Source organism: Leucobacter sp. UCD-THU, assembly GCF_000349545.1.
In the GTDB taxonomy this organism is placed as follows: Bacteria; Actinomycetota; Actinomycetes; order Actinomycetales; family Microbacteriaceae; genus Leucobacter; species Leucobacter muris.
In genome coordinates, this window is the sequence record NZ_KB714602.1 from 316,282 (window position 1) to 372,843 (window position 56,562).

The 56,562-nt window shown below is 71.0% G+C and carries 51 protein-coding genes (1 of these 51 only partly in view); 32 read left to right on the forward strand and 19 right to left on the reverse strand.

The window, feature by feature from the left end:
* Nucleotides 1–57: 57 nt before the first annotated feature.
* Nucleotides 58–687: a dihydroxyacetone kinase subunit DhaL gene (gene dhaL, locus H490_RS24710; RefSeq protein WP_017884156.1), complete on the reverse strand. Its 630-nt coding sequence runs from the start codon at nt 685–687 to the stop codon at nt 58–60.
* Between the two features lie 64 nt (nt 688–751).
* Nucleotides 752–1,750, reverse strand: a complete 999-nt coding sequence (dhaK, locus tag H490_RS24715; protein WP_017884157.1) for a dihydroxyacetone kinase subunit DhaK — start codon at nt 1,748–1,750, stop codon at nt 752–754.
* Between the two features lie 348 nt (nt 1,751–2,098).
* On the opposite strand from dhaK, the gene H490_RS24720 reads away from it, so the two are divergent.
* Complete coding sequence (locus tag H490_RS24720; protein WP_017884158.1) at nt 2,099–3,712, forward strand: amidohydrolase; 1,614 nt, start codon at nt 2,099–2,101, stop codon at nt 3,710–3,712.
* A 96-nt stretch (nt 3,713–3,808) separates the two neighbouring features.
* On the opposite strand, the gene H490_RS32705 is transcribed toward H490_RS24720, so the two are convergent.
* The gene (locus H490_RS32705; protein ID WP_017884159.1) at nt 3,809–6,337 is read right to left on the reverse strand and encodes a LuxR C-terminal-related transcriptional regulator; all 2,529 of its coding nucleotides are present in this window, start codon (nt 6,335–6,337) and stop codon (nt 3,809–3,811) included.
* A gap of 317 nt (nt 6,338–6,654) precedes the next feature.
* Here H490_RS32705 and H490_RS24730 point away from each other — a divergent pair, with 317 nt between their 5' ends.
* From H490_RS24730 to H490_RS24740, 3 genes are read left to right on the forward strand one after another with little or no spacing between them, the layout of a single operon-like run.
* A complete protein-coding gene (locus H490_RS24730; protein ID WP_017884160.1) occupies nt 6,655–7,560 on the forward strand; it encodes an ABC transporter substrate-binding protein in 906 nt (301 codons plus the stop codon).
* A gap of 33 nt (nt 7,561–7,593) precedes the next feature.
* Nucleotides 7,594–8,622: an amino acid ABC transporter permease gene (locus tag H490_RS24735; RefSeq protein WP_017884161.1), complete on the forward strand. Its 1,029-nt coding sequence runs from the start codon at nt 7,594–7,596 to the stop codon at nt 8,620–8,622.
* Nucleotides 8,619–9,398, forward strand: a complete 780-nt coding sequence (locus H490_RS24740; protein WP_017884162.1) for an amino acid ABC transporter ATP-binding protein — start codon at nt 8,619–8,621, stop codon at nt 9,396–9,398. Before H490_RS24735 ends, H490_RS24740 begins: the two co-directional genes overlap by 4 nt.
* Nucleotides 9,399–9,440: 42 nt before the next feature.
* Here H490_RS24740 and tagD read toward each other — a convergent pair whose 3' ends face one another.
* The gene (gene tagD, locus H490_RS24745) at nt 9,441–9,839 is read right to left on the reverse strand and encodes a glycerol-3-phosphate cytidylyltransferase (RefSeq protein ID WP_017884163.1); all 399 of its coding nucleotides are present in this window, start codon (nt 9,837–9,839) and stop codon (nt 9,441–9,443) included.
* Nucleotides 9,840–9,921: 82 nt separating this feature from the next.
* Here tagD and H490_RS32350 point away from each other — a divergent pair, with 82 nt between their 5' ends.
* On the forward strand, nt 9,922–10,086 hold the full coding sequence (locus H490_RS32350) for a hypothetical protein (protein WP_017884164.1): 165 nt from the start codon (nt 9,922–9,924) through the stop codon (nt 10,084–10,086).
* A 40-nt stretch (nt 10,087–10,126) separates the two neighbouring features.
* Here H490_RS32350 and H490_RS24750 read toward each other — a convergent pair whose 3' ends face one another.
* A complete protein-coding gene (locus tag H490_RS24750; protein ID WP_017884165.1) occupies nt 10,127–10,342 on the reverse strand; it encodes an SCO4848 family membrane protein in 216 nt (71 codons plus the stop codon).
* Here H490_RS24750 and H490_RS32845 point away from each other — a divergent pair.
* The gene (locus tag H490_RS32845; RefSeq protein ID WP_017884166.1) at nt 10,341–10,466 is read left to right on the forward strand and encodes a hypothetical protein; all 126 of its coding nucleotides are present in this window, start codon (nt 10,341–10,343) and stop codon (nt 10,464–10,466) included. The genes H490_RS24750 and H490_RS32845 overlap by 2 nt on opposite strands.
* Nucleotides 10,467–10,480: 14 nt before the next feature.
* Here the strand turns inward: H490_RS32845 and H490_RS24755 are convergent, their stop codons facing one another.
* On the reverse strand, nt 10,481–12,175 hold the full coding sequence (locus H490_RS24755; protein ID WP_152424247.1) for a PucR family transcriptional regulator: 1,695 nt from the start codon (nt 12,173–12,175) through the stop codon (nt 10,481–10,483).
* Between the two features lie 104 nt (nt 12,176–12,279).
* On the opposite strand from H490_RS24755, the gene lysA reads away from it, so the two are divergent.
* The 6 genes from lysA to H490_RS24785 all read left to right on the forward strand — a co-directional run bounded on the left by lysA (nt 12,280) and on the right by H490_RS24785 (nt 18,231).
* Nucleotides 12,280–13,605, forward strand: coding sequence for a diaminopimelate decarboxylase (lysA, locus tag H490_RS24760; protein WP_031290050.1), 1,326 nt, complete (start codon nt 12,280–12,282; stop codon nt 13,603–13,605).
* 76 nt (nt 13,606–13,681) lie between these two features.
* The gene (locus H490_RS24765) at nt 13,682–14,650 is read left to right on the forward strand and encodes an ABC transporter substrate-binding protein (protein WP_031290051.1); all 969 of its coding nucleotides are present in this window, start codon (nt 13,682–13,684) and stop codon (nt 14,648–14,650) included.
* 20 nt (nt 14,651–14,670) lie between these two features.
* Nucleotides 14,671–15,624: an amino acid ABC transporter permease gene (locus tag H490_RS24770; RefSeq protein WP_017884170.1), complete on the forward strand. Its 954-nt coding sequence runs from the start codon at nt 14,671–14,673 to the stop codon at nt 15,622–15,624.
* Nucleotides 15,617–16,456 carry an amino acid ABC transporter ATP-binding protein gene (locus H490_RS24775; RefSeq protein WP_017884171.1) on the forward strand — a complete coding sequence of 280 codons (840 nt, stop codon included), beginning with the start codon at nt 15,617–15,619 and terminating at the stop codon, nt 16,454–16,456. Before H490_RS24770 ends, H490_RS24775 begins: the two co-directional genes overlap by 8 nt.
* Before the next feature lie 72 nt (nt 16,457–16,528).
* Entirely contained in the window at nt 16,529–17,002 is a 474-nt protein-coding gene (locus H490_RS24780) for an acyl-CoA thioesterase (RefSeq protein ID WP_017884172.1), read from the forward strand.
* Nucleotides 16,999–18,231, forward strand: coding sequence for a glycerate kinase (locus tag H490_RS24785; protein WP_041205392.1), 1,233 nt, complete (start codon nt 16,999–17,001; stop codon nt 18,229–18,231). Before H490_RS24780 ends, H490_RS24785 begins: the two co-directional genes overlap by 4 nt.
* A gap of 72 nt (nt 18,232–18,303) precedes the next feature.
* Here H490_RS24785 and H490_RS24790 read toward each other — a convergent pair whose 3' ends face one another.
* The 3 genes from H490_RS24790 to H490_RS24800 all read right to left on the reverse strand — a co-directional run bounded on the left by H490_RS24790 (nt 18,304) and on the right by H490_RS24800 (nt 20,406).
* Nucleotides 18,304–18,771 (reverse strand): GNAT family N-acetyltransferase, encoded by a 468-nt coding sequence (locus H490_RS24790; RefSeq protein ID WP_017884174.1) that lies wholly within the window; start codon nt 18,769–18,771, stop codon nt 18,304–18,306.
* Nucleotides 18,768–19,058, reverse strand: coding sequence for a cupin domain-containing protein (locus H490_RS24795; RefSeq protein ID WP_017884175.1), 291 nt, complete (start codon nt 19,056–19,058; stop codon nt 18,768–18,770). Before H490_RS24795 ends, H490_RS24790 begins: the two co-directional genes overlap by 4 nt.
* A gap of 121 nt (nt 19,059–19,179) precedes the next feature.
* Complete coding sequence (locus H490_RS24800) at nt 19,180–20,406, reverse strand: PucR family transcriptional regulator (protein ID WP_228407143.1); 1,227 nt, start codon at nt 20,404–20,406, stop codon at nt 19,180–19,182.
* Between the two features lie 222 nt (nt 20,407–20,628).
* Here H490_RS24800 and H490_RS24805 point away from each other — a divergent pair, with 222 nt between their 5' ends.
* From H490_RS24805 to H490_RS24815, 3 genes are all read left to right on the forward strand, one after another.
* Entirely contained in the window at nt 20,629–22,656 is a 2,028-nt protein-coding gene (locus tag H490_RS24805) for a hydantoinase/oxoprolinase family protein (RefSeq protein ID WP_017884177.1), read from the forward strand.
* A complete protein-coding gene (locus H490_RS24810; RefSeq protein WP_017884178.1) occupies nt 22,656–24,644 on the forward strand; it encodes a hydantoinase B/oxoprolinase family protein in 1,989 nt (662 codons plus the stop codon). Before H490_RS24805 ends, H490_RS24810 begins: the two co-directional genes overlap by 1 nt.
* A 402-nt stretch (nt 24,645–25,046) precedes the next feature.
* A complete protein-coding gene (locus H490_RS24815; RefSeq protein WP_017884179.1) occupies nt 25,047–26,450 on the forward strand; it encodes a purine-cytosine permease family protein in 1,404 nt (467 codons plus the stop codon).
* Between the two features lie 152 nt (nt 26,451–26,602).
* On the opposite strand, the gene H490_RS24820 is transcribed toward H490_RS24815, so the two are convergent.
* On the reverse strand, nt 26,603–28,069 hold the full coding sequence (locus tag H490_RS24820) for a PucR family transcriptional regulator (protein ID WP_017884180.1): 1,467 nt from the start codon (nt 28,067–28,069) through the stop codon (nt 26,603–26,605).
* Nucleotides 28,070–28,160: 91 nt separating this feature from the next.
* Here H490_RS24820 and pxpA point away from each other — a divergent pair, with 91 nt between their 5' ends.
* The 7 genes from pxpA to H490_RS24855 all read left to right on the forward strand — a co-directional run bounded on the left by pxpA (nt 28,161) and on the right by H490_RS24855 (nt 33,468).
* Entirely contained in the window at nt 28,161–28,895 is a 735-nt protein-coding gene (gene pxpA, locus H490_RS24825; RefSeq protein ID WP_031290054.1) for a 5-oxoprolinase subunit PxpA, read from the forward strand.
* A gap of 52 nt (nt 28,896–28,947) precedes the next feature.
* A complete protein-coding gene (locus H490_RS24830; protein WP_017884182.1) occupies nt 28,948–29,184 on the forward strand; it encodes an acetyl-CoA carboxylase in 237 nt (78 codons plus the stop codon).
* 32 nt (nt 29,185–29,216) lie between these two features.
* Nucleotides 29,217–30,575 (forward strand): acetyl-CoA carboxylase biotin carboxylase subunit, encoded by a 1,359-nt coding sequence (locus H490_RS24835; protein ID WP_416371709.1) that lies wholly within the window; start codon nt 29,217–29,219, stop codon nt 30,573–30,575.
* Nucleotides 30,572–31,465, forward strand: a complete 894-nt coding sequence (locus H490_RS24840) for a 5-oxoprolinase subunit B family protein (RefSeq protein WP_017884184.1) — start codon at nt 30,572–30,574, stop codon at nt 31,463–31,465. Before H490_RS24835 ends, H490_RS24840 begins: the two co-directional genes overlap by 4 nt.
* Entirely contained in the window at nt 31,455–32,420 is a 966-nt protein-coding gene (locus H490_RS24845) for a biotin-dependent carboxyltransferase family protein (RefSeq protein WP_017884185.1), read from the forward strand. The genes H490_RS24840 and H490_RS24845 overlap by 11 nt, the downstream gene beginning before the upstream one ends.
* Nucleotides 32,421–32,535: 115 nt before the next feature.
* The gene (locus H490_RS24850; RefSeq protein WP_031290055.1) at nt 32,536–32,730 is read left to right on the forward strand and encodes a tautomerase family protein; all 195 of its coding nucleotides are present in this window, start codon (nt 32,536–32,538) and stop codon (nt 32,728–32,730) included.
* A gap of 165 nt (nt 32,731–32,895) precedes the next feature.
* Entirely contained in the window at nt 32,896–33,468 is a 573-nt protein-coding gene (locus H490_RS24855) for an HdeD family acid-resistance protein (RefSeq protein WP_017884187.1), read from the forward strand.
* Between the two features lie 129 nt (nt 33,469–33,597).
* On the opposite strand, the gene H490_RS24860 is transcribed toward H490_RS24855, so the two are convergent.
* The 4 genes from H490_RS24860 to H490_RS24875 all read right to left on the reverse strand — a co-directional run bounded on the left by H490_RS24860 (nt 33,598) and on the right by H490_RS24875 (nt 36,410).
* Complete coding sequence (locus H490_RS24860) at nt 33,598–34,119, reverse strand: SseB family protein (protein ID WP_017884188.1); 522 nt, start codon at nt 34,117–34,119, stop codon at nt 33,598–33,600.
* Nucleotides 34,120–34,171: 52 nt separating this feature from the next.
* Nucleotides 34,172–34,786, reverse strand: a complete 615-nt coding sequence (locus H490_RS24865) for an energy-coupling factor transporter transmembrane component T family protein (RefSeq protein WP_017884189.1) — start codon at nt 34,784–34,786, stop codon at nt 34,172–34,174.
* Nucleotides 34,783–35,619 (reverse strand): energy-coupling factor ABC transporter ATP-binding protein, encoded by an 837-nt coding sequence (locus H490_RS24870; RefSeq protein WP_017884190.1) that lies wholly within the window; start codon nt 35,617–35,619, stop codon nt 34,783–34,785. The genes H490_RS24865 and H490_RS24870 overlap by 4 nt, the downstream gene beginning before the upstream one ends.
* 182 nt (nt 35,620–35,801) lie before the next feature.
* Nucleotides 35,802–36,410 carry a biotin transporter BioY gene (locus H490_RS24875; protein WP_017884191.1) on the reverse strand — a complete coding sequence of 203 codons (609 nt, stop codon included), beginning with the start codon at nt 36,408–36,410 and terminating at the stop codon, nt 35,802–35,804.
* A 164-nt stretch (nt 36,411–36,574) separates the two neighbouring features.
* On the opposite strand from H490_RS24875, the gene H490_RS24880 reads away from it, so the two are divergent.
* A complete protein-coding gene (locus H490_RS24880) occupies nt 36,575–37,189 on the forward strand; it encodes a TetR/AcrR family transcriptional regulator (protein ID WP_017884192.1) in 615 nt (204 codons plus the stop codon).
* 31 nt (nt 37,190–37,220) lie between these two features.
* On the opposite strand, the gene H490_RS31125 is transcribed toward H490_RS24880, so the two are convergent.
* On the reverse strand, nt 37,221–38,588 hold the full coding sequence (locus H490_RS31125; RefSeq protein ID WP_017884193.1) for a PucR family transcriptional regulator: 1,368 nt from the start codon (nt 38,586–38,588) through the stop codon (nt 37,221–37,223).
* Nucleotides 38,589–38,715: 127 nt separating this feature from the next.
* On the opposite strand from H490_RS31125, the gene H490_RS24885 reads away from it, so the two are divergent.
* The 5 genes from H490_RS24885 to H490_RS24905 are packed head-to-tail and all read left to right on the forward strand — an operon-like array spanning nt 38,716 to nt 43,590.
* Nucleotides 38,716–40,248 carry an APC family permease gene (locus H490_RS24885; RefSeq protein ID WP_017884194.1) on the forward strand — a complete coding sequence of 511 codons (1,533 nt, stop codon included), beginning with the start codon at nt 38,716–38,718 and terminating at the stop codon, nt 40,246–40,248.
* Nucleotides 40,245–40,937: an SDR family NAD(P)-dependent oxidoreductase gene (locus H490_RS24890; RefSeq protein WP_017884195.1), complete on the forward strand. Its 693-nt coding sequence runs from the start codon at nt 40,245–40,247 to the stop codon at nt 40,935–40,937. The genes H490_RS24885 and H490_RS24890 overlap by 4 nt, the downstream gene beginning before the upstream one ends.
* The gene (locus H490_RS24895) at nt 40,937–41,716 is read left to right on the forward strand and encodes an SDR family NAD(P)-dependent oxidoreductase (protein WP_017884196.1); all 780 of its coding nucleotides are present in this window, start codon (nt 40,937–40,939) and stop codon (nt 41,714–41,716) included. Before H490_RS24890 ends, H490_RS24895 begins: the two co-directional genes overlap by 1 nt.
* A 24-nt stretch (nt 41,717–41,740) precedes the next feature.
* Nucleotides 41,741–42,694: an agmatinase gene (gene speB / locus H490_RS24900; protein WP_017884197.1), complete on the forward strand. Its 954-nt coding sequence runs from the start codon at nt 41,741–41,743 to the stop codon at nt 42,692–42,694.
* Complete coding sequence (locus tag H490_RS24905; protein WP_017884198.1) at nt 42,691–43,590, forward strand: polysaccharide deacetylase family protein; 900 nt, start codon at nt 42,691–42,693, stop codon at nt 43,588–43,590. Before speB ends, H490_RS24905 begins: the two co-directional genes overlap by 4 nt.
* A 22-nt stretch (nt 43,591–43,612) precedes the next feature.
* Here the strand turns inward: H490_RS24905 and nucS are convergent, their stop codons facing one another.
* Together nucS and H490_RS24915 are read right to left on the reverse strand one after the other, a co-directional pair.
* Nucleotides 43,613–44,305, reverse strand: a complete 693-nt coding sequence (nucS, locus tag H490_RS24910) for an endonuclease NucS (RefSeq protein WP_031290058.1) — start codon at nt 44,303–44,305, stop codon at nt 43,613–43,615.
* A gap of 88 nt (nt 44,306–44,393) precedes the next feature.
* Nucleotides 44,394–45,782, reverse strand: a complete 1,389-nt coding sequence (locus tag H490_RS24915; RefSeq protein WP_017884200.1) for an MFS transporter — start codon at nt 45,780–45,782, stop codon at nt 44,394–44,396.
* Nucleotides 45,783–45,901: 119 nt separating this feature from the next.
* Here H490_RS24915 and H490_RS24920 point away from each other — a divergent pair, with 119 nt between their 5' ends.
* Entirely contained in the window at nt 45,902–47,464 is a 1,563-nt protein-coding gene (locus H490_RS24920; protein ID WP_017884201.1) for an alpha/beta hydrolase, read from the forward strand.
* A gap of 53 nt (nt 47,465–47,517) precedes the next feature.
* On the opposite strand, the gene H490_RS24925 is transcribed toward H490_RS24920, so the two are convergent.
* A complete protein-coding gene (locus H490_RS24925; protein ID WP_017884202.1) occupies nt 47,518–48,885 on the reverse strand; it encodes an MATE family efflux transporter in 1,368 nt (455 codons plus the stop codon).
* Between the two features lie 131 nt (nt 48,886–49,016).
* On the opposite strand from H490_RS24925, the gene H490_RS24930 reads away from it, so the two are divergent.
* From H490_RS24930 to ppgK, 3 genes are all read left to right on the forward strand, one after another.
* A complete protein-coding gene (locus H490_RS24930) occupies nt 49,017–51,011 on the forward strand; it encodes a M13 family metallopeptidase (RefSeq protein WP_017884203.1) in 1,995 nt (664 codons plus the stop codon).
* Between the two features lie 546 nt (nt 51,012–51,557).
* Nucleotides 51,558–55,217: an SdrD B-like domain-containing protein gene (locus tag H490_RS24940; RefSeq protein WP_017884205.1), complete on the forward strand. Its 3,660-nt coding sequence runs from the start codon at nt 51,558–51,560 to the stop codon at nt 55,215–55,217.
* Between the two features lie 167 nt (nt 55,218–55,384).
* A complete protein-coding gene (gene ppgK / locus H490_RS24945) occupies nt 55,385–56,119 on the forward strand; it encodes a polyphosphate--glucose phosphotransferase (RefSeq protein WP_017884206.1) in 735 nt (244 codons plus the stop codon).
* Nucleotides 56,120–56,162: 43 nt separating this feature from the next.
* Here the strand turns inward: ppgK and H490_RS24950 are convergent, their stop codons facing one another.
* A protein-coding gene (locus tag H490_RS24950) for an SRPBCC domain-containing protein (RefSeq protein WP_031290061.1) crosses the window boundary here: on the reverse strand, nt 56,163–56,562 show its 3' portion. Its footprint extends 266 nt past the window's final position; 400 of the gene's 666 nt are visible here — the last part of the coding sequence; its start codon lies beyond the right edge, outside the window; it ends in the stop codon at nt 56,163–56,165.

Here is a 56,562-nt window from a genome sequence, read left to right on the forward strand (position 1 = left end):
CCTGCCGCTGTCAAAACCCGTTCGAAAAGACGGGCTGAGGTGGGGTGCGGTGCTGGCTCAGGCGGCCGCGGCGAGGGCGTCGAAGAGCAGCGCCGTCGAGGCGCTGCCCGGATCGATGTGCCCGGCCGAACGCTCTCCGAGGTAGCTCGCACGGCCCTTGCGGGCGACGAGCGGCTCGGTCGCGTCGCGACCCTCTGCCGCAGCGGCGCTCGCCGCGGCGAGGGCGTCGGCGAGCGAGCCCGAGGCCGCCGCCGCGTCGTACGCGTCGAGCGCGGGCAGCATGGCGTCGATCATGGTCTTGTCGCCGGGCCCGGCCTTGCCGCGCTGCAGGATCCCCTCGTAGCCCGCCCGCAGCGCCGCGCCCAGCGCTGCGGCGTCGAGCTCGGGCACGGCCCCGGCGCTCGCGCCCATGCGCAGGAAGAAGGTGCCGTAGAGCGGCCCGCTCGCGCCGCCCACCGACGAGACGAGCGTCATGCCCGTCGTCTTCAGCAGGGCGTCGGCGGTGGCTGCGGGATCCTGCCCGATCTTGTCGACCACGGCCGCCATGCCGCGGGCCATGTTGGCCCCGTGGTCGGCGTCGCCGATGGCGGAGTCGAGCTCGGTGAGGTACTCGCGCTGCTCGGTGACGCGATCGGCGAAGCCCGTGAGCCAGCGGGTGAGGGTGTCGACGGTGATGGTGTTCGTCATGATGCCTTCCTGGGGTGACGGTGCGGGGCCGCGCGGCGGCCTGCGGCGGTGCGGGCTCGCGCGGTTACGCGAGCCAGCGCAGACCGGGAGTGCGCACGGGCGCGTCCCAGAGCCGCAGGATCTCGTCGTCGGCGGCGAGCAGCGTGACCGAGCAGCCGGCCATGTCGAGGGACGTGATGTAGTCGCCCACGAGGGTGCGTGCCACCTCGACGCCGGCCTGCTCGAGCAGCTCGGCGACCTCCCCGTACATGAGGTGCAGCTCGCTGAGCGGCGTGCCGCCCATGCCGTTGAGCATGACGATCACCGGCTCGCCCGTGAAGTCGCGGTCGGCGAGGATCGGTTCGACCAGCTGCGCCGCGATCTCGGAGGCCGGGGCGAGCGGAACGCGCTTGCGGCCGGGCTCGCCGTGGATGCCGACGCCCATCTCGATCTCGTCCTCCGGCAGGTCGAAGGTGGGCTTCCCCGCGGCGGGCACGGTGCAGCTGGTGAGCGCCATGCCCATCGAGCGCCCGCGCTCGTTGAGCTTCTCGGCGAGCGCGGTGACGGCGGCGAGATCCCGCCCCTCCTCGGCGGCTGCGCCCACGATCTTCTCCATGAGCACCGTGAGGCCCACCCCGCGGCGGCCCGCGGTGTAGAGCGAGTCCTGCACCGCGACGTCGTCGGCGACCACCACTGTCGCGACCTCCACCCCGCTCTCGGCCGCCGCGATCTCGGCCGCCATCTCGAAGTTCATCACGTCGCCCGTGTAGTTCTTGACGATGTGCAGCACGCCGGCGCCGCGGTCGGCGGCCTTCGTCGCCGCGACGACCTGATCGGGGGTGGGCGACGTGAACATCTCGCCGGCGCACGCGGCGTCGAGCATGCCGAGGCCCACGAAGCCGCCGTGCAGAGGCTCGTGCCCCGATCCGCCGCCCGAGAGCAGCGCGACCTTGCCCTGGTCCTTCGGCTCGCTGCGATAGATCACCCGGTGCTCGTGGTCGACGTCGAGTTCGGGGTGGGCCTTCGCGAGGCCCTTGAGCGCGTCGGCGAGAACGTCCGCCGGATCGTTGATGAGCTTCTTCATGACTGCAACCTCCACGTCGAGATGGGATGAGTGTTCAAGCTGATCGCGGCGGATGCTGCGAGACGACCGCGCGGTCGAGCTCGCCTTCGAACTTCCGTCGACACTGCCGATACTCGTGGATCGCGCCGGGGCTGTCAATGGCGGGCAGCGCTCGGTCGGCGATCCGGCTTCGGTGAGGCGTATCGCCGGGTTTCGGTCTCACCGAAGGCGGATCCCTCACCCGAGCCGCGGGTGAAATCGGGTGCGAAGGCGGTCATCCGGCTTCCCCGCGAGGGTCCCCGGCCGGTACAAAGGGGTGAGGGCTCCGACGCCCGCCCGGGAGGGGACACGAAGATGGATGGATCCGGCATGCTCCGCATCACGGGGCGCTTCGTGCGCACCGACCTCGACTGCATCGGCGAAACCGCCGGTCCGGCCTCCGCGCCCGAGGCGATGCTCGTCGAGCACGGGCGCATCGTCGCCGTCGGCTCGCAAGACGAAGTGCCCGCACCCGCCGCCGCCCGCCGCATCGACCTCGGCGAGGGCTGGGCGATCCCGGGCCTCATCGAACCGCACGGCCACCCCTCCGAAGCCGCGCAGCTGCTGGGCGGCGACGTCATCGACATCCGTCCCGTCACACTCGAGAGCGCCGACGCCGTGTGGGGCGCGGTCAAGCGCGCGCTCGCGGCCGAACCCCGCCCCGAGCGCGTGCTCGCCAACGGCTGGGATCCCCTGCTGCAGCGCGGGCTCGTACCGCCCAGCATCGTAGACCTCGACGCGATCGCCGGCGACATCCCGCTCGTCATCGTGCACAACTCGCTGCACTCGGCGTACTTCAACACCGCCGCGGCCCGCGAGGCCGGCGTCGACCGCGGCACCCCCGACCCCGCGGGCGCCTCATACGGCCGCGACGCGTCGGGCGAGCTCACCGGCGTCGCCTACGAGGCCGCCGCGGTGATGCGGATCGCCGGCCCCGTCATGGCCGCCGTTCGACAGCAGCTGCCGCAGCGCATGGCCGAGCATCTCGCCGAGGTGCGCCGGCGCGGCATCACCACGGTCGCCGACCTCACCTGGACCGGAGAGCTCGGGCCGCTGTTCGACGGGCTGCGCGACGCCGGGCGCCTGCCCGTGCGCGTGCGCGGCTACGAGATGTCGCGCCCCGGGGCGCGGGCGACCAGGCCCCTCGACAACGGCGACGCCCGCGTGCGGCAGACCGGCGTCAAGGTGTGGAGCGACGGCTCGCCCTGGGTGGGCAACATCGCCACGTCGTTCCCGTACCTCGACACCGAGGCGACCCGCGGCATCGGCCTCGAGCCCGGCCACATCGGGCGCGCGAACTACACCACCGAGCAGCTCATCGACATCGGATCGCAGTACGCGGGCGACGGCTGGCAGCTCGCCTGCCACTCCCACGGCGACGTCGCCGTCGACAGCACCCTCGACGCCTACGAGCACCTGATCAGGGACTTCGCGCTGCGCGACCACCGCTTCCGCATCGAGCACTGCGGACTCATGACCCCCGCCCAGTTCCGCCGCGCCGCCGACCTCGGCGTCACCGTGAGCCTCTTCGTCGACCACATCACCTACTGGGGCGACGTGCTCGTCGACGACCTCTTCGGCGAGCGGGGCGCGAGCTGGGCCGACGCGGGCGCGGCGTTCGCCGCCGGCCACCGCGCCACCTTCCACAACGACGGCACGGTGACGCCCTACGAGCCCCTGCGCAACATGGCCGTCGCCGAGACCCGCACCTCGCGCACCGGCAGGCGCCTCGACGGCGGTACGGCCGTCACCCGGCTCGACGCGCTGCGCGCCCACACCGCGAACGCCGCCTGGCAGCTGCGCAGCGAGCACGAGGTCGGGGCGCTCACGCCCGGCCTGCGCGCCGACTTCGCGGTGCTCGACGTCGATCCGCGCACGGCGCAGCCCGAGGCCCTCGCCGAGGCGCGCGTGCTCGCGAGCGCGGTCGACGGGGAGATCGAGTAGGGCGCGGGGCGGGGCGCAGCGCGGCCGAGGCGCGGTGAGGCGCTGCGAGCACCGCGGGATCGCGCGCGCCGGGGCCCGCCGGGAGGCCGCACCCCGCTAGAGCAGACCGACCTGACGCGCCCGCAGCAGCGCGTCGGCGCGGCACGACACCTGCAGCTTGCGGTAGATGCTGCGCGTCTGCGACTTGATCGTGTTCGCCGAGACGTGCAGCGACGCCGCGATCTCCTCGATCGAGGCGTCGCTCGCGAGCTCGACCAGCACCAGCGACTCGCGCTTCGAGAGCTTCTCGAACGCCTCGGTCTCGGTCTCGAACGGCGTGCTCACCGGCTCGATCCACATGCCGTCGGGCACGAGCGTGCGCAGCACCCGCAGGTCGGCGGCCGGCACCCACGAGAGGGGCAGCCGGTTGTTCGTGCGGTCGAGCGCGTAGAGCGCCTGTTCCAGCAGCGTGGCGGCGTACCCCGCGTTGCCGAGGCGCGCGTGGGCGGCCGCGCTCAGCAGCAGGTGCTGGGCCTGATGCGCCGGGTACAGCGCCGAGGGCTCGAGGTCTCCGAGCAGCGCCACCGCGTCCTCGGGCTGCGACGAGAGCAGCGCCAGCCGGGCCCGGGCGAGCACGGTCACCGGTTCCTCGCCCCGGTGGCCCAGCACCGCCCTGGCGCGCAGCAGATCCCCCGTCGCCAGCAGCAGGTCGGCGTGCAGCGTGCGCAGCTCCTCGGCCCACCCCGAGCTCAACGGGTACGAGCTCAGCGCGTCGCGCGTCGCCTCCAGCTCCTCGAGCCCGCGAGCCGCCTCGCCGCCGACCAGGCGCACGACGCCCCGCGTCCAGGTGATCATGGGCCACTGCTCGAACTCATCGAGCCGCTTGGCGACGGGCTGCAGCGCCCGCAGCGCCCCGCGGTGGTCGTCGCGGTTCGCGGCTGTGAGCGCGCAGGCGAGGTGCCAGTCGAGGGCGTAGAGCGAGCCCTCCCAGCCGCTCCACGGCGACGTGCCGATCATCGCGATCTCGCGTTCGGCGCCCACCAGGTCGCCGGTGTATGCGAGCGTGAAGGAGAGCACGGAGCGGGTGTGATACGGCCTGCCGGGGTGAGGGTCGCCCTCCATGCTGGCGGCGAGCTCGATCACGCGCCTGATGCCGTGGGCGAGCAGTGCCGTGATCACCAGTTGCAGGTTGCCGGCGTACAACCACGACGCGCCGTCGGAGTGATGAGCGCCGGCGACGAGGCGCACGAACTCCTCGCCCGCTCGCGACGCCTCGTCGTAGTTGCGGCTCACCCGCATGCCGCCGAACCTGGCGAGCGCGGCGAACATGCCCTCGACGCTGCCGGGGGCGGCACCGCGCCGCGACAGCTCGGTCAAGCCGATCCGCAGCAGCTGCTTGATGCGCTGGGTGGGGATGATCGCGCTCTCGCTGAGGGCGATCGAGAGCGTGATGGGCACCCCGCCTTCGCGCTTGAGCCGCTCGGCCGGGATCGGACTCAGCAACGCGATCACCTCCGCCGGTCGGAACTGGCTGAGCTCCGAGAAGTAGCGCGCGAAGTGGGGGAAGATCGCGCTGTCCATGCCGCCGTCGACGAGCAGCGCGAGCGTCTCGACGGGGTCGGCGAGCTCGCGCAACTGGTCGAACGCGATGCGGCGCACCTCGGTGATGCGCACGGGGCTGAGCTCCTGCAGCGCCCGATGGCGCAGGGCCGACGAGATGAGGGCGTGCATGAGGAACACGGGGCGGCCGCGACGCATCGTGATGCGGCCGAGACCGCGCTCCTCGAACGAGGTGATGGCGCACCAGCCGCGATCCTCGTCGTCCAGGCGCCTCGCGAGGGCCTCGTCGACCTCGGGGCACAGCGAGACGGCGAGTGCGAGCGCCTCCTCCTCGGTGTTCTCGAAGCGGGGGGTGAAATCGGTGAGCACGGCTGCGACGCCGCGCTCGATCTCGTCGAGTGCGGGGCGGCGGGAGCCGTCGGCGGAGAGCCCGTCCATCACCGAGAGCGCGAGCCGCACCGCGAGCGAGTGCCCGCGGGTCATGCGCTCGAGCACCGCGAGCTCGTTCTGGCTGGCGGGGTAGGGGAGCGCGGCCGCGAGCTGGGCGAGCTCCTCGTCGGTGAATGCGAGCTCCTCCGACCCGATGACCGTGGTGCCGATGGCCGTCGAGGTGAGGGGCGTCTCGAACCGGGTGCGCTGGCGAGTGGTGGCGATGATACGCAGCGGGGTGGCGACGCGCATGAGCGAGACCAGCTGATCCTGCAGCGCGTCGTCGGTGAGGTGCAGGTCGTCGAGCACGAGCGCCACTTGCGGCTCGGCGCGCAGCAGCGTGGAGGCGAGCAGCGAGGGCGCGTCCTCGGGGGCGATGAAGCCGCTCATGTAGCCGTCGGAGAGGTGCTGGAACACGTCGGGGGCGGCGGCGCGCAGCGCGGTGAAGGTGCGAAGCCAGAAGCTGCGGGCGTCGATGATGCCCTCGTCGAGGGTCACCCAGGCGATCGCGGTACCGCGCTGCTCGCGCACCCAGCGGGCGATGAGGGCGGTCTTGCCCGCGCCGCCCTCGGCTCGCACCACGACGACGCGCCCGCCGCCGTCGATCTTCGCGAGCAGCCGCTCGCGCCGCAGCTGGCCGGGTGAATCGGTCGGCACCGCGGCGTTGGTTCGAGGGTCACTAGGCACAGTGTCGTCCCTTTCGCAGGCGGGTGTCCGAGCAGAAGCGCCCCTCCCCGCTTCTCCGGAGGACACCGTCCAACTTCGCGTACTTCCCCCGACACCTAGCTTAACCCGAATGTTACCTGGGTGTTTCGTGGCCGTTCGCCGCATGAACACGCGCTGTGGGCGAGGCGCTCCAGCCTGCATCTGGAGCCGCATAGAGACCCTGTGATGTGCCCGATACACGCGAGCAGTACACTCGGAGCGAGATCGCACGCCGGGCATTCCCGGCCATCCATCACCTGGAGGAATCGATGAAGATTCGCTACGCAGTTCCCGTCCTCGCCGCAGCCGCTCTGCTCACGCTCACCGGCTGCGTGACCAACACGGAGGGGGAGCAGCACGAGGCCGCCGACACGTCGGGCATCCAGCCCGACGAGGCCGCGGTCGCGCTGCTGCCGGACGACATCAAGGACTCGGGCGAGCTCGTGCTCGGCACCGACGCCTCGTACCCGCCCAACGAGTACAAGGACTCCAGCGGCGAGATCGTGGGCTGGGGCGTCGACCTCGCCAGCGCCGTCGCCGCCAAGCTCGGCCTCGAGCCGGTGTGGGAGGAGGCGAGCTTCGACACCATCATCCCCAGCATCCAGGGCGGCAAGATGAACATGGGCTCCTCCTCGTTCACCGATAACGCCGAGCGTCAGAAGACCGTCGACTTCGTCAACTTCTACGAGGCGGGCGTGCTGTGGGCGGCCCCGCTCGGCGCCGAGATCGACCCGAACGACGCCTGCGGCCACAAGGTCGCCGTGCAGTCGGGCACCTTCCAGCACACCGACGAGCTGCCCGCCAAGTCGGCCGAGTGCGAGGCCGCGGGCAAGCCGGCCATCGAGATCATGCCGTTCGAAGGCCAGGCCGAGGCCACCAACGCCGTCGTGCTCGGCCAGGCCGAGGCGTTCAGCGCCGACTCGCCCGTCACCCTCGCCGCGATCGCGGCGCAGAGCGACAAGATCGGCCCCTCGGGCGAGACCTTCGACGTGGCGCCCTACGGCTACGCGCTCGCCAAGAACGCCGACGATCCGAGCACTCCGTCAGACCTCACCCAGGCGGTGCAGGCGGCGCTGCAGTCGCTCATCGACGACGGCACCTACCTCGAGATCCTCACCAAGGCCGGGGTCGAGGACGGCGCGATCGAAGAGGCGACGATCAACGCGGGTTCCTGACCCGCGATTCGTCGCTCAGGAAGGCATCGTCCTATGACAGAGCAGGCGAAGGGGGCTTCGGGCAGCGACTCGAAGCCCCAGCCGTTCTACGAATCCGAGCCCATCGAGGCCGTCAAGCTGAAGCACCCCGGGCGCATCGTCCTCGCGGTGATCCTCGCGGTGCTCGCCGTGCTGTTCATCATCGACACCGCGCAGCGACCCGCCTTCGACTGGCCCGAGGTCGGCAAGTACCTCTTCGACACCCGCATCTTCGCGGCCGCCGGCTACACCCTGCAGCTCACGGTCTACTCGATGGTCATCGCGATCATCCTGGGCGTGTCGATCGCGATCATGAGACTGTCGCCGAACCCGATCGTCAAATCGGTGGCGTGGGTGTACCTGTGGATCTTCCGCGGCACCCCGGTCTACGTGCAGCTGACGTTCTGGGGCCTGTTCGCGGTGATCTACCCGACGCTCGGCATCGGCATCCCCTTCATGGATCCCATCTTCGAGTTCGAGACCAAGGCGATCATGACGGCGTTCACGCTCGCCATCGTCGGCCTCGCACTCAACGAGGCCGCCTACATGGCCGAGATCGTGCGCGCGGGCCTGCTGTCGGTCGACAAGGGCCAGGACGAGGCGGCGGTCGCGCTGGGCCTCGGCTGGTGGCACACCATGACGCGGGTCATCCTGCCGCAGGCCATGCGGGTGATCATCCCGCCCACCGGCAACGAGGTGATCTCGATGCTGAAGACCACCTCGCTCGTGACGGCGGTGCCGTTCACGCTCGAGCTCTTCACCAAGCAGAAGGACATCGCGGCCGTCACCTACAAGCCGGTGCCGATGCTGCTCGTCGCCTCGATCTGGTACCTCGTGATCACGTCGATCCTCATGGTGGGCCAGTACTACCTCGAGAAGCACTTCGCGAAGGGCGTGGGCCAGCGGCCCGACGTGATGAAGCCGAGCCTCGAGACGGGCGCGATCACCGTCGCGGGCGACGACGAGCGCGGCTATCCGACCTACCCCGGGGCCGGCGGGGACACGATCCTGCCGCCGCACAATCGTCCAGGAGGTGGCGCATGAGCGTGCACGCGACCGACACCCCGATGGTGAGGGCCGAGGGCGTCTCGAAGTCCTACGGCTCGAACCTGGTGCTGAAGTCGATCTCGCTCGAGGTGCAGCGCGGCGAGGTGCTCTGCCTCGTCGGGCCCTCGGGCTCGGGCAAGTCGACGTTCCTGCGCTGCATCAACCACCTCGAGACCGTGAACGCCGGCCGGCTGTTCGTGGACGGCGAGATCGTGGGCTACCGCCAGAAGGACGACAAGCTCTACGAGATGCACCCTCGCGAGGCTTCGAAGCAGCGACGCGACATCGGCATGGTGTTCCAGCGATTCAACCTGTTCCCGCACATGACCGCGCTCGAGAACGTGATGCTCGCGCCGACGCTGCTGAAGAAGGGCAACCGGGCGGCGCTGAAGGCTCGGGCGATCGAGCTGCTCGCTCGGGTGGGCCTCGCGGATCGCCACGACTACTATCCCGCCCACCTGTCGGGCGGGCAGCAGCAGCGCGTCGCGATCGCCCGCGCGCTCGCGATGGAGCCGAAGCTGATGCTCTTCGACGAGCCGACCTCTGCGCTCGATCCCGAGCTCGTGGGCGAGGTGCTCGACGTGATGAAGGGGCTCGCCGAGAGCGGCATGACGATGATCGTCGTGACGCACGAGATGGGTTTCGCGCGCGAGGTCGCCGATCAGCTCGTCTTCATGGACGGCGGGGTGGTCGTCGAGGCGGGCGACCCGGCCGAGGTGCTCAGCAACCCGCAGCGGGAGCGCACGAGGGCGTTCCTCTCGAAGGTGCTGTAGGCGGCCGGCTGGGGCTGGGCTTCCGCCCGGCCTCAGCTGGGGTCAGGCGTTGACGCCGAGGTCGCGCTTGATCTTGGTGGTCGAGACCCCCTCGGTGCGGTCGAGGTAGACGACCTCGCAGTAGGGGCGCAGGATCTCGAAGCGCTCGTCGCCCTCCCAGTCGCCGCCCATCACCACGGCGTCGATCTCGTACTTCTGCACGTCGCCGATCTTCTGGTCCCACGACTGCTCTGGGATGACGAGGTCGACGTAGCGCACGGCCTCGAGCATGTTCTTGCGGGTCTCGAAGTCGTGGTAGGTCTTCTTGCCCTTGCCGGCGTTGAACTCCTCGGTCGAAGCGGCGACCACGAGGTAGTCGCCGAGATCGCGTGCGCGCTTGAGCAGCCGGATGTGCCCCCAGTGCAGGAGGTCGAAGGTGCCGTAGGTCAGGATCCGCTTCATCTCTCTATCGTAAGCCGCACGGTCCGCGTACCCTGGATGAAAGGGCTGCGGCCTCTGCGGCCCCGCGAAGAAGGAGGTCACGATGCGGATCGATGATGATCGCCGAACCCTGGACCACGAATCTGATCCCGCGCACAACGACGAGCTCGGGCACGAGTGGGTCGACGAGGGCGGGGCCTCGCACCTCGGGCCTGCCACGCACCTCGGATCGGGTCGCCCTCACGGCGACGAAGAGGAAGAGGAGTGACGGTCGAGCGGCCCGTAGGCTGAGCCCGCCCCCGGCTCCGTCAGGCGACGAGCACGAGCACGCCTGCGATCGCGGAGACGACGGCGATGAGCAGGGCGATGCCGATCAGCACGGCGTGCACGCGGTAGAACGCGGTGGGCCGCCCCTGCTCGTCGCGGGCGCGCGGATCCTTGGTGACGCGCGTCCAGAAGCGCGGCCAGACGATCACGTTGTAGACGGCGTTGAGCAGCAGCACGATGCCTGCGAAGACGATCATGCCCTCAGCCAAGGGCGTGCCGCCGGTGCGTGCTCGCGGCGGCACTCCCGGGCGCGACGCCCTCGCCGGCCCCGAGGGGTCGAGCGGCGAGCAGCTGTTCCCTCCGGTCTTCCCGAGCGCCTGAGCCGCGGTGTCCGCTCACACCCCGTCGTCTCGGGGGAGCGACTGCTGCAGCCGGAGGGCGCTCAGCTGCGCCCAGGCGATGAGCAGGGCCCGGTGGTCGCCGTCGGCCGGGCCGAGGCGCTCGCGCAACTTGCGGATGCGGTAGCGCACCGTCTGCTCGTGCACCTGGAGCCGGGCCGCGGTGCGCGAGATGCTGCACGCCTGCTCCAGCCAGCACTCGAGGGTCTCGGCGAGCGGGGCGAGGGGCGAACCCGCGTCGAGCATCTGCCGCACCTCCGGCAGCACGAGTCTGCTGTCGAGCTCGAGCTGCGACAGGCAGGCGGCGAAGAAGAGCTGGGGTCGCAGCCGGGCCACCGTGCCCACCTGCTCGGCGACGCCGGAGGCGAGGGCCGCGAGCCGCCGCGCCTCCTCGTTGGCCCGGGGGAGGCCGGTGCTGAGCGGATGCGGGTCGCTCAGGCCGACGTGGATGGCGGATCGTGCGGCTCCGTCGACCTCGGAGAGTGCGGCGACCACCCACTCGCGCACCGTCTCGACCTGTGCGGCGGGGCAGAGCGCCGTGATCTCGTTGCCGTCGGAGAAGAGCACGAGATCGGGGACGTAGGTCGCGAGGTAGCGGCCGAGGGAGGTGCGGATCTCGGCGGTGTGCACCGCGGTGCTCTGCGTGCGGGGCACCGCGCAGTGCAGCAGCACCCCGTTCGCGAGGCCCGAGGGGTCGACGATCTCGCGGTCTCCGGGTTGGGCGGCTCCGGCGATCATGCGTCGGAGCGCGGCCTCGCGCCTGGCGCCGTCGCGCGTGCTCGTCTGCCATTCGCCGAGCATCGCGTCGGCCGCGAGGTCGGCGGCCTGCCGCAGCACCCGCTCCCGCTCGGGCGGCAGCGGGCTCGCGGCGGGGTCTTCGCCGTCGGGGTCGAGCACCCAGATGGTGCCGAGGGGGATCGCTCCCGCGCGGATCGCGATGGCGGCCCGGGGGAGGAACGACCGGTAGCGTTCGAAGCGGACGATCCCGTTGGCGGCCAGCACCTCCCGGTAGCGGCGCTCGTTGACGGGCGCGTCGCCCGCGCGGCGGAAGAGGATGCCCGTGGTGCGCAGCTCGTCGATGGCCTGATCGAGCACCGATGAGTGGGCGAGGATGTCCCGCTGGTGGTTCTCGATCGCGACCGAGCCGCCGAAGACGCGGGCCACCGTGTTGGCGATCGCGAACAGCTTGTCGCCCGTCGACGGGGCGAGGGTGAGCGAGCGGGCGTTCTCTCCCAGCAGTCTCGTGATGAGCGCGTCGAACTCCCGCCAGTTCACCTCCGGTGCGAGTACGACGGCGACGAGCCCCGCCTCGCGCACGAGGCGCTCGAACGGCACCGGCACCGAACCCTCCCGGGGCACCTCGACGCCGCTCTTGAACGCGACTCCGACGCATCCCTTCCCGGCCGCGGCGCGCAGGGCTCGGAGCAGCTCGTCGGAGCGCATGGCGTCGGCGGAGACGATGCTCAGCAGGGTCCCCTCGCCGCCGGCCTCGCCGCTGCGGGCGTCGTAGATGTCGAGTGCCTGGATCAGGGGGTCGTCGGCGCCGGCGGGCGCGTCGACCTGCACGAGGTCGCTTCCGAGGCGCTGCTCGAGGGTGCTGAGCCGCACTCCGAAGCGCGGCTGCCACGCCGCCTCCCGGGAGGGCGTGCCGCCGCTCGTCGACGAGGGTTCCGCGGAAACTGATAATCGCATGACCAAAATTTACCGGATCCGACAATATATCGCGATGATCCCCCTCATAGCCTGGTGAGCGTTCCCAGTTCCCGTTCGACGACGAAGACGTGGAGGTCGCCGCGATGACGCCGCACACCCTGCCAGCGCACCTTGCACGAGTGCTCCCGATCCACAGCTCCATCGGTCGGGACGGCGAGCTCGTCGTCGGGGGCTGCTCGGTTCCGGAGCTGGCGCGGGAGTTCGGCACCCCCCTCTACGCGATCGACGAGCAGGGGCTGCGCGACACGATGCGCCGGTACCGGGAAGGGCTGTCGAATCGGTGGGAGCGCTCCCGGGTCTGCTTCGCCTCGAAATCGCTGCCCTGCGTCGCGGCGTACGCCGTCGCCCAGCAGGAGGGGCTGCTCGTCGACGTCGTGGGCGAGGGCGAACTGCGGCTCGCGCTCGCGGCCGGCGTCGAACCGGGCCGGCTCGTGCTGCACGGCAACGCCAAGAGCGAGGCGGAGCTGCGGCTCGCCAAGAGCGTCGGCGCGGGGCTCGTGGTGGTCGACAATCCCACCGACATCGACGTGCTGAGCGAGATCGAGGGCGGGCGCCAGGACGTGCTGCTCCGGGTGCTGCCCGAGATCGACGCGAACACCCACCCCTCGATCGCCACCGGAGGACGGGGATCGAAGTTCGGCCTGACCCTCGCGCAGACCCGTGAGACCGTCGAGCGGCTGCGGGACCACCCGCGCATCCGGGTGCGGGGCGTGCACGTGCACATCGGCTCCCAGATCCTCGAGACCGCTCCGTTCGTCGAAGCGCTGAGGGTCGTCGCCGGTCTCGGCGCCTTCGACATCTACAACGTGGGCGGCGGGCTGGGCGTGAACTACTCCGATGATGACGACGCGCCGACCATCGAGCAGTACCTCGACGCCGTCACCTCCGCAGCGCGCGAAGCGCTTCCGGCGACCGCCGAGCTGCTCATCGAACCGGGGAGGTCCCTGGTCGCGCGCAGCGGGGTCACGCTCTACGGCGTGCGAAACGTGAAGCACTCGAACAGCACGTTCGTCGCGGTCGACGGGGGCATGTCGGATCAGATCAACATCGCGCTCACCGACGACCGATTCACCGCGGTGATCGCGGAGCGCGTGGCCGAAACCCCCGATACGATCGCTCAGGTGGTCGGACGCCAGTGCGAATCGGGCGACCTGCTCGTCGACCGGGCGCCGCTGCCGGCGCCGCGTCGCGGCGACACCGTCGCGATCGCCGGCACCGGGGCGTACGGCTTCACGTTCGTGAACAACTACAACGGCGCCCTGCACCCCCCGATGGTCTTCTGCCTGCGGGGGGAGGCCAGCGTGGTGGTGCGCGGCCAGAGCTACGAAGACCTGATCGCCCCCCACGCGCCCGCACTCGAGTGGGCGAGGCGGCGCCCAGCCGAGGGCGGCGCTCGGCGAGGGCCGTGAACCAGACCAACCCGCAACACCCTCGAGTACACCACGACGGGACACCGAGGTCTCGTGGAACGAAAGGAACGAAAGCATGAGAACGACACGGATGACGCGCACCCTGACCGCACTGGCCGTGGGGGCGCTCGCCCTCACCGCGTGCAGTGGGGGAGGCACCGCCTCCGGCGAGACCGGCGCCGACGGGGCCGAGACCGTGCCGGGCGGTCTGCCCCTCACGGCGACCGCGCAGTTCGACGTCGAGGCCGACGAGGCCGCCGCCGCGCTGCTGCCCGACGACGTGCTCGACCGGGGGGCGATCCGCATCGCCATGGGCGTGCCATACCCGCCCTTCGTCGAGTACAACGACGCCGACGAGCTGGTCGGCGTCGACGTCGACATGGCGCTCGCGCTCGGCCAGACCCTCGGGATCGACGTCGAGGTGAACCATCAGCCGTTCGAATCGGTGATCCCCTCGCTGCAGTCCGACCGGCACGACCTGATCATGATGGGCATGAACGATTCGAAGGAGCGCCAGCAGACCCTGAACTTCATCGAGGAGATCAAGGCGGGCTTCGCGATCGTCGTCGCCAAGGGCAACCCCGAGGGCATCAACACCCTCACCGACCTCTGCGGGCACAGCGCGTCGACCCAGAAGTCGACGCTGCAGGCGGAGCTGCTCCAGCAGCTCTCCGAGGAGTGCATCGCCGATGGCAAGGAGGGGATCGACGTGCAGGCGCTGCCCGTGGCCCAGGACTCGCAGACCGCGCTGCGCGCCGGGCGCGCGCAGGCGTACATCGTCGACGCGCCGGTCGCGGCCTTCACCGCCGCGACGGCCGGCGACGGAGAGCACTTCGAGCTGGTCGAGGACCCGCAGAACCCGCAGGGCTTCAACCCCGTGTACAGCGGATTCGGCCTGCTGAAGGAGCGCACCGAGCTCACGGACGCGCTGCAGGCGGCGATGCAGAGCCTCATGGACCAGGGCGTCTACCAGCGCATCCTCGAGGAGCACGGCCTCGGTTCGCTCGCGCTCGACGAGGCGCTCGTGAACGCGGCCGACGAGTAAGAGACGGGGAGGGACAGAACATGGCACCCCCTGCTCCGAGCAGAGAGTTCGACAACGCGGTACGGCCGCTGCGGCGCCCCGGGCGGTGGATCGGTGCCGCGTTCCTCATCATCCTGCTGGTGGCGTTCGTGCAGGCGATCGCCACCAACGAGAACATCGACTTCCCCACCATCGGGGAGTACCTCTTCAACCCCAGGATCCTCTCGGGGGTGCAGCTCACCCTCGTCATCACCGTGATCTCGATGACGTGCGCCGCGCTGCTCGCGGTCATCATCGCGGCGATGCGCATGTCGGGCAACCCCGTGCTCGTCGCGTTCGCGGCGGTCTACGTCTGGGCCTTCCGCGGCACGCCGCTGCTGGTGCAGATCGTGATCTGGGGCTACTTCGGCCTGATATTCGACAAGATCACCGTCGGCGTCCCCTTCACCGACATCGTGTTCTTCCAGGCCGACACCAACACCCTCATCACCGCCCTGGTGGCCGGGATCATCGCCCTCACCCTCAACGAGGCGGCCTACTCCTCGGAGATCGTGAGGTCGGGCATGCTCTCGGTGGACGAGGGCCAGCGGGAGGCGGCGGCGTCGCTCGGCATGAGCCCCGCGTACTGCTTCCTGAAGATCCTGCTGCCGCAGGCGATGCGCGTGATCATCCCGCCGATGGGCAACCAGCTCATCTCGATGATCAAGAACACCTCCCTGCTCTCGCTGATCGCGGTGCTCGAGCTGTACACGCAGGCCACCCAGATCTCGGCGCAGAACCTGCGCCAGGTCGAGCTGCTCATCGTCGTCAGCATCTGGTATCTGGCGATCGTCTCGGTGCTCTCCGTGCCGCAGCACTACCTCGAGCGGCACTTCGGCCGGGGCAGCACGAAGAACCAACCGCAGACCCTGCTGCAGAAGGCGCGCGAGTACACCGGGAGCATCCAGGTGCAGCGCGAGCACAAGCGCAAGCGAAAGGCGAGCAACCATGTCTGATCTCCTTCCCCCGGATGACGCCGCCGGCGCGACCGGGCTCGACGCCCCGCGCTCGACGGCCGCGCTCGACGACACGGCGCTCGTGCAGCTGCGCGGCGTGCGCAAGCGCTTCGGCAACCTCGAGGTGCTCAAGGGCATCGACATGGACGTGCGGCACGGCGAGGTGACGTGCCTGCTCGGCCCCTCGGGATCGGGCAAGTCGACGCTGCTGCGCTGCATCAACCATCTCGAGACCATCAACGGCGGCCGCATCGTCGTCGACGGCGACCTCGTCGGGTACCGGGAGCGGCACGGCGAGCTGCACGAGCTGCATCCGCGCGACGTGGCCAAGCAGCGCCGCAAGATCGGCATGGTGTTCCAGCGGTTCAACCTCTTTCCGCACAAGACCGCGCTCGAGAACATCATGGAGGCTCCGATCGGCGTCGCGAGACGACCGCGGGGCGAGGTGCGCTCCGAGGCGCTCGCCCTGCTCGAGCAGGTCGGTCTGCAGGAGTGGGCGAACCACTACCCGGCCCAGCTGTCGGGCGGGCAGCAGCAGCGCGTGGCGATCGCGCGGGCGCTCGCGATGAAACCCAAGATCATGCTGTTCGACGAACCGACGTCCGCGCTCGACCCCGAACTCGTCGGCGATGTGCTCGCCGTGATGCGGGATCTCGCGCGCAACGGCACCACGATGGTGGTCGTCACGCACGAGATCGGCTTCGCGCGCAGCGCTGCGGACACGGTGGTGTTCATGGATGAGGGCGTCGTCGAGGAGTCCGGTTCGCCCGAGCAGGTCTTCGACGAACCGCGCAGCGAGCGCACGAGAGCCTTCCTGCGGAGCGTGCTGTAGCCGCGACGGATCGGCCCGTCGCGCGCCGCGCCGCCCGTCGGGGCGCGCGGCGCGCCCGCGTAGGCTGAGGGTATGAGCGAGTACCGGCACGTGGTGCGCAAGTGGGTCAAGCCCGAGGATCTCAACCAGCACGGGGCGCTGTTCGGCGGCCGGCTGCTGCAGTGGGTCGACGAGGAGGCCGCGATCGTCGCCGTGGCGCAGCTCGGCACGATCGACGTGGTGACCCGGCACATGTCGGCCATCGACTTCTCAGCGCGCGCCGACCGCGGCGACCTGCTCGAGCTCGAGTACCGGGTGGCGGCCTTCGGGCGCACCTCGATCACGCTGAGCTGCCGCGTCGAGAACGCCGTGACCGGTCAGCAGGTGCTCACCCTCGACCGCATCGTGTTCGTCGCGGTCGACGCCGAGGGGCACGCGGTGGCGCACGGGCGCACCGCGGCGACCGAGGGCACCGAGCGGCTGCGGGACCCGGGCGCCCCGGCGCGGCGCGGCGAGCACGCAGCCGGCGCGGGCGAGGGCGGCGACCGGGCCGCTCCGGACGCGTGAGCGGGGCCCGAGTCGCTGCGCCGCGCGTGCTGATCGCCTGCGACAAGTTCAAGGGCTCCGCGACGGCGCTCGAGGTGGCCGGGGCGCTGCGCCGCGGCATCCTCGCCGAGCGGTCGGGCGCCGAGGTCGACGTGCTGCCGGTCGCCGACGGCGGCGACGGCACGGTCGACGCGGCGCTCGCCGCCGCTGCTTCCTCCTCCTCCTCGGCGACCGCCGCGGCGCCCGGATTCGACGAGCGCCGCTGCTCCGTCACGGGCCCGTACGGCGAGCCGCGGGAGGCCCGCTTCGCGTTCGACCCCGGTGCCCGAACCGCGGTGATCGAGGTCGCCGAGGCCTGCGGGCTGCACCTCGTCGATCGGCACGCGCTGGGATCGGGTGCCCTCGACGCGACCGTCGCCACGAGCGCGGGGGCGGGTCAGCTGATCGCCGCGGCGCTCGACGCCGGAGCGCGCAGCATCGTGCTCGGCCTGGGCGGCAGCGCGACGACCGATGGCGGCGCGGGCATGCTGACCGCGCTCGGCCTGGGCGTCTTTGACGCGGTGGGCGCGCCGGTCGGGCCGGGCGGTGCCGGCGCCTCGCACGCGACCCGGATCGACACCGCCGGCCTCGACCCCCGTCTGGCCGGGGCGCGGATCCTCGTCGCATCCGACGTCACGAACCCGCTCTGCGGCGACGACGGCGCGGCCGCCGTCTACGGTCCGCAGAAGGGGCTGCCGCCCGAGCGCATCGCCGAGATCGACGCCGGTCTCGGCCGTTTCGGGGCCCTGGTCGAGCGCGGGCTCGGCGCGGCGCCGGGGGAGTGGACGGGGCGGCCGGGCGCCGGCGCGGCGGGCGGGCTCGGCTTCGCCGCGCTCGCGGTGCTGGGCGGCGAGCTGCGCCCCGGCATCGATCTCGTGCTCGACCTGCTGGGCTTCGACGCCGCGGTGGCGGGGGCCGATCTCGTGATCACGGGCGAGGGGCGGCTCGACGAGCAGACGCTCAGCGGCAAGGCCCCGGCCGGCGTCGCGGCGCGCGCGGGCGGCGCGCCCGTGGTGCTCGTGTGCGGATCCAGCGCCCTGCCTCGCGAGCGCGCCGTCGCGGCGGGCTTCCGCGAGGTATTCGAGCTCGTCTCGATCGAGCCCGACGCCGAGCGGTGCATGCGCGAGCCCCTGCCGCTGCTCGAGCGCATCGGCCGGCTCATCGGTGGGCGCCTGGCCCAGCTCGCGGCCCGGCCGCCCGAGGCGCGGTGAATCGCGCGCGGAACGGATGCGACCGGCCGGTGCCTCCCGCTCGGGGCGGGACCCGCTGCACGACGGATGCGGCTACTCCGCGGGCGCCAGGTCGTAGGTGACCCAGGGGGTCTGCCGGGCGACCCGGTCGTAGAGGCTGCGCGCCGTCGTGTTGCTCTCATGCGTGATCCAGCGCACCACCGAAGCGCCCTCGTCGCGCGCGATCTCGGCGAGGCGGGCGAGGATCGCGGATCCCGCGCCCGTGCCGCGCGCCTCGGGCACGGTGAAGAGATCGTCGAGGTAGAGCCCCTGCTCGCCGATGATCGGTCGCGCGAAACTGCGGAAATGCCCCATGCCGACCAGCCGCCCGTCGAGCTCGGCGACGAGGCCGCGCGTCCCGTGCGCGGGATCCATCAGCCACCCCCACACGGTGTCGACCACCGCGGGATCGTGCGTCTTCTCGTAGAAGTCGCGGTAGCCGCGGAAGAGCGCACCCCAGGCCTCGCGATCGCCCTCGATCACGGGCCGCACCACGACCGACCCGCCCGCCTGCGCGCTCACGAGAGCTTCTCCACCTCGACGAAGACCACGTCGGCGGCGTCGCCACGGTTCTCGATGCGGTGCTCCGCGCCGGAGGGGCGCGTGTAGCTGCGGCCCGCCACGAGCTCGGCGACGATCTCGCTGCCGTCGGCGTTCGCGACGTGCATCGTGTCGGTCACGAGCGGCACCACGACGTACTCGTGCTCGTGCCGGTGCATCGGGATCGCCCCGCCCGGTTCGATGGTCCACTTCGTGACGCGGAAGTGCTCGTTCTCGAGCTGTACCTCGCTGTGCGATCCGGTGCTCATGATCCTCCTCGATGCGTGACCGGGCGCCCCGTCGGCGCCCTCCGCCCCCAGCTTAGGCCCGGCACCCGCTTCCGGGGCCGGTCGCGGGCGCGAGGCCGGCGCGCCCGGCCCCGCGACGGGCTCACGGGGCGAGGGAGCCGGGGGTGCGCCCCTCTCCGAGCTCAGCCCGGCGGCCGATGATCTCCGGGTACAGCGCGAGGATGAGGTTCGACAGCGAGAACGGCGACGCGAGCGGCTCGCCGATCGCCTCCTCGACGCGCCCGATGCGGTAGCGCACCGTGTTGGGGTGCAGGAAGAGCGCCTCGGCCGTGCCCGCCACGTTCTGGCCCGCGGCGAGGTAGGTCGTGAGCGTGTCGCGCAGCTGCTGCGAGCCGAGCGGAGCGAGCGTGCGGTCGATCCGCTCCCGGAGCTGCCGCGGATCGACGTGCGAGAGCAGCCAGGTCGAGAGGTCGATGCGGTCGATGAGCACGGGGCCGAGGTCTTGGGGCGCCTCCGCGGCGGCGGCCCACTGCCGCGCGATGCCGAGCGCCGTCTCGGCCTCGCGCACGCACTCGGGAACCGCCGAGAGCGAGGGCGACGGCGCCGACGAGCCCGTGAGGAATTGCCGAGAGACGGCGGCGAGCCACTGCTCGCTCGCGTGCGAGGCGGGAACGAGGGCCGCGACCGTGGCGGGCGCGTCCATGTCGACGCGGCGCAGCATGACGAGCAGCGGCAGGTCGTCGGAGCGGGCCCGTGAGACGAGCTGGGCGATGTGCGCCTCGGACGCCGAGGGCTCGTCGAGCGGAGCGAGCTCGACGGCCCGCACGCTCGCGTAGGTGGGGAATCGGAACTGGGCGAGCCGGCTCCAGAAGCGATGCTCGCGGGCCGGCAGGATGCCGTCGTGCAGCGCCGCGATGAGCTGTTCGTTGTCTCGGCGGTCGCGCTGGGTGGCGCCGTACTGGATGCCGTGCACGGCCCCCAGCAGGCGCTCCGAGGTGTCGAGCAGCAGTTCGCCGATCTGCTCGAGCGTCTCGGGCCCCCGGCTCGCGATCGCGATGACGTGCACGCCGTCGCGCAGTGCGACGCGGCGCGTGCGCACGTGCCAGCGACCGATCTCGAGGGCGAGCTCGCGCTGGTTGGTCGCGGAGACCTCGTTCCAGATGAGCTGCACGGGCGCTTCGCCGGTGCTCGCGACCACGCTGCCCTCGAAGTCGTAGATGATCGCGGTGCCGTGGCAGAGCGTGCTCACGCGGGAGGCGAGGGATCGCACCGGGTCGGTCGAGGAGACGGCGGCGAGCAGCGCGTGGGTGATGTCGAGCCGGGTGCGGAGACGGGCGAGCTCGGCGCCGGTGTCGGATTCGTCGGGCATGCGGATCGCCCCTCTCTTCGTCGAGTGCTCGTGGCCGGGCACGCCTGCGCCCCATCCTCGGTGCGGATTGTGTGAACGGGAGGTTTGCCGGACGTTAAACCGGCGATTTTTGTGAATTTTACAATGAGGGCGTCGCAAACCTTCGTATTCTCTAGTGACCCCCGACCTGAGGGGCACGAGGGTTGATGCATCCGGAAGTCAACGATGAATCCAGGAGGACCCATGAGCAGTATTCGCGTCGCGGTAGACGTCGGCGGCACATTCACCGACGTCTGCATCTTCGATGACGACACCCAGCAGATGCGGGTGACGAAGGTGCCATCGACACCGGCCGATCCCATGATCGCGGTGATGAACGGCGTGGATCGGGGCGAGATCGACCTGAACGAGGTCGCGCTCTTCTCGCACGGCACCACGGTCGCCACCAACGCGCTCATCACCCGCAACTTCCCCGCCGCCGCCCTCGTCACCACGCGCGGCTTCCGCGACGTGCTCGAGATCCGCGACGGCACCAAGGACGACCTGTGGGACGCGTACAACGACGTCTCCGCGCCCTACATCCGCCGCCGCGACCGCTTCGAGGTGAGCGAGCGCATCGACTACAACGGCAACACGATCACGCCCCTCGACGAGGCCGAGGCCCGCCGGCTGGCCGAACTGCTGCTGCGCCGCGGCGTGAAGACGATCGCCGTCTGCTTCCTCAACTCCTACGCCAACGCGGCCCACGAGACCCGCATGCGCGAGATCCTCGAAGAGGTCATCCCCGACGCCACCGTCTCGACCTCGGCCGAGGTGCTGCCCGAGATCTTCGAGTACCCGCGGTTCAACACCGCCGTCGCCAACGCCGTGCTCGCACCGCTCGTGTCGGGCTACGTGAACCGGCTCGCCGGGCGCTTGCGCGACGGCGGCTACCGGGGCGACCTGCTGCTGCTCCACTCGGGCGGCGGGTCGATGACGCCGCGCCTCGTCGAGAAGTTCCCCGTGCGGCTCGCCGCCTCGGGCATCGCCGCCGGAGCCATCTCGGCCAAGCACATCGCCCAGCAGTGCGGCTACGACAACGCCGTGAGCCTCGACATGGGCGGCACCTCCACCGACATCGCCCTCGTCGCCGACGGCGAGCTGCGCGTCTCGCAGGAGTGGCAGGTCGAGTACGGCCACCCCATCATCTTCCCCTCCATCGAGGTGCTCACCATCGGCGCCGGAGGCGGATCCCTCGCCCACATCGACATCGCCGGCTCGCTGCGCAACGGCCCCCAGTCGGCGGGCGCCGACCCCGGGCCCGCCTGCTACGACACCGGGGGCGACCAGCCCACCAACACCGACGCCAACGTCGTGCTCGGCCGGCTCGGCACCTCGCTCGCCGGCGGGGTGAAGCAGCTCGACCGCTCCCTCTCCGAGCAGGCGATCCGCCGCGTCATCGCCGAACCCCTCGGCATGGGGCTCGAAGAAGCGGCCCAGGCGATCATCTCGGTCGCGAACGCCAACATGGCCGACGCCGTGCGACTCGTCTCGATCCGCCGCGGCTACGACCCCCGCGACTTCGCGCTGCTCGCCTTCGGCGGGGCCGGCGCCCTCCACGGCGCCGACGTCGCCCGCGAACTCGGGATCCCGACGGTCGTCGTGCCGCCCAACCCGGGCGTCACCTCGGCCATGGGCTGCCTGCTCGTCGACATCCAGCACGACTTCGCGCAGATGTACAACGGCGCCGACGAGGACGGCATCGAGCAGGCCTTCATCACCCTCGAGACCGAGGCCACCGCGCGCCTGCGCCACGAGGGCGTCGCAGAGGAGAACGCGATCCTGCAGCGCAAGATCTCGATGCGCTACCAGGGCCAGTGGCGCTCGCTGCAGGTGCCCATGGGATCCGGACCCGGCGCGCTCGAGCGGGCCGTGCGCACCTTCCACGAGCAGTACGAGCGCGAGTTCGCGTTCCGCCAGGACGACGCCCCCGTCGAGGTCTACCAGCTGCACCTCGGCGCGGTCGGCAAGATCCCGAAGCCCTCGTTCCGGCCCGCCGATCCCGTGCCCCAGGCTCCCGGCGAGCCAGCCGAGCGCCGGCCCGTCTACTTCGGCGTCACCGGCTGGCTCGACACCCCCGTCTACGACCGCGACGCGCTCGCCGCGGGCACGGCGTTCCAGGGCCCGGCCATCATCAACCAGCTCGACTCGACCACCGTCGTGCCCCCGTACACTCGCGCCGAGATCGACGAGTGGCTCAACATCCGCATCCACCTCGAGGAGATCAACTGATGAGTGACACCACCGCTCTCGCCCCCGCAGTGGGGCGGCAGACCGAACTCGACCCGGTGACGTTCGAGGTGCTGAAGAACGCCTTCGCCACCAGCGTCGACCTCATGAGCGAGCAGATCCTGCGCACCTGCTACTCGTTCGTCATCTACTCCCGCGACTTCTCGTCGGCGCTCTGCGACGCCCACGGCAACACCGTCATGCAGGGCTCCGGCGACATCGCGGTGCACGTGGGCACGCTGCACTTCCAGGCCAAGGCCGTGATCGAGCAGTTCGGAGACGACATCCACCCGGGCGACGTGTTCGCGATCAACGACCCGTACCGCGGCGGCACGCACTTCAACGACGTCTCGTTCGTGCGGCCCGTCTTCTCCGAGGGGCGCATCATCGCCTTCGCGCAGAACAAGGGGCACTGGGCCGACATCGGCGGCAAGGTGCCCGGATCGTTCGACGTCTCGGCGTCCGAGCACTTCGGCGAGGGGCTGCGCATCACCCCCATCCGCGTCTGGTCGAAGGGCGTCTTCCTGCACGACGTGGCCCAGTTGCTCGTCGCCAACACCCGCGCGCCCGAGCAGGCGCTCGGCGACCTGCACGCGCAGTCCGAGGCGACCGCGGTGTGCGAGCGCGAGGTGCTGCGCCTCGTCGACCGCTACGGCACCCGCACCGTCGAACTGGCGATGCAGGAGACCCAGGACTACGTCGAGCGCACCGTGCGCCGCCGCCTCGCCGACCTGCCCCAGGGCACCTGGGAGACCGTCGACTACCTCGACCTCGACCCCGGCAAGCCCGAGGGCCTCGTGCCCGTCAAGATCCGCATGACGCTCGACGGCGAGGGCATCCACTACAACCTCGAGGGCAGTGCCGACGTGGTCGACACCTTCCTCAACTCGGGCTACGGCACCACCTTCTCGGCGATCTATGCGGGCACCAAGACCTTCTTCCCCGACGTGCCCCTCAACTCGGGCTTCTACGCGGCCGTCACGGCCGACATCGGCCCCGAGGGCACCGTCGTGAACGCGGGCTGGCCGTACGCCGTGACCGGCTTCTGCTCGGGGCCCTACGAGAAGCTCATGAACGGCATCTTCGAGATCTGGTCGCAGCTCATGCCCGAGCGCGCCATGGCCTGCGCCTTCAACCTCGAGTACCTGCTCGTCGGCGGGCGCGACGCCCGCAGCGAGAACAAGCCGTACTTCATGTGGTACGACTGGATGGCCGGCGGCTGGGGCGGCCGCTCCTCGAAGGACGGCTCGAGCGCCACCGCCCCCGTGTTCGGCGTAGGCCTCGCGGTGCAGGCGTGCGAGGGGCAGGAGCGGCTCACGCCCGTGCTCACCACGATGCATCGGATCGGCACCGACTCGGGCGGGCCCGGCCGGTTCCGCGGCGGCTGCGGCGTCGAGAAGGGCGGCACGCTCACCGACGCCGACGCGTCGGTGATGAGCTACTGCTGCGACCGCGCCCGCTCGATCACCTGGGGCATCGAGGGCGGCCTGCCCTCCATCCCGCATGGCGTCTGGCTCAACCGCGACACCGAGAACGAGCGCTTCCTCGGGTCGATCTTCTCGTCGGTGCCGGTGCAGCCGGGCGACACCTTCTACCGCCCCTCGGCGGGGGGCGGCGGTTTCGGCGATCCGCTCGACCGCACCCCCGACGAGGTGCTCGAAGACGTCATCGACGACTACGTCTCCGTCGAGCGGGCGGCAGAGGACTACGGCGTGGTCATCGTGCCGATCGATCCCGAACTCGACCGCTACGAGATCGACCGCGAAGCGACGCTCGCCAAGCGCGCCTGGATCCGCGAGAACCGCACGGCCTGGCTCGAGTCCGACCCGCGCGAGGTGGCCGAGCGGTACCGGGCGGGCGAGCTCGACCTGCTCGACGTGATCCGCCGGCACGGCGTCATCCTCGACTGGGGTACCGGCGAGCTCTTCGAGGAGACCACGAGGCAGCATCGCGAGCAGATGGCGCGACGCTCGCTCGGCCACTGGGACTGACGCGGCGGCCGGCCACCGGGTGGGCGACCACCCGTCCGGGGCGAGCGGCGCCTCGCCCGGATCCGGACGGCCCCCTCTGCGGGCGACCGCGGACGACCGTGCACCGCAGTCTTCCGAGATCTTCCGCGGAGGGGAGCCCGTCCCGTGCCGACGATCGGTCGGTGCCGGATCGGAGATTTATGCATACGACAAAGGAGTCTGCTGATTTTCCGGCCCTTGCACAATACTGATCCGCGACACGCCTGACAAAAATGAGATGTCGGTGCGATCGACTGCAGCACCGACCCGGCTTCGCACCGGTTCCGGCCGACGCGGATTCTCCCCCCTTCCGCAGCCGTGCTCGCCGCCGCGCCTCCGCGCGACGACGCCCGCGGCGGCACTCCCCGAAATACCAATGGAGGTATGATCGTGACCCTCAATCTGACCGGGAGCAACGACGACGTCGAAGCGACCGACGCCCTCGCGCGACAGGGCGACGACGAAGACCAGATGACTCGCGGATCGCTCGCGATGGCCTGGTACGGCGTCGCCAGCGCGTTCTTCTTCGTCTACATCGGCGCGGCGATGGCGGCCGCCTACGGCACGGTGAACGCCATCGTCGGCATCGTGCTGACCATCATCTGCTACGGCGTCATCAATGCCGTGCTGTCGCGCTACGCCATCAACAACCGCACCACGGTGGCGCAGTTCTCGCGCACCATCCTCGGCACCGCCGGCTCGTCGATCGCGACGATCATCTTCGCGCTCGTCGCGATCTACTACGCCGTGTTCGAGGGTTCGATCGTGGCCTACGCCTTCATGGCGGCGTTCGGCGGCGAGATGTGGATGTGGAGCCTCATCGTGGTGATCTACTCCACGCCGCTCATCATCGGCGGCGCCCGCCGCTTCCTCGACAAGCTCAACGGCTGGCTGATGCCGCTCTACTTCTTCGGCCTCGTCGCCGCCGTCATCTGGGCGGGCGTCGTCTACGGCTTCGGCGACGCCTGGCTCACGCACGCTCCCGAGGTGCCGCTGCCGTTCGCGCAGGGCGGCCCGGGCTGGCTCGCGACCTTCGCCGGCTACATGGGCGTGTGGATCATGATGATGTTCACCATGGACTACGCGGCGCTCGGCAAGCGCAAGGATGTGAAGTTCCACCAGCGCTTCACCTTCGGCCCGCTGTTCTACGTGCTCGCCTACGGATTCTCGGCCTTCGTCGGCATCTTCCTCACGTTCACCATCCCGGGTCTCGAGGTCTCCGAGACCGGCATCGCCGGCGGTATGGTGTCGCTGATGGGCATCCTCGGCCTCATCGTGATCATCGCCTCGCAGACCCGGATCAACACGGCGAACTACTACCTCGGGGCTGCGAATCTGCGGGCATTCGGGGAGCGGGTGCTGCGCCTGCGACTGCCGAACATCGTGTGGGTGCTCGTCTCGTCGGTGATCATCTACCTGCTGATGCTGCTGCCCATCGTGCAGTATCTGCTGCTCGCTCTGGCGTGGCAGGGCGTGCTGGTGACGGCGTGGGTGGCGATCGCGCTGACCCACGTGCTGCTCGATCAGGGCCGCAATCAGGAGCACGCGGCGATCGGCGACAAGCACTATCGGGCCTTCAACAGCAACGGCCTGATCTCCTGGACGATCGCGACCGTGATCGGCCTCGTGATGCTGCAGCTCGGCTCGATCAACCCCGAGCTGGCGGGCGTCGGATCGACGTGGGGCCCGATCCTCACGGCCGTGTCGGCTGGCGTCATCTACGCCGTGCTCTGGAAGACGCACCCGACGAGCCGCACCGGCCTGATCAAGGTCGTCGCGCAGCAGTAGCCCCTCGCCGGTGCCCTCGGGCCCCGGCGAGCCCGGCGGGGTCGGGCGGCCTCGAGAACCCCGTTCTCGAGGCCCCGGCCTCGCCGCGCGATCGCCTTGCCGCTCGGGATCGCGGGTCGCGGGATCCCGCGTCGCATCGGGGCCGCGGTGCGTCAGTACGGCTCGAGCTCGACCAGGCGCAGCGCCATGAGGCAGGTGGCCTTGCCGTCGAGCGTGTCGAGAGAGATGTTCAGGATCTGTTCGATGCGTCGGAGCCGGTAGCCCAGCGAGTTGCGGTGGATGAACAGCTCGTCGCAGGTGCGCGAGGGCTGCGCGTCGTTGCGCAGCCAGGCGCGCAGCGTGGGCAGCAGTTCGGTGCTGCGCTTCTCGTCGTGCTCGAGCAGCGGCGCGAGGAAGCGGTGGGCCGACTCCCGCGCCCCGCGCCCCGCGGCTGCCGCCACGACGGCGCTGAGCCCGAGCGCCGGCGCCACCACGGGCTTCTCGGCGTGGCGCACCAGATCGAGGGCGTGCACCAGCGAGATGCGCAGTTCGTCGATGGTGTGGGTGGGTTCGCGCAGCACGAGCGGCAGGTCGGCCCGCACGCCCAGCAGGTGCGCGGTGGCCTCGGCGATGCCGTCGCGGGGAAACTGCATGAGCGCGATGAGGCGGTCGTCGATCTCGGCCACCCGCACATCGTGAAAGGCGTCGTGCAGCGCGAGGCGCAGCTGCCAGGCGGCGGCGGCGTGCTCGCCGCCGAGGTCGGCGACCACGAGCGCGGTGTCGGCGCCGCGGCTGAGGCCGAGCTCGTGGAACGCACCGGCCACGTCGTTGCGGGTGGCCTCGGACCACGAGACGCAGCGGTTCACGAAGCGCAGCATGTCCTGCTGACTGCTCGCATCGACCGTCACCGAGCGGTTGAGCTGCATGGCGAGGATCGAAGTGACGGGCGTGAGCAGGGGCTCGAACTCGCTCGACGGCCGCAGCAGGCGCACCGCGAGCTGGCACGGGTTGCGCAGTCCCATCGGCAGGGTGAGGTTGAAGACGTCGGGCTGAGCGCCGCGGGTCGCGCCGGTGCGCCAGGTGACGGTGGTGGGGTACTGGGCGATGATGGAGTCGAAGGCGTCGTAGACGGCGACCGGCAGTTCGAGCACGGAGTGGATCGCAGCGAGCAGCGTCGAGATCTCGGCGCCCTGGCTCGCGAGCCGCGCGCACTCGTTGGCGAGCCGCCAGCCCCGGTCGGTGAGGGCGATGCGCTCGGCCTGCAGCATGTATTCGACGTGCTGGTTGATCTTGAACAGCGGCACGGTCGTGGGTACCTCGAGCAGGGGCACGTCGTGGCGAGCGCACGCCTCGATGAGCCCCTTCGGCAGTTCGCGGTGGGCGACGCCCACCGCGAAGGCGAGGGCCGAGACCGGCACCCGGGTGAGGCGCTCCACGTAGCCGTCCCAGATGCTGGGCTCGGTGAAGTTCATGCCGATGCCCGAGGTCAGCACGAGGACGTTCGGCTCGAGGTATGGCGTTGGATCGAGGTGCTCTGCGGGGGCGCAGCGGGCGATCTCGCGGCCCAGCCGTTTCATGCTCGACGGCGTCTCGAGCCGCAGTTGCAGGGACTGCTCGGCGAGGAGGTCGGTGACGCGCATTCGATCCCTTTCGCATCTGCACAAATTCGAATGGAAGATTCTTGCGTATGCATAATAACGTTCGTTGCGGGCTGGGCGTAGCTTTGAGGCCATGACAGCACAACGTGGTGATGCGATCTCAGTCAACTCCGATATGGGCGAGGCCTTCGGCCTGCACACCTTCGGCAACGATCCCGAGCTGATGCGACTCATCGACGTCGCGAACGTCGCATGCGGCTTCCACTCCGGCGATCCGGGTGCCATGGAGACCACGGTCTCGCTCGCGCACGAGAACGCCGTGCGCGTCGGCGCCCACCCCGGTCTGCCCGACCTCGTGGGCTTCGGCCGCCGCGAGATGAAGCTGACGCCTCAGGAGGTCGAGGATCTCATCCGCTACCAGGTGGGCGCGCTCACCGGCTTCCTCACGAAGTACGAACTCCCTCTCAACCACATCAAGCCCCACGGCTCGCTCTACGGCATGCTCGCCCGGGACGAGGAGCTGATGCTCGGAGCGGTGCGAGTCGCCCGCGACTACGGCGTGCCGGTCTTCGGGATCGCCGGATCCGCCCACCAACGCGTCGCCGAGCGCGAGGGCGTCGAGTTCGTGGGCGAGCTCTACGTCGACCTCGACTACAACTCCGAGGGCGGCCTCATCATCCTGCGTCAGCCCCACGCCACCGACCCGCAGCAGGCCGCCGAGAAGGCCCGGCGCGCCATCGACGACGGAGTCATCGTGTCGGTCGACGGCACCGAGCTGCCCATCGAGTTCGGCAGCATCTGCGTGCACTCCGACACCCCCAACGCCGTCGAGGTCACCGCCGCCGTGCGCGCGGTCGTCGACCGGTAGACGACACCACCCACCATCCCATCTATCCCTCTATCTCGAGAGCGAACAACACATGAGTTCACAGGTCATCGCCCCGATTCCCGGTATCTTCTACCGCCGCCCAGCACCCGACAAGGCCCCGTTCGTCGAGGTGGGAGACACCGTCGAGACCGGGCAGACGATCGGCGTCATCGAGATCATGAAGCAGTTCACCGAGGTGCGCACCGAGATCGGCGGCACGATTCAGTCGTTCGAGGTCGACGACAACGGCATGGTCGGCCCCGGCGACGTCATCGCGACGATCGACTGATCCCACCCGACGCCAGCCCGCAAAGGAGCGCCATTGTGAAAAAACTGCTGATCGCCAACCGAGGCGAGATCGCGGTGCGCATCATCCGCGCCGCCCGCGAGATGGGCATCGCCACCGTGGCGGTGGTGAGCGAGGCCGACCGCGGCTCGAACGCCGAGCGCCTCGCCGACGAATCGGTCGTGATCGGGCCCGCTCCCGCGGGCCTGAGCTACCTCAACCACGAGGCGGTGCTCACCGCCGCCGCCGAGACGGGCGCCGACGCGATCCACCCCGGCTACGGCTTCCTCTCCGAGAACGCCGACTTCGCCCGCAAGGTCACCGACGCCGGACTCGTCTGGGTGGGGCCCGACCCGGACACCATCGTGCTGATGGGCGACAAGTCGCGCGCCCGCCGGGCCGCCATCGAGGCCGGAGTGCCCGTGCTCGCGGGAACCGACGGCGTGCTCGACGTCACGGCCGACATCGAGAGCATCGCCGATGGCATCGGCTACCCGCTCGTGGTGAAGGCCTCCGCCGGTGGAGGCGGACGCGGCATCCGGCGCATCGAGTCGCGCGCAGAGGTGCGCGGCACCGTCGAGGTCGCCCAGGCCGAGGCGCAGGCAGCGTTCAACTCGAACGAGGTCTACTTCGAACGGTTCGTCACCCGGGCGCGTCACGTCGAGGTGCAGATCTTCGGCGACGGAGAGACCTGGGTGCACCTGGGCGACCGCGACTGCTCGATGCAGCGCCGCCAGCAGAAGGTCATCGAGGAGGCGCCCGCACCGGGCCTGCCCGAGGACCTGCGGCAGCGCATGCGCGACACCTCTGTCGAACTCGCGCGCCAGTCGAGGTACGTGGGGGCCGGCACCGTCGAGTTCCTCTACGATCCCGACCGCCAGGAGATCGCCTTCATCGAGATGAACACGCGCCTGCAGGTCGAGCACCCCATCAGCGAGGCCATCACCGGCATCGACCTCGTGCGCGAGCAGTTGCGCATCGCCTCCGGAGAGAGGCTCGGCTACACCCAGCAGGACATCGAGTTCGAGGGCCACGCCTTCGAGTTCCGCATCAACGCCGAGGACCCCGACAACAGCTTCATGCCGAGCCCCGGCCGCATCGAGGCCCTCGAGCTCTCGGGCGGGCCCGGCGTGCGCGCCGACTTCGGGTTCTCCGCCGGCCAGACCGTCATGCCGTTCTACGACTCGCTGCTCGGCAAGCTCATCGTCTGGGACCGCGACCGGGAGCACGCCCTCGCTCGCGCAGCTCGCGCCCTCGACGAGGTCGAGATCTCGGGCATCAAGAGCACCGTGCCGCTCATGCGGCGGCTCGTGGCGCTCGACGACTTCTCGGCCGCGCAGCACTACACCACCTACATCGAATCAGTCCCCGGCCTGTTGGGAGCATCAGCATGACCCTGCCCGACCACGCGCGCTACACCTGGGGCGGTGACGAGTTCCTGCTCGTCGAGATCGCCCCGGACATGTCGCTCGAGGCGAATTTCGTCTCGAACTCGATCGCGATGGGCCTCGAGCAGCGCGAGCTGCCCGGCATCATCGACATCTGCCCGGCCAACGCCTCCCTGCTCATCCGATTCGACCCCGACGAGCTCGCCCACACCGAGCTCGAGCGGGTGGTGCGCGAACTCGAGGCCGACGTTCGCCAGGTCTCCGGCGGGGTGCTCGAAACCCGCATCGTCGAGGTGCCCGTCTGGTACGACGACCCCTACACGCGCGAGACGGTGGAGCGATTCCGCGAGGGGTACCACCAGGACCCGAGCGGCACCGACCTCGACTACGCGGCGGCGGTCAACGGTCTCGCCGACGCGCAGGAGTTCATCCGGCGCCACCACGAGCGCCCGTGGCTGGTGTCGATGGTGGGCTTCGTCGCCGGCCTCCCGTTCCTCTTCCAACTCGCACCGCAGGAGGAGCAGCTGGAGGTGCCCAAGTACCTGAGCCCACGCACCGACACGCCTCCCCTCACGGTCGGCATCGGCGGCTGCTTCACCGCGCACTACTCGGTGCGCGGCGCCGGGGGCTACCAGATGCTGGGCATCGCGCCGGCCCCCATCTACGACCCCGAGCAGCGTCTCGCCGACTTCGCCGACTTCTCGGTGCTGTTCAAGACCGGCGACGTGGTGAAGTACCGCCCCGTCGACGAGGCCGAGTACCGCGAGATACAGGCGCAGGTCGAGGCCGGCACCTATCGCTACAAGCAGGCACCCGTCACGTTCTCGCTCTCGGAGGCGCTCGCCGACCTCGAGGGCCACAATCGCTCACTTCTGGAGGCCCTCGATGTCGCTTGAGATCATCACCCCCGGGCTCGCGACCACGGTGCAGGATCGCGGGCGCTTCGGCTACTACCGCTACGGCATCCCGCAGGGCGGCTCGATGGACCAGTACTCGTCGGCGCTCGCCAACCGCCTCGTCGGCAACACGCCCGACGACGCCGTGCTCGAGTGCACCTACCTCGGGCCGAAGCTCACCACCGACGCCCCCGCCGTGATCGCGGTGACGGGCGCGCCCGTCGACGTGCTCGTCAACGGCGAGCCCGCGCAGCAGAACGCTCGCATCGAGCTGCAGGCCGGCGACGAACTCTCGTTCGGTGTGATCCGGGGCGGCACCAAGTTCTTCATCGCCGTCGCGGGCGGGATCGACGTGCCAGTGGCCCTCGGCTCGCGCTCCACGTACCCCATCGGCCGCATCGGCGGCGTCGAGGGCCGCGCGCTCGCCGCGGGCGACGCACTGCCCGTGGGCGAGCCGCGCGAGCAGACGCTGCCCCGTCTCGACCGCGTGCCCGACGATCTGCTGCCGAGCTACGAGAAGCAGGTCGAGGTGCGCGTGATGACGGGTCTCTACGACCACAAGCTCACCGAGGAGGGGCTGCGGAACCTGCTCGGCGCCGAGTGGACCCTGACTCCCGTCGCCGACCGCATGGGCCTGCGCTTCGACGGGCCCGGTGCGCCATGGAGGGACGAGCCCCAGCCCTTCGGCGCGGGCCAGGACCCCTCGAACATCACCGACGCCGGCTACCCCGTGGGCTCGATCCAGATACCCGGTGGTACGCAGCCCATCGTGCTGCACTACGACGCGGTCTCAGGAGGCGGCTACGCGCAGGCCTGCACGGTCATCAGCGCCGACATGGATCTCTTCGCGCGCATGTCGCCGGGGACCCGGGTGCGCTTCGTGCCAGTGACCATGGAGCAGGCGCTCGAGGCGCGTGCCGAGCGCCGCGCCCGTCTCGACCGCGTCTGGTCGTAGAGGCGCACGGGTCGCGGGGCGCGGGCTCCGCGGCCTGCGCCCCGCATGGCCGCCCGTTCACCCGCCCCCACCGCTACGGCCCGGGCCCCGGGCCCGAGAGACAAGGAGAATCGCCGTGCCACTCGTCACCGTGAAAATGTTCGAGCATCGTCTGCATCAGGATCCGCAGCTCGCGGAGCGGCTGGCCATCGCCATCGATGAGGTCGTCGCCGAGCACTGCACCGGACCCGACGGCAAGCGCCCCGACACCTGGGTCACCGTCGAGGGCGTGCCGCGCACTCAGTGGACGTTCAACGGGCAGACCCGCTGAGGCGTCGGCGGGGTCGCCGGCCGCGCCGACCTCCTGTTCGTCGAGCTCGCTGCAACCGTGTGGTGCGGCCGGAGCGGGCCGAGGGGAGTAGTGCCGCGACCGCAGATGGGCCATGATAAGGGTATGCGCCGCGTGTGCGGATGCTGTCTCACCCAAGGAGTTCTCATGACCTCACCCGAAACGAACCTGCTGCAGCGCGCCGGCGACGGCGTGCGCACCGCCTTCGGCGTGGGCGGCCTGATCGCGATCGTGCTGGGCCTGCTCATCATCCTGTTCCCGGGCAAGACGGGCGCGGTCGCGATGCAGATCGTCGCCGCCGTGATGGCCGCCTACGCCCTGGTCGTGGGCGTCGTCTACATCGGCTCCGCGGTCTTCAGCCGCGCGCTCGGCGGCTGGGCCCGCACCGGCCACATCCTGCTCGGCGTGCTGTACGTGATCGGCGGCGTGGTGATGATGGTGAACCTCGGCGCGACCGCCGCGGTGCTCGCGATCTTCCTCTCGGTGACCATCGGCGTGCTGTGGCTCTTCGAGGGCGTGATGGCGTTCACGGTCGTCAAGCAGAGCGGCAACAAGACCTGGACCGTCATCTACGGCATCATCAGCGTCATCGCCGGCCTCTCGCTCATGCTCTCGCCGCTGCTCGGGGCCGTGACCCTGTGGCTGCTGCTCGGCATCTCGATGGTCGTGATGGGTGTCGTGCAGGTGGTGCGCGCCTTCAAGGTCGGCTCCGCGGAGTAGCACACGGGCGGCGGCGGTTGCCGCCGTCGATCGGGGTCCCGGGGTGCGCTGCACTCCGGGCCTCAGTCGTTCGTGGGCCTCGGGCGGCGGCGGCCCGGAGCCGCGGCGACGGTGGCGACCCGGCGCGGCTCAGCGCATCTGCTCGAGCTGCTCCGCGGTGACGGGCTCCTCTTCGAGGGCGAGCGCCAGGTACTTGCGCAGCACGACCAGCGAGGCGCCCGCCTTGTCGAACTCCGCCGCCACGAAGCGGTCGGTGCGGATCAGCGCGATCGCCTCGTGCGCGGGCATGATGACGCCCTTGCTGTCGGCGCGGCGCTCGGCGGGCGCGACGGCGCGCAGCTCGGCCATCGACGTGAAGAGCGGCAGCACGAGCTGGCCCTTCGTGGAGCGGATGGTGCGCACCCGCGGCCCCTTCTTCTTCGAGGAGGTGCCCGTCACGTCGGCCACGAGGTAGCCCTCGCGCAGCGAGTTCAGAAAGGCGGCGAGTCGCTCGTAGTCGGGCTGCTGCTGCAGCTCGCGCAGGGCATCGCGCACGGCCTCGTTGGCGTAGTCGGGGTGCACCTCGGCAGGGATCGCGGCCTCGGCCCGGCCTGCGGCCTCGGCCGGGTGCGCTGCGGCGTCGGGATCCGGATGCTGGGGGTTCTCGGCCATGCCCTCCAGCCTAGGGCGTCTCTCGCGCATCATCGTCTACAGTGCGCGCCCCTCAGTCCTCGCCGACACCGCGCGCCGAGAGAGCCTCGCCGGTGAGCTGCGCGTGCGCGACGGTGCGCAGCACGAGCGGCATGAGGCGCGCGCGCGGATCCCGTTCGAGCCCGCGGGCCCGCGCTGCGGACTGCGTCTCGCGCGCGACGCCCAGGATGGTCGGGATCGCGCGGATCACGAGCGAGAACGCCAGCGCCACCCGCTCGGGTTTCGCGCCGAGGCGGCGCAGCGGCCCGAGCGCCCAGGTGATCGTGTCGAGCATGTCCTCGACGGCGGTGCTCGCGGTGACGGCGCTCGCGGCGAGGATCATCGCGAAGAGGTCGCCGACCACCTCGGCGCCCCGCTCCCAGCCGTGCTGCCAGGCCTGGAACGCGAAGAGGGGGACCGCGATCAGCGCGAAGCCGCGGGCGACCCGCCAGAAGTCGCGCCCGCGCAGCCCCGCGAGCACCGCGAGGACGACGGCGAACCCGAGCCACGCCGCGGTGAGCGGCACGCCGGTCGTCGACACCACCGCGATCGCGAACCCGAACAGACCGAGCAGCTTCGCGCCCGGCCGCAGCCGGTGGAGGGGCCCCGAACCCGGCAGGTAGGCGCCGAGCGGCGAGTGGATGCTCACGGTCGCTCCCGGGCGGGATCATCGGGCGAGGGGCGGCCTGCGGCCGCACTCGATGCCGCCGGAGCCCCGCTCAGTTCGCGGTAGTGGGCGATCGCTGCGGCGGGGGCGCCGTCGAACGCCACGCGCCCCTCGTCGACGACGAGGGTGCGGTCGGCCCGAGCGGCGAGCTCGAGGTCGTGCGTCACGACCACGAGTTGCTGCGGCAGCGACATGAGCAGGTCGCCGATCATGCGGGCGTTGCGCAGGTCGAGCAGTGTCGTGGGTTCGTCGGCGACGAGGATCGCGGGGTCGGTCGCCAGCACCGACGCGATCGCGAGCAGCTGCTTCTGGCCCCCCGAGAGCGTGTGCACGCTGCGATCGGCGAGCTGCGCGAGCCCGAAGCGGTCGAGTGCGGCGAGCGCGGCCTCCCGGCGGGCGCGCTTGTCGCGATGGGTGCGGCGCAGGGAGAGCATCACGTCCTCGATCGCGGTCGGCATGATGAGCTGCGCGGCGGGGTCGGTGAACACGAAGCCGACGCGGCGCCTCACGGCGGCGCCGTCGCGGCGGGTGTCGAGGGGGCGCGGATCCGGCGCCCCGGCGCTCGCCTCCGCCGCGCCCGGGGCTGCGTCGGCCTCGCTCGTGCCTCCGCCGTTCGATGCGGCGCTCGCCGTGATCACGACCTGCCCCGCGCTCGGCTCGACGAGCCCGTTGACGAGCCGGGCGAGGGTCGACTTGCCCGAGCCGTTCGCGCCGATGATCGAGACGCGGCGCTCGGTGAGGGTGAGCGAGACGGGGTGCAGGATCGTGACCGGGCCCTCGGGTGCGGTCACGGTGGCGCTGCGCAGTTCGATCACTCGGCGATCCTATGCGGTGTTGACGGGATTCTGGTGGGGGATCGGCTCCGGCTCGGGGTCTTCGGCTGTGCGCCGTCCCGGGGTGCGGAGCCGGGCGGTGTTTCGGATCGGAGTGCGAGTTTCGATCCGAGATGCCGGTGAGAACCGAGACACGGGTGGGAAGCCCGAGCGGCCGGGCGCTCTCAGGCGCGCCGGCGCGCCGGCAGCAGGCTCGGGAACGCGCGGTGCACGGCCGTGGCCACGAGCGCCATCAGGATGTTCTTGACCACGTCGCCCGGCCAGAAGGCGAGGTCGGCGACGAACGCCTGCCCCAGGGTGAGGTCGGCCCGCCACGCCATGCCGAGGATGCCGAGCGGGTGCACGAACACGAAGCTCGACACGATGCCTGCCAGGAAGATGAGGGGGATGCTGGTCGCGATCTTGCGGCGGGGCAGGCGCTCGACGATGAAGCCCGCGAGCAGCGCCGCGAGCGGGAATGCGACGAGGTAGCCCACCGAGGGGCCGGCGAAGGGCGCGAGGCCCGCGGATCCGCCCGAGAACACCGGCAGTCCCGCCGCGCCGACCGCCAGGTAGAGCAGCACGGCGAGGAAGCCCCGGCGCGCACCGAGCACGGCGCCGGCGAGGATCACGGCGAAGGTCTGCAGGGTGATGGGCACGGCGCCGCCCACGCTGATGGCGGGCAGCAGGGCGCAGACCGCGATGAGGGCGGCGAAGGTTGCGATGAGGGCGATGTCGGTGGCGACGTTGCGCTTCGGTGCGGCGCCGACGGCGGCGGTCTCGGGTGCGGACACTCTGGCTCCTTGTGGTGGGCCGCGCTTCGATGATGCGGCGCGGAGGGGCGGGAAGGGGATCGGGATCGCGGGGCACGGCCCGGCGCGGTGCCGGGCGCTGCTCGGGACAGCAACCTGAACGGTGTTCTGGTGAACGGTGTTCAGGTTAGCGGTAGGCTGGTGGAATGCGCAACAGCCTCGCCGACGTGGTCGCCGCCGGCCTGCGCGTGCTCGACGCCCAGGGGCTCGAGAACTGCTCGATGCGCCGCGTCGCCGCCGAGCTGGGCGTGCAGCCGAGCGCGCTCTACCATCACGTGCCCGACAAGCAGACCCTGCTCGCGCTCATGGCCGACGAGATCGTGGGCCCGGTCGCGCTGGGCGGCGGAGCGGCTCAGGGCGCGGAGGGCGCGGCCGGCGCCCAGGCGGCGGGCCCCGCCGCCGATCCGCGCGCCTTCTGCGTGGCGCTGCGCGAGGCGATGCTCGCGGTGCGCGACGGCGCCGACGTGGTGGCGACGGCTGCGGCGTTCCGGCTCGGAGCCTCCGATGTGGAGCGGTGGCTGACCGCGCTCGTGGGGCCCGACGGCGCGCGCACGCTGCTGCTCTACACCTTCGGGCACGCGCAGTCGACGCAGACCCACCGGCAGGCGGCGGCGCTCGGCGCGCTGATCGATCCGGCCGCGCTGCCCCGAAGGGACGCGGCTGCGGTGGCGGATCCCGAACGCGACCTCGACGCATCGTTCGAGCGGGGCCTCGCCATCATCCTGCGGGGCCTCGACGCGTCTGCGACCTCGGGTCGCTGACGCGGCCGGCCCCGGGCCGAGCCGTCGAACCTCAGCGGTGGAAGGGGCGGATCAGGCGGTGCTCGACCGCCTTGCGGCGCTCGGCCGTCCACAGGGCGATGCGCAGGTCGACCAGATCGTTCTGCGAGAGCGGATCGCGGCCGCTCAGCTCCCGGATCCTCCGCAGCCGATGCCGCACCGTGTTCACGTGCACGTACAGCCGGTCCGCGGTGGCCTGCAGGTGCCCGTCGGCGTCGATGAACACGCGCAGCGTGGAGAGCAGCTCCACCCGCCCCTGCTCCTCGGCATCGAGCAGCGGCTTGATGAGCTGCTCGACGAACGGGCTCAGATGCTCGGCGGGCTGCTGCTCGAGCAGCGCCTCGAGCGACACCAGCTGATCCGGCCCGGCGAGGCCGCCGCGGCTGCGCGCCAGCCGCAGCGCCGACCTGGCCTCGCTGAGCGCGCGCCGCAGCTCGCCCAGCTCGACCGTCGAGCTGTAGCCGCACACGAGGCCGAGGCCGCGGAACGACTCCTCCGAGTTCGGCCCCGAGATGAGCACGACCCCCTGCGACGTCACGCCGATCAGCCCGGGAATGCCGTGGCGGCCGAGCGCCCCCTCGCTGCCGCTCGGCCAGCTCGACGCCCGCAGCTGCGCGCGATCCAGCCCGTGGGCCTCGATCTCGGGCAGGATCGCCGCGGGAAGCGCGAGCCCGCTCGCGATCAGGTCGATGAGCTGCCCGAGGCGTTGCTGCTGCTCCGATGCCTCGCGGGCGTGCTCAAGGCCCGTGAACTCGAGCACGCTCTGCAGCTGCTCCATGAACTCGCCGCTCGGCCCCGGCGCCTCGCCGATCCACTCGAGCCCGCGGCTCGCCCCCGATCCGACCTTCCCGACCCGGCCGCCGAGAGTCTCCTCGACCGCGCTGAGCAGCGCCGTCTCGCCCGCGCCCGTGCGGGCCATCGCCAGCAGCCGCGAGAGCAGCGCGGTCTCCCGCCTCCTGGCCTCGCTCTCGATCTGGGTGCGACGCCGCAGCACGACATCGTTCACCGCGAGGAAGGGGACGCCGTGGTCGAGCAGCAGCAGCGGCATCCCCGCGCGCTCGCACGCCGCGACGAGCTCTTCGGGCGGCTCCAGGTGCACCTCGCCGAGGCCCAGCGCGATGCCCGCGACCTCGGCGTCCGACAGTGCGGCGACGAACGTCTCGGCGGAGCGCGGGCGCACGAGCGCGCTGCCCAGCGTGCAGACGAGCTCGTGCTTGCGCAGGTGCGGCCGCGGGTCGAGCTGCTCGGTCGCGTGCACCCACGAGACCTGTCGCTCGAGCGCGCCGTCGGGCAGCACGGCGGCGGTGACGGCCAGCGATCCCGCCGCGATGAGATCGCCGATCCTGACGAGCGCCCCGGAATCGGCCTGCATCGAAGACATGAAAGCATTGTAGCTTTCTCCAACTCTTGTGCCGAGAAATAGAGGATGTTCCTCTTTTCGCGCCCTGAATGATGGAGGAGTGCATAATTGGGGGCGTTCGTCGCCGTCCGGGCCAAAGGAGACCACTGTGACTACGAGCACTGCTCGCCCCGAAGAGGGCACCCGCACCCTGCGAAGGGAATTCAGCTTCGGCGCCGCGTTCGCCTTCGCATTCGCGTTCATCTCGCCGATCGTCGCCCTGTACGGCATCTTCGGCCTGGCCATCACCACCGCGGGTCCGTCGTTCTGGTGGGGCTTCCTGATCGTCTTCGGGGGCCAGTTCCTCGTCGCGCTGGTATTCGCGATGCTGGTCTCGCGATGGCCGCTCGAGGGATCGATCTACCAGTGGGCGTCGCGACTGCTCGGTTCGGGCTACGGCTGGTTCGCCGGTTGGTTCTACATCTGGACGCTGGTGATCGCGATGGCGACGGTCGCGCTCGGCGCGGCCGGCTTCATCGCGAACATCATCGGCATGCACGGCGCGAGCGGCACCCAGATCGCGTTCATCGCATTCATCGTGCTGGTGCTGGGGACCATCATCAACCTCTCGGGCCGCGGCATCCTCAAGGGCTTCATGCTGGCGAGCATCGGCGCCGAGGTGATCGGCTCCATCGGTCTCGCCGTCTGGTTGCTCATCGCCCACCGCGAGCACGACTTCTCGGTGCTCTTCGACGGCGGAGCCAGCATCGGCGCGTCCGAGGGGTTCTTCTCGCTGGGCGGTCCGTTCCTGCTCGCCGTCGTGTTCATCGGCTTCTCGTTCGTCGGGTTCGAGAGCGCGGGCTCGATCGCCGAGGAGGTGCACGAGCCGCGGCGCAACCTGCCAAAGGCCGTGCTGTTCTCGATCAGCTTCATCGCCGTCGTAGTGATGTTCTCGAGCCTCGCGGTGATCCTCGCCACCCCTGAGAACGCCGCCGAGCTGCCCGACTACGACGCCGACCCCGTCTACGCGGTGCTCACCGCGCAGCTGGGCTCGCACCTCGCGATCCCGATCCAGGTGCTCTTCGCCATCGGCTTCGTCGCGAGCTTCCTGGCACTGCAGACCTCGGCGTCGCGCCTCATCTGGGCGAAGGCCCGCGACGGCGCGCTGCCGTTCTCGAACGCGCTCTCTCGGCTCAGCCGCTCGCAGCGCCAGCCGGTGGGCCCGATCCTCATCACCACCGTCATCGGCACCGCGCTCTTCCTGCTGAGTAACGTCGCCGAGAACCTGTACACGATCATGGTGAACTTCACGTCGGGCGGCTTCTACCTGAGCTTCCTCTTCCCGGTGCTCGCGTTCGCGGTGGCGGTGCTGCGGAAGCGCTGGCGGCCGGGTCCGTTCAGCATCGGCCGCTGGACGGGGATCGTCGCCGTCGCCGCCCTCGTGTGGGTGGTGCTCGAGCTGGTCAACATCGCCTGGCCCCGCGCCCTCAACGGCAACCCCTGGCTCGACTGGTCGGTGGTGGTGGGCGCCGTGGCGCTCGCTGTGGTGGGCGCCGCGATCTACTCCCGCGTGCGCACCCGCATCGTCAACGTCGAGACCTCGGCCGTGATGCTCGAGCTGGACGGCGCCGCCGAGAGCGAGACCGCCGGCGATCCCGCCGGGGGCGCCCGTCCCGGCCGCGAGAGCGGGGAGCGCCGATGAGCCCGGTCGCCATCGTGACGGGGGCCGCCGGCGGGATGGGGTCGGCGGTCTCGCGGAGACTGCGCGACGCCGGCTGGACGGTGGCCGGCTTCGACCGGGTCCGGGCCAGCGACGTCGACCTCGCGCTGCAGGTCGATGTGGCCGACGAGGCGGATGTGGCCGCCGCCGTGGCCGCTGTGGAGCGGGATCTCGGCGCGGTGGAGGCGTTCGTGAGCGCCGCCGGGCACTACGAGAGCATCCCGCTCACCGACGTGACCGACGAGCAGGCCGCGCGCATGCTCCGCGTGCACCTCGGCGGATTCTTCGCCGGATCCCGCGCCGTGCTCCCCGGCATGCTGGAGCGCGGCGCCGGCGCGATCGTGGCGATCGCGAGCGAACTGGCCGTCGGAGGCGGCGCGCGCGACTCGCACTACGCCGCGGTGAAGGGCGCCGTGCTCGGGGCGATGAGGAGCCTCGCCGTCGAGGTCGCGCCCTCGGGTGTGCGGGTCAACGCGGTCGCCCCGGGCCCCACGAACACCCCGATGCTGGCGCCCGACTCGCCGTGGCGCGACGAGGCGTACCTCGCGACGCTGCCGACCCGGGCGCTCGCCGAACCCGACGACGTGGCGCTCTGCGTCGAGTTCCTGCTCGACGCGGGGAGCTTCGTCACGGGCGAGACCCTCCATCCGAACTCGGGAGCCGTGATCTGATGCCCCACTCGAACAGTCGAAACCTCGAGGGAACGGCGGCGCTGGTCACCGGCGCCGCCGGCGGGCTCGGCGCAGCGCAGGTGTCGGCGCTCGCCGCGGCGGGGGCCGACGTGCTGGCCCACGCCCGCTCGGACGGCCCCGCGCTGCAGGCGGTGCTGCGGACCTCCGATGCGCGGGGCGTGGCGAAGGATCTCGGCACCCCCGAGGCCTGCAGGGAGCTGATCCGGGACGCGGTGCGGATCGCGGGCCGGCTCGACACCCTCGTCGCCAATCACGCCACCATGACGATGGCGCCGCTCGTCGACGCCGATCCCACCGACTGGTGGCGGGTCGTCGAGACGAACCTGCTGGGCACCTACGCCATGATCCAGGAGGCCGTGCGCGTGATGCGCGAGCAGGGCACGGGCGGGCGGATCGTGGTGATCTCGAGCGAGTGGGGTGTGATCGGCTGGCCCGAGGCCACCTCCTACGCGGCGTCGAAGGCGGGCCTCATCGCGCTCGTGAAGTGCCTGGGCCACGAGCTCGCGCCCGAGGGCATCATCGTCAACGCGATCGCCCCGGGGGTGATCGATACCCCGCAGCTGAACGTCGACGCCGAAGCGGCGGGCGTCTCGCTCGCCGAGATGCACGAGCACTACGCTCGCGGCATCCCGCTCGGCCGCATCGGCCGCGCCGACGAGATCGCGGAGGCCGTCGCCTTCCTCGCGAATCCGGGGCTGCGGGCGATCGCCGGGCAGACGCTCCAGGTGAACGGCGGATCGACCCGCGCCCGGGTCTGACCCACGAGAGAACAGGATCCATCAGTGACTACGAACCCCATCCCCCCGATCGACGGTCAGGTCTCGCCGCGCTACGCGGGATTCACGACGTTCGCGAGGCTGCCACGGATCGGCGACGTGCCGCGCCACGACATCGCCGTGGTCGGCGTGCCGTTCGATGCGGGGGTCACCTACCGCCCGGGCGCCCGGTTCGGCCCGGGGGCGATTCGCGAGGCCTCGCGACTGCTGCGCCCCTACAACCCGGCACTCGAGGTGGCGCCGTTCGACTCGGTGCAGGTGGTCGACGCGGGCGACGTCGACTGCAACCCGTTCGACATCACCACCGCGCTCGGCGAGATCGAGGCCGGCGTCTCGGCGCTGGCCGAGGGCGGCCGCCCGGTCGTCGTGCTCGGCGGCGACCACACGATCGCGCTCGCCTCGCTGCGCGCCCTGCATCGCGAGCACGGGCCGATGGCGCTCGTGCACTTCGACGCGCACCTCGACACCTGGGGCCCCTACTTCAACACTCCGGTGACGCACGGCACCCCGTTCAGGGTCGCCATCGAGGAGGGGCTGCTCATCAAGGAGCACTCGGCGCACGTGGGCATCCGCGGTTCGCTGTACAGCGCCGACGACCTGACCGACGACGCCGAGCTCGGCTTCACGATCGTGCACGCGCGCGAGTTCCACACGACCCCGTTCACCGAGATCATCGACCGCATCAGCGCCCGGGTGGGCGACGCGCCGCTCTACATCTCGATCGACATCGACGTGCTCGACCCCGCGCACGCGCCGGGCACGGGCACCCCCGAGGCGGGGGGCCTCACCAGTCGGGAGCTGCTCGAGCTGCTGCGCGGGCTGCGGCACAAGAACCTCGTGGGAGCCGACGTGGTCGAGGTCGCCCCGGCCTACGACCACGCCAGCATCACCGCGGTGGCCGCGTCGCACTGCGCGTACGATCTCGTCTCGATCATGAGCGACCGGGTGGCGGCGGGGTGAGCGCTGCCGCGGATCGCCCGCATGCGCGAGCGCCGCTCGAGTGGCCGGGCGGCGCCCGGTGCGCGGCGTCGTTCTCGTTCGACGTCGACGGGGAGTCGGCCGCGCTCGCGGCCGCACCCGGGACGGCGCGCAGCCTGAGCGTGATGACGCACCAGGCGTACGGGCCGCGCGTGGGGGTGGGGAGGCTGCTCGACATCCTCGACCGAGTCGGCGTGCGCAGCACCTTCTTCGTGCCGGGGTTCACCGCCGAGCTACACCCGGGCGCGGTGCGCGACATCGCCGCCGCCGGGCACGAGATCGCCCACCACGGCTATCACCACGTGCGGCCGGCCGGGCTCGACCCCGAGCAGCAGGCGGAGCAGCTCGACCGGGGCTCCGACGCCCTCGAGCGGCTCACCGGCGATCGCCCGCTCGGCTACCGGGCGCCGATGTGGGATCTCTCGTGGGAGATGCCGGCGCTGCTCGCCGAACGCGGGTTCCTCTACGACTCCAGCCTCATGGACGACGACTTCCCCTACGTGCTCTCCCCGGGTGAGCAGGGCGCCGCCGAGGGGGCGCGCACCCTCGTCGAGATCCCGATCCAGTGGGCGCTCGACGACTGGGAGCAGTACTGCTTTCTGCCGGACGTGACCGAGCTGGGGCCGATCCAGACGCCGGCGCACGCCGTGGAGCTCTGGCGGAGCGAGCTCGACGGCATGCGGGAGCACGGCGGGTGCTGGGTGCTCACCAACCACCCGTTCCTGTCGGGCCGTCCCGGCCGGGCGGCGGTGCTGGAGCGCTTCATGGCCGACGTCGCGGCGATGAGCGACGTCTGGATCGCGCCGCTCGGCGAGATCGCGCGGCGCACCGTCGAGCAGGCGCCCGCGCCGAGGGGCCTTCCGCGCATCGAGCCCTGAGCGCCGCGGGCGCGGGGGCGTTTCAGAACAGGGTGTTCTGATCCTCCATGCCGCGCATCGAGTCGTAGTCGAGCACGAGGCAGCGGATACCGCGATCCTCGGCGAGCGTGCGCGCCTGCGGTTTGATCTCCTGCGCCGCGAAGACCCCCTGCACGGGGGCGAGCTTCGGGTCGCGGTTCATGAGCTCGAGGTAGCGGGTGAGCTGCTCGACGCCGTCAATGCCGCCGCGGCGCTTGATCTCGATCGCCACCGAGGCGCCCGAGGCGTCACGGGCGAGGATGTCGACCGGGCCGATCGCCGTCATGTACTCGCGGCGCACCAGCGTGTGGCCCTCGCCGACGAGCTCGATCTGGTCGGCGAGCAGCTCCTGCAGGTGCGCCTCGACGCCGTCCTTGATGAGGCCGGGGTCGACGCCCAGGTCGTGCGACGAGTCGTGGAACACCTCGAACACCGAGACGATGAGCTTGTCGGCGGTCTTCTTGTGGGTGACCTGCCAGGCCTCGACGATGCCGGCGGCCTGCTGATCCTCGTCGAGCTCGACGGCGGTGAGCGAGCAGGGCGGGCTCATCCAGTTGAGCGGCTTGTAGGAGCCGCCGTCGCTGTGCACCAGGATGGAGCCGTCGTTCTTGAGCATGAGCACGCGCTTGGCTCGCGGCAGGTGCGCCGAGAGGCGGCCCGCATAGTCGACCGAGCAGTCTGCAACAACGATTCGCACCCGCCGTAGTTTACCCGCTCACCCGTTCGCCCGCTTGCTCCGGCGGGTACGGCGAGTGCGGGAGCCCCGGGAGCACGGGAGGCGCGGGTCAGCGCCGCGCCCGCGTCGCCGAGGCCGCGAACAGCACGTACACCGCGAAGGGCAGCAGCGCCCAGAACGCGGTGAGCAGGCCGATGTGCTCACCCAGGAAGCCGAACGCCATGGGCCCCACGAGCATCGCCCCGTAGCCGATGGCCGAGACGGCTGCGACGTCGCGGGCCGCCGTGTCGGCGCGGTCGGCGGCCGCCGAGATCGCGATCGGCCAGCCGAGCCCGGTGCCGACGCCCCAGGCGAGCACGCCCAGCACTGCGCCGGGGGTGCCGGGCGCGAGGATCGTCGTGACCACTCCGGCGGCGGCGAGCACGGCGGAGGCGCGCAGCACGGCCACCCGGCCGAAGCGGGTGATGAGCCACGATCCGGCGATCCGCACCGACATCACCGCCGCGAAGAACACGCTAAGCATCATCGAGCCGAGGTGGTTGCTGAGCTCTCGGCCGTCGACGAGGGCGAGCGGCAGCCAGTCGCTGGCGGTGCCCTCGAAGAGCCCGAACGAGAGGGTGAGCAGGCCGATGAGGAAGATGCGCGGATCCCGCCAAGGGCTGGAGGGGCGGGCGGATCCGGACCCCCGCCGCGGCTGCTCGCCCGCGGCGCCGTTCGCATCGCGGTCCCTGCCCCTGGTCTGGATCGGGATCGAGCCCGTCATGGTGGTGAAGGCGGGCCGCTGCCCGGCGGCGGAGTCGATGATCGGGATCGAGCCGGTGGCGGGGTCGCGCTCTTCAGGCGCCGGGAGCGACGGCGAAGCGGATCCGCCGGCCCGGCCCGCGCGCTCGCCGGCCGCCCGCGCCGCCTGCTCGTCGCGGGGCAGGTTGCGCAGCAGCGCGAACAGCACGGCGGCGCTCGCGAGCATCACCGCGGCGAAGTGCACGGGCACCGGCACGTCGAGCGCCTCGGCGAGCCCGCCGAGGCTCGTGGCGGCGACCGCGCCGAGGCTGTAGCCCGCGTGCATGAGCGGCATGCGAGGGCGGCCGAACGCGGCCTCGGCGTTGGCCCCGCTCACGTTCATGGCGACGTCGCAGATGCTGAACGCGAAGCCGTAGGCGAAGAGCACGGCGAGGCCGGGCGGGATGGCGCCGCTCATGATGATGGCGGCCGCGCCCGGCAGCAGGATCGTGGTGGCGATGATGCCGACGAGGATGGTGCGGCGCGGCCCGAAGCGGTGCACGATGCGCCCGGAGAGCACGAGCCCGGCGAGACTGCCCACCGCGAGGCAGAGGCCGTAGACGCTCATCTCGGTGGCGCTGGCGTCGAGGTGGTCGCGCACGGCCGGCAGGCGGCTCAGCCAGGTGCCGAAGCCCAGGCCGACCACGAGGAAGACGACGGGCACCGTGCGCACCCAGCGCACGACCAGGGCCCGTTCGAATGCGGCGCGTTCTATCACGGATCGAGTCTAGGGCGTGCCCGCTGATCCTCGCCTGCTGCGCGCGAACCCACGCGGGGCGTCGAGGGCGGCCCTCAAGCCCTATAGTGAACCTAGTCCAACTTCGCATCGGAGGATTCATGGCAGATCGTCGACTCGGCAGCATCGGCGCGTCCTCCGCGCGCATTTCGCGCGCTCAGCGCGCCCGCTTCGCAGCTCTGGCCGCGCTCGCCGCCGGGGTGCTGGTGCTGAGCGGCTGCGCGCCGGCCGTCGACGACTCCGAGAACGCCCTCCAGGCAGAGACATTCCCCGGCGTGTACGCGCAGACGATCGAGTGGGGCGAGTGCGACCTCTCGGAGATCGAGGACGGCGCGGCGAAGCGCCTCGAGGAGAAGGGGGCGCCACTCGACGAGTACCAGTGCGCCGCGGTCGAGGCCCCGCTCGACTGGAACGACCCGCGCAACCACGAGACGATCGAGCTCTCGGTGAACCAGCGCGCTGCGACCGGCGACGGCGAGCCCCTCGGCACGCTGTTCGTCAATCCGGGCGGCCCCGGCGCGAGCGGTGTCGATCTCGCCTACCGCCTGTCGATCATGCCGGGCGCCGAGCGGGTGACGGAGCGCTACGCGGTGGTCGGCTTCGATCCGCGGGGCATCGGCCGCAGCTCGCGCATCGACTGCCCGGGGTTCTCGGATGTCGCCGAGCTCGAGATCGCGCTGTGCGCCGACGCGAACCCGCTCGCCCACTCGATGGGCACCTCGCAGGTGGCGCGCGACATGGAATTGCTGCGCACGCTCCTCGGTGATGACAGCCTGCACTACCTCGGCTACTCGTACGGCACCGTGCTCGGCGCGACCTACGCGACCCTGTTTCCCGAGCGGGTGGGCCGCCTCGTGCTCGACAGCGCGATCTCGGCGAACTGGGGCGCCCCGGTCAACCGCTTCAAGCAGCAGGCCGCCATCGCTCGCGAGACGGTCGCGCTGCTGAGCGGCTGCGCGACCGAGTACGGCAGATCGGACTGCCCGATCGAGAGCGAGGAGCAGTTGCAGCAGGCGATCGACCGGCTCGATGAGACCCCGCTCGTGGCGAGCACCGGCGACGAGCTCGACGGAGGCGTGCTGCTGGAGTTTCTCACGGCATCGCTCTACGGCATTCCCGAGGGGCGAGAGCTGGCGCTCGACCGGCTCGCGAGTGCGATGCGCGGCGAGCAGCAGGGCATCGATGAGATCCTCGAGAGCATGGCGAGCGGCGGCGCCGCGGTGGGGATCGAGGGGTCGATCGTGAGTTGCCACTCGTTCCCCGATGACCCGGACCTGGTGGGCTTCCTCGAGTACGTCGAGGAGGCGGGTCTGCCCGAGATGCTCGGCGGGCCGGAGATTGACGACGAGGCCCTGCTCCCGTGGATCGATCTGTCGTGCGACGCGCTGCCCGAGAGCGGCGATGACATCACCGACTCGTTCTCGGGGTCGCCCGACGCGCCGATCCTCGTGATCGGCGTGCTCGGCGACCACGCCACGCCCTACGAAGGGTCGGAGCAGCTGGTGCGGGAGCTCGGCAACGCGCGCCTGCTCACCCTCGACGGGCACGGGCACGGCGCGAGCTACCTCGGGCGCTCGAGCTGCGTGAACGACGCGACCACGGCCTATCTGCTCGAGGGCGAGCTGCCCGAGCCGGGAGCCGTCTGCGAGTCCGACGCGGGTTGATCGGGGGCTGACCGGGTTCCGGGCGCGGATCGCGAGCCGTCGACGGGACGGGGTCAGGCGCCCAGCCGCACCCATCGGTTGCTGCGCGCCCGGATCCCGAGCGTCACGGCGCGCGCCAGCATGAAGACGAGCGTGAACCCGGCGGTGAGCGCGACGAGCGCGGCGGTGCCGCTCGGTACGAGCACCGTCAGCAGCCACAGCGCGGGCAGGTAGACGGCCAGGTTGACGAGGCTCGTCCACGCCAGATAGCGCGCGTCTCCCGCGCCCATGAGCACGCCGTCGAGCACGAAGACGTAGCCGCCGAGAGGCAGCGAGATCCCGAGCACCAGCAGGGCGGGGGGCAGGATCGCGAGCACCGCCTCGTCGCTCGTGAAGACGCGCCCCACCACGGGGCTGGCCGCGGCGAGCAGCACGCCGATCACCGCGCCGCACGCGACCCCCCAGAAGACGGTGCGCCGCACGATGAGCCGAGCCCGCCGGGCGTCGTGCGCGCCGAGGGCGTCGCCGATCAGCGCCTGGGCGGCGATCGCGAGGGCGTCGAGTGCGAACGCCGCGGTCGAGAAGAGGGTGAACACCACTTGATAGCCGGCGGTGGCGGTGGTGCCGTGGCTCGTCGCGGCGAACACCGTGACGAGCAGCGCGGCGCGCAGCCCGGCCGTGCGGATGAAGAGCCAGCCGCCGCTGCGACCCGCGTGGGCGAGGCCGTCGCGCCGCGGCAGGAAACCAGCGCCGGCCCGCCCCGCGTGCCGCGCGATCACCACGATGTAGACCGCGACCATGCCCCACTGCGCGAGCACCGTGCCCCACGCGCTGCCCGCGATGCCGAAGCCGAGGCCGTAGATGAACCACCAGTTCAGTGCGGCGTTCGCGGTGAAGCCGATCGTGGCGACCGCGAGCGGGGTCTTGGTGTCCTGCAGGCCGCGCAGCAGGCCGCTCGCCGCGAAGACCACGAGCATGGCGGGGATGCCGAGGCACGAGATGGTGAGGTACGTGAGCGCCAGCTCGGCGGTGCGCTGTTCCACGTGGAACAACGTCACGAGCGGCCCGCTGGCCGCCCACAGCACGGCCCCCACCGCGACGCCGATCGCGAGCGCGAGCCAGAGGCCGTCGATGCCGGCCTGCACCGCCCCGCGCAGGTCGCCCGCCCCGCTTCGGCGCGCGACGAGGGGCGTGGTGGAGTAGGCGAGGAAGATCATGAGCCCCACGGCGGTCTGCAGGATCGCCGCCGCGACCGCGAGCCCCGCGAGCGGGGCGGCCCCGAGATGCCCCACGAGCGCGGAGTCGACCACCAGGAACAGCGGCTCGGCGACGAGCGCGCCGAGGGCCGGCACCGCGAGGTGCGCGATGCTGCGGTCGATGCGGCGGCGCGCGCCCCGCGATTGTCGCCACCGCCTTCGTCCGATTTCCGACATGCTGAGCATGTTAGCGGCGACCCCGACAGGTCTGCGACGCCGCAGCCGCGCCGGCTGACGCGACACGCGCGACCGCGCCGTCCTCGCGCGGCCCGGGTGCGCTGAGCCGCGATCCAACCGACACGCCCTAGGCTGGTGCCATGACCAATGCCGCCTCAGTCTCCGGTATCGACCTCTCCGAACTCGATCCTGCGGTCAGGCCGCAGGACGACCTCTTCCGCCACGTCAACGGCAAGTGGATCGAACGCACCGAGATCCCGTCCGACAAGGCGCGCTACGGCTCGTTCGCGGTGCTCGCCGAGAACGCCGAGGAAGCGGTGCGCGACATCATCACGGGCACGGAGGTTCCCGCGCCCGGACTGATCGAGGGCGGCGAGTCCCGAGAGGCCGACAAGGTGGCGGCGCTCTACGCGAGCTTCATGGACACGGAGCGGGCGGATCGCCTCGGTGCCGAGCCCGTCGCGGGCGACGTGGCGCGGGCCCGCGCCGTCTCGTCGATCCCCGAGCTGATCTCGGTGGTCGCCGAACTCGAGCGCCAGGGCGTGAGCGGCTTCTACGGCATGTTCGTCGACAACGACCCCGGCGATCCCTCCCGCTACATCGTGTTCGTGATGCAGGGCGGCCTCGGCCTGCCCGACGAGTCGTACTATCGCGAAGAGCAGTTTGCCGCGATCCGCGAGCAGTACCGCGCCCACATCGCCCGCATGCTCGACCTCGCCGGCGTGGCCGAGGCAGACGAGGCGGAGCGCCTCGCGCAGCTCGCCTACGACCTCGAGCGCCGCATCGCGGCCTCGCACTGGGACAAGGTCGCGAGCCGCGACATCCAGAAGCTCTACAACCTGCGCACCCTCGAGGGGCTGCAGCAGATCACGCCCCGCCTCGACTGGCGCCCCTACCTCGCCGACATGGGGGCGCCCGAGCAGGCGTTCGCCGAGGTCGTCGCCGCGCAGCCCGAGGCGCTCGCGGGCCTCGCCGAGCTGCTGGTCGACGAGGAGCTCGAGGCGTGGCGGGCCTGGCTGCTGTGGTCGATCGTGCGCGGATCCGCGTCCCTGCTCTCGCAGCAGATCTCGCGTGCGAACTTCGACTTCTACGGCACCGCCTTGACCGGCGCCCCCGAGCAGCGCGAGCGGTGGCGCCGCGGCGTCTCGTTCGTGGAGGGCGCGATGGGCGAGGCCGTGGGGCGCCTCTACGTCGAGCGCCACTTCGACGAGAACTCGAAGGCGGCGATGGACGAGCTGGTCGGGCACCTCATCGAGGCGTACCGCGACTCGATCCAGCGACTCGAGTGGATGGGCCCCGACACGAGGCGGCGCGCCCTCGACAAGCTCGACCGCTTCACGCCCAAGATCGGCTACCCGGTGAAGTGGCGGGACTACTCGGCGCTCGCCGTCGACTCGGGCGATCTGCTCGGCAACTCCCGCCGCGTCGCCGAGGTGGAGTTCGCCCGCGAGCTCGGCAAGGTCGGCAAGCCGATCGACCGCGACGAGTGGTTCATGACCCCGCAGACCGTCAACGCGTACTACAACCCGGGCTTCAACGAGATCGTGTTCCCGGCCGCGATCCTGCAGCCCCCGTTCTTCGACGCCTCCTGGGACGCCGCCGCGAACTTCGGCGCGATCGGGGCCGTGATCGGGCACGAGATCGGGCACGGCTTCGACGACCAGGGCTCGCGCTACGACGGTGAGGGCCGCCTCACCGATTGGTGGACGGAAGAGGATCGCGCGGCGTTCGAGCAGCTCACGAAGGCGCTCATCGGCCAGTACAACGCGCTCTCGCCCGAGGGCGCCGACGGCCGGCCGGTCAACGGCGAGCTGACCATCGGCGAGAACATCGGCGACCTGTCGGGCCTCGAGATCGCGTGGAAGGCCTACCTGCGCTCGCTCGGCGGGGATCAGCCGCCGGTCATCGACGGGCTGACCGGTGCGGAGCGCTTCTTCCTGGCGTGGGCGCAGGCCTGGCAGCAGAAGTCGCGCCCCGAGGAAACCGTGCGCCTGCTCACCATCGATCCGCACTCGCCCAACGAGTTCCGGTGCAATCAGATCGTGCGCAACCTGGCGCCGTTCCACGAGGCCTACGGCACGAAGCCGGGCGACGGCCTGTGGCTCGACCCGGCGCAGCGCGTGAGCATCTGGTAGGCCGCTGCGGCTGCGGCAGAGGGGCGTGCACCCGCGGGGTGGGCGCCCCTCTGCCGTGTTCGGCGGGCTCGACGACTCGAACGCCGCGCTCGCGCGTGACTATGCGAACGGGTACGAGGTGAGCGAGGGCATCGATCCCGCTTGGGACGCGGGAGTGATCGAACTCGACCAGCTGGCCCCGGGCCGGGGCTTCCCGGGGCCGAACTTTCCCCGGCCGGAAGCGGCCCCTCCCCGGAGGCAGGGTGAATAGAAGGGTGAAAAGGCACGCTTCCGCCGGGGAGACACCCCCGCGGCTTCCTAGCCTGTAAGCCGAGTGGGGCTCTCAGCACCTCCGCGCGTCTGTGCGCGGCGCAGGCTGGAGACGGCGGTTCTGCACCGGCGTCTGGTTCATCACGTTCCGCTCTCCTTTTCTCGGCGGAGACGCCGCCGAGCGTCTTTGTGGGGAGGCACGAGTTGTCATTGAGAATGGGGATCGGAAGATCCCGAGAAGGAACCGGGCGTCAGCGCCTGTGGAAGAAACCGCTCTCCGCGCTGGCAGCTCTCGCCATGAGCGTCGGCCTGCTGACGGTCGGCGGCACGGCGGCCCACGCGCTGCCCGCGGGCATCACCGCCGCGACCATCGTCGACAGCAACGGCAACGCGGTGGCCGACGGTGCGCAGCTCGATGAGGGCACCATGCTCACCCTCGAGGTCGACTACACCGAGCTCGCGAAGGGCCAGACGTTCGACTTCAAGCTCGGCCCGAACGCGACCATCGGCACCCCTCTGCCCGCCGGCACCGTCGGCATCGACAGCTTCGAGCTCGTCGGCGGCGACACCGTGCGGGTCACCTTCAAAGACGACGCCTCCTGGCCCGAGGGCACGATCGGAGGCGCCTTCGGTCTCACCTTCGTGCTCGACGACGTCAACGGCACGGGCCTCCGCCCCATCACCTGGACCATCGGCGGTGACGAGCAGACCCTCAACATCCGTGTGCGCGACCGCGACGAGGTGCCCCCGATCGTGATCCCGGACACCATCGACAAGGCGGTGTCTGCCGGAAACCTCAACCGTTTCGTGCAGCAGACGCAGAACGGCGACGGCGACTACGTGTTCGACGGGCTCGACCCGGCCATCGCGAACGAGAACATCACCTACACCCTCACCGTCAACGTTCCCGACGGCCAGGTCTACCCGGCCTACCCGATCGGCGATCTGCTCCCGGCAGGCATGCAGTACGTGGGTGCGAGCGGGCTCGCCGGCGCCGGCGACAGCGTCGCGACCACCGCGACGCTCACGCAGTACGCGCCCGGCGGCGTCGGCGGCGCCGCCGCAGGCGTGGTCACCAACCCGCCGTTCGCCCCCGCAGTGCAGGCCGGTGATCGCTCCTTCGCCGGCACGATCGATCTCACCGGCCCGGCCACGCTCACCGTCCAGTATCAGGCGCGCATCGTCGACGTCACCGCCTACCAGAACGAGCTCGCCGCGGCCTACGACGGCCGCACGAACCCGACCGCGCCCGGCCAGTACGGCATCAGCAAGACGAACACGGCGACCTTCGGGCCCACCTCGCGCACCGACACCGCCGAATTCTCGATCAACGGCAGCGTGCCCGGCCCCTGCCCGGGGTGCAACGGCGGCTTCGCCAAGTCCGTCGAGGGCGGCAGTTGGACCCGCGAGTTCACCACCGACGTCGGCGGCAACATTCTGCCGGAGCCGGTCGACATCTCGTACCGGCTGAACGCGGATCTGAGCACCTGGGACGGCCGCAACTCCCACTTCGAGCTGAACCGCAACGTGGTCATCACCGATACCCTCCCGGCGCAGGCGAGCTGGAAGACGGGCTCGAGCGTCATCGGCCTCGCGAGCGGCTCGACGAGCCCTGACTTCTCGGCGCTGGCGCTCTTCTCGGGCGGCGCCTGCGACGCGAACACCATCGCGAGCGACGCCAACGTCGGCCGGTACTGCCTCGACGGCCAGACCCTCCGCGTCAATGTCGGCAAGCACAAGGACACGAGCGTCGGCATTCTCGTGAACGCGCAGCTCAACCGCCTCGCCGATCCGACGTCGGGCAACGGCGCGGGGCTCATCGTGAACGGCAGCACCAATGTCGCGGGCGCCACGGCGTACCGCTTCCGCAACGCGGCCACCTTCACCTACTCCGATTCGGGCGGCGTTGAAACCCGCACGGCCGACGTGCGTCCGATCCAGCTGCCGCAGGATCGCACGAACGGGCTCAACGACTCCGACGCGTTCACCAAGGCCGGTCCGACCGGCGAGGTCTCCGCGACGCCGGATGAGCCGACCGATATCGACTACCGGTTCACGGTGAAGACGGGCAAGACGGCATCGACGGAAGGCATCGAAGCGCAGGATCTGCACCTCGTCGACCACATCGACCTCTCGGTGTTCCCGCTGACCGAGCAGACGCTCTCGGCGCCGAACGTGCTGGTCTCGGGCTCCTATGCCGGCGCCACGCTGACCGCCGACGACTTCGAGCTGAGCTTGAACCGCCTCAGCGCGAACCAGGGCGATCTCACGATCACGCTCGCGCAGAGCGGCAAGGACAAGGTCGCGGGGCAGCCCGACGGCCGCGACCTGATCGTCGATCTGACGCTGCGCACGCGGGTGCTCGAGGGCAAGGAGACCCTCGACGTCAAGAACGTCGCGACGCTCTACGGCAGCGGCAACGACCCGGCGTACTGGTCGGAGCACAACGGCTCCGCCACCTCGTGGGGCGACGAGCTCGAGGCCCGCAAGCGCGTCTGGGACTCGACGCAGTGGAGCCCGTACCTGCGCACGGCATACGAGAACGGCAAGCTGACGCAGGCGCGGTACGCCTACGAGATCGAGCTGCTCGGCCACGGCAACTACAACTCCGCGAACGCGCCGACCGTACTCGACCACCTGCCGAGCAACGTCGACTTCGTCGGCTTCATCACGAGTGACGATCCAGCCGTCTGGAGCGATCCGCAGGACAGCGACACCACCCCCGGCCCCGTGACGAAGAACGGCATCGAGGCGAGCTACGACGGTGCCACGCACACGGTAACGATCGATCAGACGTCGGGGCGCTTCCCGGTGCAGGGCCAGATCCCGTTCCGATTCCTGGTCGAGGTCAACGACGGCAGTCAGCAGGTCGTCAACTCGCTGCTGCTCCAGGGCCTGAACACACCGGTCTCGACGACCACGATCCAGGGCATCTCCACCCCGGGCGTCGACATCGAGAAGTGGAGCGACGAGGGCGAGGTCCCGCTCTACGCCCCCATCGGCGAGGCCCAGCCGGGTGCTTTGCTGAACGACGGTTTCGCCGGTGACTACGACGATCCCGCACCGTTCGCAGGCAAGCCGCTCGCGGGCGGCCAGTCCCAGCAGGTCAACTTCACGGTGTCGAACAACGGCCCCGACCGTCTGGTCGACATCTCGGTGACCGATGTGCTGACCGCTGGTGCCGGCGAGATCCAGAACCTCGTCTGCGAGTTCCCCGACGGCAGCACGGGCACCACCTGGGCCGGCCCGATGGAGCTCGCGACCCAGTTCGACTGCTCGGGCACCCTGCCCGGCCTCACGGCCGGCGAGAGCCACCGCGACACCGCGACGGTGAGCGCGCGCGGCGAGGTGAACGGCGCCACCGTCGTCGACAGCGACGTGTGGAACGCGTACGCCAAGTCGTACGCCGTCGGCGACTACACCTGGATCGACACGAACAAGAACGGCAAGCAGGATACCGATGAGCCCGCACTGCCGGGTGTGAAGGTCGAGCTGCTGAACGAGCGGAGTGAGGTCGTCGCGACGACGAAGACCGATGCGAAGGGCTTCTACAAGTTCGATCTGCTCGACGCCGGCACCTATCAGGTGAGATTCACCCTCACCGAGCAGCAGGGCGAGCGGTACCGGTTCACGAAGCCGAACGTCGGCGATGCCGCGACCGATTCCGACGCGCTCACCGGCGGCAATCCGCTCGTGGGTCTGAGCAAGAAGTTCGTGCTCGACGATTCGAATGCGGCGCTCACCCGCGACTACGCGAACGGCGTGGACGCCAGCGAGGGCATCGATCCCACCTGGGATGCCGGTGTGATCGAGCTCGATCCGGTGGCCCCGGCCTCGAGCGGATCGGCACTGTCCGTGACCGGCGCCGACATCGCGGGGCTCATCGCCGCCGGCTTGGCGCTGCTCGCGCTGGGCGGTTCGGTGCTGGTGATCCGCCGCCGCAGGGCGACCGCCTAGCGGTCACCGAGTCCGCGGATCGCGGGGGCCGCCCCGAGGGAGACCTCGGGGCGGCCCCTTCTGCTCTCCCGCTCGCCCGACCGCGTGTGCGACGATGGCTGTACCGAGCCGCCGTCTCGCGCTGGAGCGAGGCGGGAAGAGCGCGGCCGTGAACTGGAGGAGATCGGGTGAGCACTGCATTCGGACTGGACATCGGCGGCACAGGGATCAAGGGCGGCATCGTCGACCTCGCGTCCGGCGAGCTGGTGAGCGAGCGGGTGCGCCTCGACACCCCGCAGCCGGCGACCGTCTCGGCCGTGCTCGACACCGCGGCCGCGGTGGTGACCGAGATCGGCTGGCGGGGACCGGTCGGATGCGCCTTCCCGGGTGTCGTCAAGAACGGGGTCGTCGGCTCGTCTGCGAACATCGACGACGAGTGGCTCGGGGAGCACCTCGAGCAGCACCTCGCCGAGCGCCTCGGCGCCCCGGTTCGATCTCTCAACGACGCCGACGCGGCGGGCCTCGCCGAGATGCGCCTGGGGGCGGGGCTCGGGCACGACGGCGTCGTGATGATGCTGACGCTGGGCACGGGGATCGGATCCGCGCTCTTCATCGACGGCCGCCTCGTGCCCAACACCGAGCTCGGTCATCTTGAGATCGACGGGGCCAACGCCGAATCGCGAGCCTCGGCCGCGGCGCGCAAGCGCGAGGGCCTGAGCTTCGATGAGTGGGGGGTGCGGCTGCAGCGGTACTTCTCGCACGTGGAGCAGCTGTTCTCGCCCGACCTGTTCATCGTCGGGGGCGGGATCAGCCGCAGAGCCGACGAGTTCCTGCACCTCATCTCGGTGCGCGCCCCCGTCGTTCCTGCGCGACTGCGTCAGAACTCGGGCATCGTGGGCGCGGCGCTGCACAGCGTGGAGTAGGAGAGCCGGGCCGGGCCGGCGTCGCTCGCCGCCGGCCCACCGGCTACTCGGCGGCGCCCTGGCCCGTGTAGAAGCCGTACGTGGCGTCGGCACCGCGCGCCGCGGTCTCGGGGTCCGCTCCGGCGGCGACGTGGGCGGCGCCCCACCCGTCGGCGGCGGCGCGGTAGAAGGCGCGCCCCTCGGGCGTGAACGCCCAGGCCTCGGCCTCGGCGGGCGACAGCGAGCCCTGCTGCGCGCCGAGGTGCAGCGCGAGGCCGCGCAGGCCGCCGTCCCAGCCGACGCCTGTGGCGCCGGGGCCGAAGGTGTCCCACATCTCAGCCGGCACGTCGGCGATCTTCGCGACGTGCTCGAGCTCGAAGCGCGTGCGCTCGGGGCCCTGCTCGGCGAGGCGCACGGTGACCCACGAGACGCCCCCGCCGAACTCCCACGTCACGCGGTACTCG

Bases quoted from the DNA above. Each gene is read 5' to 3' on its own strand.
- H490_RS24810 (WP_017884178.1), top strand. From the start codon at position 22,656: ATGAGTGACACCACCGCTCTCGCCCCCGCAGTGGGGCGGCAGACCGAA.
- tagD (WP_017884163.1), bottom strand. From the start codon at position 9,839: ATGAAGCGGATCCTGACCTACGGCACCTTCGACCTCCTGCACTGGGGG.
- H490_RS24855 (WP_017884187.1), top strand. From the start codon at position 32,896: ATGACCTCACCCGAAACGAACCTGCTGCAGCGCGCCGGCGACGGCGTG.
- H490_RS24845 (WP_017884185.1), top strand. From the start codon at position 31,455: ATGTCGCTTGAGATCATCACCCCCGGGCTCGCGACCACGGTGCAGGAT.
- H490_RS24840 (WP_017884184.1), top strand. From the start codon at position 30,572: ATGACCCTGCCCGACCACGCGCGCTACACCTGGGGCGGTGACGAGTTC.
- H490_RS24940 (WP_017884205.1), top strand. From the start codon at position 51,558: ATGAGCGTCGGCCTGCTGACGGTCGGCGGCACGGCGGCCCACGCGCTG.
- H490_RS24775 (WP_017884171.1), top strand. From the start codon at position 15,617: ATGTCTGATCTCCTTCCCCCGGATGACGCCGCCGGCGCGACCGGGCTC.
- H490_RS24925 (WP_017884202.1), bottom strand. From the start codon at position 48,885: ATGCTCAGCATGTCGGAAATCGGACGAAGGCGGTGGCGACAATCGCGG.
- H490_RS24795 (WP_017884175.1), bottom strand. From the start codon at position 19,058: ATGAGCACCGGATCGCACAGCGAGGTACAGCTCGAGAACGAGCACTTC.
- H490_RS24890 (WP_017884195.1), top strand. From the start codon at position 40,245: ATGAGCCCGGTCGCCATCGTGACGGGGGCCGCCGGCGGGATGGGGTCG.
- H490_RS24830 (WP_017884182.1), top strand. From the start codon at position 28,948: ATGAGTTCACAGGTCATCGCCCCGATTCCCGGTATCTTCTACCGCCGC.
- H490_RS24740 (WP_017884162.1), top strand. From the start codon at position 8,619: ATGAGCGTGCACGCGACCGACACCCCGATGGTGAGGGCCGAGGGCGTC.
- H490_RS24735 (WP_017884161.1), top strand. From the start codon at position 7,594: ATGACAGAGCAGGCGAAGGGGGCTTCGGGCAGCGACTCGAAGCCCCAG.
- H490_RS24730 (WP_017884160.1), top strand. From the start codon at position 6,655: ATGAAGATTCGCTACGCAGTTCCCGTCCTCGCCGCAGCCGCTCTGCTC.
- H490_RS24770 (WP_017884170.1), top strand. From the start codon at position 14,671: ATGGCACCCCCTGCTCCGAGCAGAGAGTTCGACAACGCGGTACGGCCG.
- H490_RS24800 (WP_228407143.1), bottom strand. From the start codon at position 20,406: ATGCCCGACGAATCCGACACCGGCGCCGAGCTCGCCCGTCTCCGCACC.
- H490_RS24780 (WP_017884172.1), top strand. From the start codon at position 16,529: ATGAGCGAGTACCGGCACGTGGTGCGCAAGTGGGTCAAGCCCGAGGAT.
- H490_RS24815 (WP_017884179.1), top strand. From the start codon at position 25,047: ATGATCGTGACCCTCAATCTGACCGGGAGCAACGACGACGTCGAAGCG.
- H490_RS24755 (WP_152424247.1), bottom strand. From the start codon at position 12,175: ATGCGATTATCAGTTTCCGCGGAACCCTCGTCGACGAGCGGCGGCACG.
- pxpA (WP_031290054.1), top strand. From the start codon at position 28,161: ATGACAGCACAACGTGGTGATGCGATCTCAGTCAACTCCGATATGGGC.
- dhaK (WP_017884157.1), bottom strand. From the start codon at position 1,750: ATGAAGAAGCTCATCAACGATCCGGCGGACGTTCTCGCCGACGCGCTC.
- H490_RS24930 (WP_017884203.1), top strand. From the start codon at position 49,017: ATGACCAATGCCGCCTCAGTCTCCGGTATCGACCTCTCCGAACTCGAT.
- H490_RS31125 (WP_017884193.1), bottom strand. From the start codon at position 38,588: ATGTCTTCGATGCAGGCCGATTCCGGGGCGCTCGTCAGGATCGGCGAT.
- lysA (WP_031290050.1), top strand. From the start codon at position 12,280: ATGACGCCGCACACCCTGCCAGCGCACCTTGCACGAGTGCTCCCGATC.
- H490_RS24860 (WP_017884188.1), bottom strand. From the start codon at position 34,119: ATGGCCGAGAACCCCCAGCATCCGGATCCCGACGCCGCAGCGCACCCG.
- H490_RS32350 (WP_017884164.1), top strand. From the start codon at position 9,922: ATGCGGATCGATGATGATCGCCGAACCCTGGACCACGAATCTGATCCC.
- H490_RS24895 (WP_017884196.1), top strand. From the start codon at position 40,937: ATGCCCCACTCGAACAGTCGAAACCTCGAGGGAACGGCGGCGCTGGTC.
- H490_RS24765 (WP_031290051.1), top strand. From the start codon at position 13,682: ATGAGAACGACACGGATGACGCGCACCCTGACCGCACTGGCCGTGGGG.
- H490_RS32845 (WP_017884166.1), top strand. From the start codon at position 10,341: ATGCCCTCAGCCAAGGGCGTGCCGCCGGTGCGTGCTCGCGGCGGCACT.
- H490_RS24750 (WP_017884165.1), bottom strand. From the start codon at position 10,342: ATGATCGTCTTCGCAGGCATCGTGCTGCTGCTCAACGCCGTCTACAAC.
- H490_RS24920 (WP_017884201.1), top strand. From the start codon at position 45,902: ATGGCAGATCGTCGACTCGGCAGCATCGGCGCGTCCTCCGCGCGCATT.
- H490_RS24720 (WP_017884158.1), top strand. From the start codon at position 2,099: ATGCTCCGCATCACGGGGCGCTTCGTGCGCACCGACCTCGACTGCATC.
- dhaL (WP_017884156.1), bottom strand. From the start codon at position 687: ATGACGAACACCATCACCGTCGACACCCTCACCCGCTGGCTCACGGGC.
- H490_RS24805 (WP_017884177.1), top strand. From the start codon at position 20,629: ATGAGCAGTATTCGCGTCGCGGTAGACGTCGGCGGCACATTCACCGAC.
- H490_RS24820 (WP_017884180.1), bottom strand. From the start codon at position 28,069: ATGCGCGTCACCGACCTCCTCGCCGAGCAGTCCCTGCAACTGCGGCTC.
- H490_RS24880 (WP_017884192.1), top strand. From the start codon at position 36,575: ATGCGCAACAGCCTCGCCGACGTGGTCGCCGCCGGCCTGCGCGTGCTC.